Below are 43624 nucleotides of genomic sequence, written 5' to 3'. Positions count from 1 at the left end.
ATTAATTTCGCAACAGCTTCTTAGCGATCCTCAAGATCATTCGAGAACCGGACGGGCTATAATGCGCGCTTTCGGTTTGGTCGTTGCCATGAAGCCGCTGGCCGTTCCCTCTCTCGCGAACATCGCATCGCGTCTTCGCCTCAAGCAGCTGAAGCTGCTGATCGCGCTCGAAAACCACGGCTCGCTGCACAAGGCCGCCGAAGAAATCGCGATCTCGCAACCCGGCGCCACCAAGGTACTGCGCGAGATCGAGGACATCCTCGGCATGCCGCTGTTCGAGCGGCAACCGAAAGGCCTCGTCGCAAACGACCTCGGCCGCTGCGTCACGCGCTACGCGCGCCTCATCTACAGCGACCTCGAACACCTGCACACCGAAGTCCTCGCGCTCACGCAAGGGCATGGCGGCCACCTCGCGGTCGGCGTGATCATGGGCGCGGTGCCGCTGCTCACGCGCGCGCTGACCGACCTGCGCCGCCGCCAGCCGAACCTGTCGGTCGAGATCGTCGAAGGCACCAGCGCGAGCCTGCTCGCGCTGATCGACGACGGCCGCCTCGATCTCGCGATCTGCCGCAACGGCAACAGCCGGCGCCCGGAAGCGTACGACTACGTGCCGCTGAAATCCGAACCGCTCGCGGTCGTGACCGCGCGCACGCATGCGCTGGCCGAGCGCGACGCGCTGACGCTGCCCGATCTCGCCGAGGCCGAATGGGTCGCGTATCCGGTCAACACGCCGATGCGGCTCGCGCTCGAACGCGCGCTCGCCGATGCCGGCATCGAGGTGCCGCGCTATCCGATCGAAACGGCGTCGACGTTCGCAACGCTCACGCTGCTCCAGGCCAACCCCGAACTGGTGGCGGTCATCCCGCATGAAGTCGCCGAATTCGGCGAACGGTTCGGCCTCATCGCGCGCCTGCCGGTCGCGATCCCGGCGCTCGACGAGCCGTACGGCGTCGTCGCGCGCTCCTTCGCGCACCTGTCGCCAGGCGCGCGCCTGCTCGTCGAAACGCTGCAGGATCACCTGCTTACCTGATCGGCGAGAACGCGGCCGAGCGCAGCAGTTTCGATTCCATCTTCTCGAGCATCGGGAACGCCTTCGGCACGAATTTCTCGAGCCAGTCCGGATCTTCGTACAGCGCGGTCCGGCGCTTGATGCGGTCGTCCAGGCTTTCGTATGCCCAGATATGCACGACCTGGTTCAGTTCGCCGATCTCCGTGTACCACCAGCCGACGAGCGTCGCATAGCGGGAGATCACCGGTAGCCCTTCCTTCTCGAAGTGGCGCAGGTATTCGTTCATCTTGCCGATCTGGACCGTGTAGGTCCGCATTTCGTAATACATGACTGCTCCTGGTTGAATCGAATCGGGTAATCGGTATTCGCGGGCGCTCAGTGTTCGTCCGCGTACGCGGCGCGGATGATCGCTTCGACGTCGCGCGCGGTGGTCAGGCGCGGATTGACGAGCACGTTTCCGCTGCGCATCGAGTCGGCCACCATCTGCGGCAGGTGCGCGAGGTCGACGCCGAGCTCGCGGATGTTCGACGGAATCTCGAGCGCGCGATTGAGTTCGACGATCTGCTCGACCAGCCCGCGCGCGGCCGTTTCCGCATCGATACCGGTCACGTCGCCGCCGAGCGCTTCCGCGATGTCGCGGTACAGCGCCGGACACGCCGGGCGGTTGAAGTCGATCACGTACGGCAGCAGCGCCGCGTTCGCGATGCCGTGCGCGATGTTGAACACGCCGCCCATCGTGTGCGAGATCGCGTGCACGTTGCCGAGCTTCGATTGCGAAAACGCGACGCCGGCCAGGAACGAGCCGAGCAGCATGTCCTCGCGCGCCGCGAGATCGGAGCCGACGTAGAACGCGCTGCGCAGGCTGCGCCCGATCAGGCGGACCGCGCCCAGCGCGAGCGACTGGCTCACCGGGTTCGCCTGCTTCGACACGTACGACTCGATCGCATGCGTGAGCGCATCCATGCCGGTGGCGGCCGTGATCGCGGCCGGCAGCTTCAGCGTGAGTTCCGCATCGAGGATCGCGAGCTTCGGGAACAGCTTGTGGCTGACGATCACCGTCTTGAACAGCGTTTCCTTGTTCGTGAACACCGTCGATGCCGTGCATTCGCTGCCGGTGCCCGACGTGGTCGGGATCGCGAAGATCGGCAGCGGTTCGTCCGGAATCCTGTTGTAGCCCTCGTAATCGAGAATCGTGCCGCCGTTGGTGGCCATCGCGGCCACGCCCTTCGCGGTATCGATGCTGCTGCCGCCGCCGACGCCGATCACCGCGGTGCAGCGGTGCTCCTTCAAGAACGTCAGCGCGCTGTCGAGCACGGCCGTGCTCGGGTTCGCCTCGACGCCCGAGAAGATCTCGTACGCGACGTCCGCGTCGCGCAGCGACGTGAAGAATCCTTCGAGCACGCCGCTCTTGATCAGGCCTTCGTCGGTCACGACCAGCAGCTTGCCGCTGAACAGCGGCTTCAGCAGTTCGCCGGCCTGGCGCGCGAGGCCGTTGCCGAATTTCAGCGTGGTGGGAAAGAAGTATTGGAATGGGCTCATGGTGCTTTCTCCGTGTGAAGTCTCCGCACCAGACACTACAAGCGGCCGTTCGCCGCCGGTAATGAAAAAACCGGATCGCCCGATAACGTCCGCTTATTGCCCGCGCGCGCCGTGCCGTTTGGTTATCACGCGATCACGAAGCGTCATTAGGCAAGACGCGGCCGTGCCCCTACAGTCGCTGCACGGGGCGATGCCATCGCCCCCGCAACCATAACGACGGAGACACCCATGCCCCCCTCGACTTCCCCCGCCATCCCGGCATCGCCGGCCTCGCTCGACGCGGCCGCGCGGCCGACCAACGTCCGCTGGCGCATCTTCCTGATCATGCTGCTGCTCGTCGCGATCAACTACATCGACCGCGCGTCGCTGTCGGTCGCGATGCCGCTGATCGCGCCGGAATTCAACCTGTCGCCGGCGCTCGAAGGCCTGATGCTGAGCGCGTTCTTCTGGTCGTACGCGCTGATGCAGATTCCGGTCGGCGTGATGCTCGACCGCTATCACACGCGCGGCATCATCGCGACCGCGACGCTCGCATGGGGCGCGTTCCAGGCGCTCGGCGCGGCATCGCACAGCTGGTTCCTGCTGATGCTGACGCGCATGGGCCTCGGCTTCTCTGAATCGCCGGTGTTCCCGGCCGGCGCGAAGCTGATCGGGTCGTGGCTGACGCCGCATGAACGCGGCCGCGGCGCGGTGCTCGTCGACGGCGGCGCGCCGCTCGGCAGCGCGCTCGGCGCGATCCTGATCTCCGGGCTGATCGCGTGGTTCGGCTCGTGGCGCATCGCGTTCGTGATCGCGGGCGTCGGCACGATGCTGGTGGGCGTGCTCGTGTGGCGCTATATCCGCAACCATCCGTCCGAGCATCCGGGCGTCAATGCGGCCGAACTCGACCACATCACGCGCGAAAACGCGCCGGCAAAGGCCGCGGGCGAACGCGTGCCGCTGCGCGAACTCGTGAAGGACCGCTCGGTGCTGGCGATGTTCGCCGGCTACAGCTGCATCCTCGCGGTGTTCTACGGGCTGCTGACGTGGATGCCGAGCTACCTGCACAAGACCTATGGCTTCAACATCGCGACGACCGGCGGCGCGACCTTCATCATCTTCATGTCCGGTTTCGTCGGCGAACTGATCGGCGGCACCATCGGCGATCACTGGAAGGCGTCGGGCGCGTCGCCGAACCTCGTGATGCGCACGATGTTCAGCGGATCGTCGCTGATCGCGGCCGCATGCATCCTCGCGGCGGCCTATATCGCGAACGCGCATGCGGTCGTGCTACTGCTGAGCGTCGCGATGTTCTTCATCCGCTTCTGCGGGATGTACTGGAGCCTGCCGGCGATCGTCGGCGGCCCCGAGCGCGCCGGCGTGCTCGGCGGCACGATGAACTTCTGCGGCAGCATGGTCGGCGTCGTGGTGCCGATCCTGATCGGCCTGATCGTGCAATGGTCGGGCTCGTACTTCCTCGCGCTGCTGTTCTTCGTCGTGATGGCCGTGCTGATCGCGGTGTTCTCCAGCATGATCGACTACCGGCCGCGCACCCGCGGCTGACCGCCACGCGATCGATCGCCCCTGCACCGGAACCACGAGGCCCACGCGAGCTGGCCTCGTCACGTCGTCGGCGGCTTGGTGCGGCTCAGCGATCGATCGGCAGCGGCGCATCGGCCGCGACGAGCTGCTGCTCGCGCATCTCGCGCCAGAAATCGGCGGGGATATCGAACGTCAGTGCCGCTGAATCTTCCGCGATCCGCTCGGGCCGGCTCGCGCCCGGAATCACCGAGGCCGTCGCCGGATGCGCGAGCACGAACTGCAGCGCGGCCGCCTTGACCGGCACGTCGTAGCGCGCCGCGATCGCGCCGATGCGCTCGACTTTCGCGACGACGTCGGGCGGCGCCTTCCGGTATTCGAAGTGCGTGCCGCCGACGAGCACCCCCGAGCTATACGGGCCGCCGACGACGATCCCGACGTTGCGGGCCGCAGCCGCCGGCATCACGCGCTGCAGCGCGCGTTCGTGATCGAGCAGCGTGTAGCGGCCGGCCAGCAGCATGCCGTCCGGTTGCGGTTCGGCGAGATCCAGCACCAGTTCGATCGGCTCGACGCGGTTCACGCCGAGGCCCCACGCACCGATCACGCCTTCTTCGCGCAGCTTGCCCAGCACGCGGAACGCGCCCTTGCGCGCGGCCTCGAACTGCGCGAGCCATTCGTCGCCATGGATGTCCTGCGCGATGTCGTGCACCCAGACGATGTCGAGGCGGTCGGTGCGCAGGCGCTTCAGGCTGTCCTCGATCGAGCGCAGCGTCGCGTCGGCCGAGTAGTCGCTCACCAGCCGGTTCGCGCGGCCATGCGCGAAGATCCCGCTCTTTTCGCCGTAGTCGCGCGTCTTCGCGTCTTCCATTTCGTCGAGCACGAGGCGGCCGACCTTCGTGCTGATGACGTAGTCGTCACGGCGATGGGCGGCGAGCGCATCGCCGAGGCGCGATTCGGCCAGGCCGGCGCCGTAAGACGGCGCGGTATCGAAGTAGCGGATACCGCGCGCCCACGCGGCTTCGACGGTGGCGATCGCTTCAGCGTCGGGAATGTCGCGGAACATGTTGCCGAGCGGCGCCGCGCCGAAACCGAGCCGGTTGTCGGCCGGCAGCGTGTCTTTGAGACTCATGTGGTGCTCCGGGTCTGACAGGAAAGTGAACCCAGTCTAGGTTGCATGAATAAGTCTGTCCAAGACATAATCCATCAAACTTGAGTCCCAGAAGGTCTTATATGCTCGACATCCGCCAGCTTCAGTATTTCATCGCGGTCGCGGAAGAGGAACACGTCGGCCGCGCGGCCGAACGCTTGCACATCTCGCAATCGCCGCTCAGCCGCCAGATCGCGCAGCTCGAGGAAAAGCTCGGCCTGACGCTGTTCGAACGCAGCCAGCAGCGCATTCGTCTGACGCGTGACGGACGCACGTTCCTCAGCGAAGCGCATGCGTTCCTGCGCCACGCGAACCGGCTCGAATCGCTCGCGCGCCGGCTTGGCCGCGGCGACGAAGGCGGCCTGTGCATCGGCTACCTGGAAACGGCTACGCACTCGGGCGTGCTGCCGCGCGCGCTGAAGACGCTGCGCGCCGATCGTCCGTCGGTACACATCGCGCTGTACAACTATCAATCCGCCGCGCAACTCGAAGGCTTGCGTGAGCGCAGCCTCGACATCGCGCTCGTCACCGAGCCGCCCGCGCCGGACGATCCCGAACTCGATTCGATGATGGTGTTGAACGACCCGATGCTGCTCGCGGTGCCCGACGGGCACCCGCTCGCGAAGAAGAAGACGCTCGTCGCCGACGATCTCGCCTCGCAGGCGTGGATCGGCGTGACGCAGCAGGAAAGCGCGCCGCGTCATGGCGCATTCGTCGCGGCATGTGCAAAGGCCGGCTTTTCGCCGGACATCTCGGTGGAAGCGACCGAGCCGCTCGCGGCGCTCGGGCTCGTCGCCGCCGGGCTCGGCGTGACGATGATCCAGCAGAGCCTGCGGCACCAGGTGCCGGAAGGCGTCGTGCTGCGCGAGCTGCCGTGGTTCAGCTACCGCACGCCGCTGTGGGCCGCGTGGCACAAGGTCAACCTGCGGCCGCTGGTCGGCATCTTCCGCGAGATCCTGACCGGCGAGGAGGTCGTCGCGGCGGTCGGCAAGTAATCCGGGGAAAACGCAGGGCGCCGTCGCCGCATGGCGCCCCGCTTGCTGTCGCTCGCCGCTTACTTCGCGAGCGTGACCTTCCCGTCGAGCAGGCGGTTGAGCGCCCACGGATTGCTCGTGCGCAATGCGTCGGGCAGCAGCGCATCCGGCATGTCCTGATAGCTGACCGGCCGCAGGAAACGACGGATCGCAAGACTGCCGACCGACGTCGAGCGTCCGTCCGCGGTCGACGGATACGGGCCGCCATGCACCATCGCATGCGCAACCTCGACACCCGTGCCGAAACCGTTGACCAGCACACGGCCCGCGCGCCGCTCCAGTGCCGGCAGGAACGTGCGCACGTCCGCGTAATCGGCTTCGTCGATATGGATCGCCGTCGTCAGCTGCCCTTCCAGCGACTCGATCAGCGCGAGCATCGTCTTCAGGTCGGCGCACCGGACAATCAGCGATGCCGCGCCGAAAATCTCCTCGTGCAGCGCCTTGGTTTCACGGAACGCGTCAGCGCTCGTCGAGAACAGCGCACCCTGCCCCTGGTTCGCACCGGTCGGCGCATTCGCGCGTGCGACGGTCTGCACCTGCGGATGCTGTGCAAACGCGGTTACCGCACGCTCGAACGCCTGGTGAATTCCCGGCGTGAGCATCGTCGCGGCCGGCGCCTGCGCAAGCCGCTCCGCCGCCGTCGCGATGAAGCGATCGAGCGCCGGCCCTTCCACCGCGAAGATCAACCCCGGGTTCGTGCAGAACTGGCCGGCGCCGAGCGTCAGCGACTGCACGAACGCATGCGCGATCGCATCGCCGCACTGTTCGAGCGCATGCGGGAACAGCAGCACCGGATTGATGCTGCTCATCTCCGCATAGACGGGGATCGGTTCGGGCCGTGCATTCGCGATCGCGATCAGCTCGGTGCCCGCGTGACGCGAGCCGGTGAAGCCGACCGCCTTGACGCGTCGGTCGCGCACGAGCCCCTGACCGATTTCACGACCGCTGCCGAACAGCAGCGAGAACGTGCCTTCGGGCATCCCGCAGTCCTTCACGGCCTGCTGCACGGCCATCCCGACGAGTTCCGACGTGCCGGGGTGCGCCGAGTGCGCCTTCACGATCACCGGGCAGCCGGCCGCGAGTGCCGATGCCGTATCGCCCCCCGCCACCGAAAACGCGAGCGGGAAATTGCTTGCGCCGAATACCGCGACGGGGCCCAGGCCGATGTGGCGCAGGCGCAAATCGGGACGCGGCGCCGGCTGGCGATCCGGCTGCGCAGGATCGATGCGCACCTCGAGGTAGTCGCCCGCGCGCACGACGCCGGCGAACATGCGCAACTGACCGACCGTGCGGCCGCGCTCGCCTTCGACACGCGCACGCGGCAGGCCCGATTCCGCGACGCAGCGCTCGACGAGCACATCGCCGAGCGCGAGGATGTTGGCTGCGATCGCCCCGAGAAACCGCGCGCGCGCCTCCGGTGACGTCTCGCGATACGCGTCGAAGGCCGCCCAGGCCAGCGCGCACGCTTCATCGAGATCGACGACGCTCGCGCCGCCGAAGGCCGGCTCCATGCGTTCGCCGCTCGCCGCGTCGACCGCGTACGTGACGCCGTGAGTGCCGCGTCGTGCGTGCTGACCGATCAGCAAGTTGCCTGCAATGTTCATTTCCGTTTCCTGTGTGGATCAATCGACTGCGCACGCGATATTCCGTCGTACGTATGAATGCGTCGGCGTCGACACGCATGCGGCGTCGCCTCGAATGACCCCGATGGTTTCAAAACCGCCCCGCGTGCGTCAATAGTTCACGCATGACAGCTTTTTATAACGCTATGAGTTGCTCTCAATACCGGATGCGCGGTGCGATCTTCATACTGATCATGCGTCGCGCCATACCGGGCGCGTCCGTCCGACGTCGAATGCCCGAAGGGAAAACCGCTCCGGGATCACGTCGACCATAACGATGGAGACGATCATGTGTGTGCAGAAACCGGCCGACGGCCCGGACGTCAAGCGCCTACTCGAGGGCCTGCCGACCAACTGGGGCAAGTGGGGGCCTGACGATGAAGTCGGCGCGCTGAACTATCTGCAGGCCGAACAGGTGATGCGCGGCATCGGCGCCGTGCGCCAGGGCCGGACCTTCACGCTGCAGGTGGATATCGGCCACGCGAAGGGCGAGCCGTTGTTTCCGGGGCGGCGCCCGTCGATGCGGATGAACGTGCTCGACAAGGGTCACTTCCTCGCGGGCAAGGCGCACTTCGACGGCAACGTCGAATACGCGGACGACGTGATCTTCATGCACGTGCAGGGCTCGACGCAGTGCGATGCGCTCGGCCACGTGTGGTACGACGATACGCTGTGGAACGGGTATGACGCGCTGAGCACGGTCGGCGGCCTCGATCGCGCGAGCATCCTGCCGATCGCCGAGCGCGGGATCGTCGGCCGCGCGGTGCTGATCGACATCGCGCGCCATCGCAACAAGCGCGTGCTCGACAAGGGCGAGACGTTCGATCACCACGATCTGCTCGAAGCCGCGCGCGCGCAGGGCGTGACGATCGAGCCGCGCGACATCCTGCTGATCCGCACCGGCTGGATCGGATCGTTCTACGAGCGCGACGAGGCCGAGTTCTATCGCGACTACATCGAGCCGGGCCTCACGTTCAGCCGCGAGCTCGTCGAATGGTTCCGTGAGATGGAGATCCCGAACCTCGTCACCGACACGATGGGCAACGAGGTCACCGTCGACCCCGCATCGGGCGTGATGATCCCGCTGCACAACGCGCTGATGCGCAACCTCGGTGTCGTGTTCACCGAGGTCGTGCTGCTCGACGCGCTCGCGCAAGACTGCGCGCGCGACGGACAGTGGCAGTTCCTGTACACGGCCGCGCCGCTGAAGATCGTCGGCGGCACCGGTGCGCCGGTCAATCCGCTCGTGATCAAGTAACGCGGGCGGGACCATGCCCGGGTGCGTCTCGTGACCCGGGCAGGCGGGCGCCGCCGCTCGCGGGATCAGAACGTCCCGGGATACGCGCCGCCGTCCAGCAGCACGTTCTGCCCCGTCAGATAGCCCGCGTGCGCGCTGCACAGAAATGCGCAGACCGCACCGAACTCTTCGGCCGTGCCGAAGCGCCCGCCCGGCACGTTCCGTCGCTTCGCTTCACGCATCGCTTCGTAGTCCGTTCCCTCCGCCTGCGCGGAGGCTTCCGTCGCCTTCTTCAGACGATCGGTGTCGAACAATCCCGGCAACAGGTTGTTGATCGTCACGTTGCGCGCCGCGATGCGCTTCTGCCGCGCGATGCCCGCGACGAATCCGGTCAAGCCGGTGCGCGCGCCGTTCGACAGGCCGAGCACGTCGATCGGCGCTTTCACCGCACTCGACGTGATGTTGACGATGCGCCCGAAGCCGCGTGCGGTCATCCCGTCGACGGTCGCCTTGATCAGTTCGATCGCCGTCAGCATGTTGGCGTCGAGCGCGGCGATCCAGTCGTCGCGCGTCCACTCGCGGAAGTCACCCGGCGGCGGGCCGCCCGCGTTGTTCACGAGAATGTCGATGTGCGGCGCGGCCGCGAGCGCCGCCGCACGGCCCGCGCTCGTCGTGATGTCGCCCGCCACCGCTACCACCGCGACGGCCGGATTGAGTTCACGCAATTCGCGGGCCGTCGCCTCGAGCGCATCGCTGCCGCGCGCGGTGATCACGACGTTCACGCCCTCGGCGACGAGCGCCTGCGCGCAGCCCTTGCCCAGCCCCTTGCTGGCCGCGCAGACCAGCGCCCAGCGGCCTCCAATGTTCAGATCCATTTCTGCTTCGCTCCACGCATCCGGTACGTGCCGTTCCGGGGCTACCGCAATCGACACGACCATAAGTTCAAGTTATAGTGCGTGCGTCCCGCTTAGCCGCACCCTCCCGGCACGTCGGTCGCACATCCGAAGATTCATGCTTAAAACAAGGCTCGACGCGCCAGCATAAAGAGGCACCCCCGTCGCAGCAATTGACAGGATGTGATATCGGTATAACTTTTTGTCACAGCCATGACGCCGCCGCTGCACTCGATCATTTCCCGCCTTCACCTGAAACAGTTGCGCCTGCTGATCGCGCTCGCCGACCAGGGCTCGCTGCTGAAAGCCGCGCAGCAGGTCGCGCTCACGCAGCCGGGCGCGAGCAAGGCGCTGCAGGAGATCGAGACGACCTTCGGCACACCGCTGTTCAATCGCACCAATCGCGGGCTCGAGCCGACCGAGGTCGGCGATTGCGTGATCCGCTATGCGCGGCTGATTCATACCGACCTCGCACACCTGCGCGAGGAAATCGTCGGCATCCTGCGCGGTCACGGCGGGCGCGTGAGCGTCGGCGTGATCATGGGCGCGGTGCCGCGCCTGACCGATGCGATCTCGACGCTCGTCGCACGCCACCCGGAAATGTCCGTCGAGATCGTCGAGGACACCAGCGAAGCGCTGCTGAGCGAAATCGACGCGGGCCGGCTCGACCTCGCGATCTGCCGCACGACGATCAGCCGCACACCGCAGCTCTACGACAGCGTGAAGCTGCAGGACGAGACGCTCGCAGTGGTCGCGAACGTGCGTCATCCGCTGAAGGCCGCAAGGAAGCTCACGCTGCGCGATCTCGCCGAATACCGGTGGGTCGTGTATCGCGCGAACATGCCGATGCGGCTGCTGCTCGAACGCGAATTCCTCGAAGCCGACATCCGCTTTCCGCCGCATCTGCTCGAAACGACGTCGGCGTTCGCAACGCTCGCGCTGCTGCAAGGCAATCCGTCGTTCGTCGCGCTCGTGTCGATCGATGTCGCCGAGTTCTTCACGCGGCACGACATGACGCGCATCCTGCCGCTCAGGATCGGTTCGCGCAGCGAGCCTTACGAGCTCGTCACGCGCAAGGGTGCGCCGATCTCGCCCGGCGCGCGGCTGCTGATCGACGAACTGCATGTCGACGGCGGCGGCGCGCCGGACGCGATGACGACGGCATAGGCCAGGCGAACATGCCAACGCCTTCGGCACGAGCCTGAACCCGCGACGAAGGCGCTGACGAAGCCCGATATCGCCGGGCTCCTGCTCACGCGATGCGATGCGACGCAATGCGTCGAGTTGCGCTGCCGTCAGGCCGCCGCGAACCGCTTCGCCAGTTCCGCGAGGCCGTCTTCGTAGATCCCGCGGAACAGCTTGACGGTGTCGTCGTCGGTCGCGCCGTGCGGCGTGAACGTGCCCGACCACTCGACGGTCGACGCGTTCGGGCCGTTTTCGCGCACGCGCAGCGTGGAGCGATAGTTCACGACCGGGAACGGCGCCTCGAGGATCGCGTAGGTGTAGCTGCGTTGCGCTTCGTCGAACGCGACCAGCCGCTCGACGATCGCCTCGCCGGCCGGGTTCGCGAGACGCCGCACGCGTCCGCCTTCGCGCAACTCGCTATCCGGAATGTACGACAGCCAGTCGGGCAGCGACCCGAAGCCGCCGATCAGTTGCCAGACCGCCCCGGCCGAAGCCGGGAGTTCGATGCTTGCATTGGCCTGTGCCATGTCATCACCTTTCAGAATTGACGTCAGGATCAACGATCGGTCGGCAGCGGCGCGTTCGCCGCAATCAGACCTTGCTCACGCATTTCGCGCCAGAAGTCGGCCGGGATCACCACGTTCAGCGCTGCCTGGTCTTCCGCGATCCGCTCCGGGCGGCTCGCGCCCGGAATCACCGCGACGGTGGCCGGATGCGACATCGAGAACTGCAGCGCCGCGGCCTTGATCGGCACGTCGTAGCGCGTGGCGATCGCCTTGATCCGCTCGACCTTCGCGAGGATTTCCGGCGAAGCCTTCTGGTATTCGAAGTGCGTGCCGCCTGCGAGCACGCCCGAGCTGTACGGGCCGCCGACGACGATCCCGACGTTCTGCGCGGCAGCCGCCGGCATCACGCGTTGCAGCGCACGCTCGTGATCGAGCAGCGTATAGCGGCCGGCCAGCAGCATGCCGTCCGGTTGCGGTTCGGCGAGATCGAGCACCAGTTCGATCGGCTCGACGCGGTTCACGCCGAGGCCCCATGCCTTGATCACGCCTTCTTCGCGCAGCTTGCTCAGCACGCGGAACGCGCCCTTGCGCGCCACTTCGAACTGCGCGAGCCATTCGTCGCCGTAGAAGTCCTGCGCGATGTCGTGCACCCAGACGATGTCGAGGCGGTCGGTGCGCAGGCGCTTCAGGCTGTCCTCGATCGAACGCAGCGTCGCGTCTGCCGTGTAGTCGTTGACGATGCGGTTCGGCCGGCCGTGTTCGAACAGGCCGCCCTTTTCGCCGAGATCGCGCGCCGACACGTCTTCGATTTCGTCGAGGATCACGCGGCCGACCTTGGTGCTCAGGACATATTCGTCGCGCGGGTGGTTCGCCAGCGCATCGCCGAGGCGGATTTCCGCCAGGCCCGCGCCATAGAACGGAGCCGAATCGAAATAACGGATGCCGTGTTGCCATGCCGCTTCGACGGTGGCCGCGGCTTCCGCGTCGGGGATGTTGCGGAACATGTTGCCGAGCGGCGCAGTACCGAAACCAAGGATCTTGTTACCGGGCAGCTTGTCTTTGAGACTCATGATTTTCTCCAGGAAATGAGGGAAAGCAGGTTCAGTCTAGGTACGTCGGTTAAGTCTGTCCAAGACGGAATTCGACACACTTGAGTCCCAGGAGGTCTGAATGGCCGTTTCAAGGCCTGCCTCGATGACCCGCCCCGACACCCCGTTCCGGCAGGACGCCCGACCGGCAAGGGTTTCGACCGAATTCACACCCGATTCGTGATTCCAGATCAAAAATCATTTGGGCCGGCAGCCGTTTTTCCCGGGCGCCGCGATACCTATATTGGCTGCACTCGCAACGACATCGACGTGGTTGCGGTTCACTCGACCTAATAGGTACCCATGATGAAAACGCTGATTTCTTCCACGCTTGCCGCACTGATCCTTTCCGCACCGGCGCTGTCGTTCGCGCAGCAGGCCGACCATCAACTGACCCGCGCCGAAGTGAAGGCCGAAATGGCGCGCCTCGCGGCCGTCGGCTACACCCCGGCGCTGGACCACAACCAGTACCCGGTCGCGATCCTCGCCGCCGAAAAGCGCGTGCGTGAAAACGCCGTCGCACACAATGCGCCGGGCACCGCACCGGCCGCCGCGACGTCCGGTTACGGCAGCGAAGCGCGCACCGCCGGCGAATCCGGCCGCGTGACGACGATCAACGGCCGCGACTCGATCTATCGCGGTCATTGAGCCGCGCCGACGCGCAGGAGCGCCCGCCTCCCGATACGCGCCACCGCTCGTCCCGCCCTTCCGCATGGCCGGCCCGAATCGCCTGAACAGGCATTCGGGCCGCGCGTCGTCGCTTCACTCCTCGCCCTCGCGCTGCCCCGCCAAACCGGCTCGCACGTCGTCACCGCACGCAGCGATTCGTGACTGCGCAGTACAAGTTCTTATGCCGCTTCATCCGTTTATCCGCCGCGCGCCGCGCCGGATACTGCGCACCATCCGGCGCCAGGCGCCCCACTCGATATTTCGCACACGTATGAACCGATATCCAGGATTGAAGCGCATCGCGCGACCGGCCGTGCTGGCCGCCATTCCACTGGCCGCGCTCGTCGCGTTGTCCGGCTGCCGGTCGGACGACAAGGCGCCGGCCGCGACGCCGAGCGTGATCGTCAGCGCGCCCGTCGCGCGCGACGTCAACGACGTCGACGTCTATACGGGCCGCTTCGAAGCGGTCGACACCGTCGACGTGCGCCCGCGCGTGAGCGGTTATCTCGACAAGGTCGCGTTCCAGGACGGCGCGACCGTCCGCAAGGGCGACCTGCTGTTCGTCATCGACCCGCGCCCGTATCAAGCGGCCGTCACGGCCGCGCAAGGCACGCTCGAACGCGCGCAGTCGCAACTGAAGCTGAGCCGGCAGGATTTCGAACGCGCCAGCATCCTGATCAGGACCGACACGATCGCGCAGAGCCTCTACGACCAGCGCAGGCAGGCCGTGCAAAGTGCGCAGGCCGAGGTGACGAGCGCGCAAGGTGCGCTCGAACGCGCGCGGCTCGACCTGTCGTTCACGCGCATCGTCGCGCCGATGTCCGGCCGTATCAGCCGCAAGCGCGTCAGCGAGGGCAACCTCGTGAAAGGCGGTGACAGCGACGCGACCGTGCTGACGACGATCGTGTCGCAGGACCCGATCGACATCTACTTCGATGTCGACGAGGCAAGCTACCTGCGCTATACGCGCGAGGCGCAAAAAAGCGGCGGCAGCGCGTCGTCGCGGCAGGTCGCGATCGCGCTGCCGGGCGATGCGCAGCCGTCGCTGACGGGCACGATGGATTTCGTCGACAACCGCCTCGACGACTCGACCGGCACGCTGCGGCAACGCGCGCGCGTCGCGAATCCGGACCGGCGCCTGAGCCCCGGCCAGTTCGGCCGCGTTTATCTGTCGAGCCGCGTCGCGCACCACGCGCTGCTCGTGCCGGATGCGGCCGTCGCGACCGATGCGACGCGCCGCGTGCTGTATTTCGTCGACGCGAACGGCACCGTCGCGATCCGCCCCGTGACGCCCGGCCGCCTGTACGGCAACCTGCGCGAAATCGACGCGGGGCTGAACGCGGGCGACCGCGTGATCGTCGACGGCTTCCAGCGCGTGCAGGCCGGCGACAAGGTCAAGGCCGTGCCGCGCGCGATCGAAGCCGCCACGTTGGCCCGCGCGGCGAGCGGCACGACCGGGAGCGCGCAATGAACCTCGGCCGCCTGTCCGTCCAGCAACCGGTGCTCGCGATCGTCCTGTCCATCGTGCTGACCATCGCCGGTGCGCTGGCCTATTTCTCGCTCGCGGTGTCCGAGTATCCGGACATCGCGCCGCCGACCGTCGTGATCCAGGCGACCTATCCGGGCGCGTCCGCGGAAACGGTGTCGCAAACGGTGTCGACGCCGATCGAACTCGAAGTGAACGGCGTGGAAGACATGCTGTACATGTACAGCCAGGCGACGTCCGACGGCAGCCTGAACATCACCGTGACGTTCAAGCCCGGCACCGACGTCGACAAGGCACAGGTGCTCGTGCAGAACCGCGTCGCGCTCGCGACGCCGCGCCTGCCGGAGCCCGTGCAGCGCAGCGGCGTGTCGGTGCGCAAGTCGTCGCCGACGCAGCTCGGCACGATCTTCCTGTACTCGCCGGACCAGCGCTACGATCCGCTGTACGTGTCGAACTACGCGATCCGCAACGTCGCGGACGTGCTGAAGCGAATCGAGGGCGTCGGCGACATCAACCCGCTCGGCGCACGCGAATACTCGATGCGCATCTGGCTCGATCCCGAGCGCGTGGCGTCGTTCGGCCTGAGCCCCGGCGACCTGATCGCCGCGGTGCGAGCGCAGAACACGCAGCTCGCGGGCGGCGTGGTCGCGCAGGCGCCGATCACGAACCAGGCGTTCCAGCCGAACCTGATCTTCGAAGGGCGGCTCAAGCGCCCCGAGGATTTCAGCGACATCGTCGTCAAGCAGGGCAAGGACGGGCGGCTCGTGCGGCTGAAGGATGTCGCGCGCGTCGAAGTCGGCGCACTCGCGTATGCGACCGACAGCTACATGCTGCGCCACCCGACGATCGCGTTGCAGGTGCTGCAGCAGCCCGGCGCGAACGCGGTCGCGACGATGGATGCGGTCGAGAAGAAGATGGCCGAACTGGCCAGGGACTTCCCGAAGGGCATCGTCTACAACATCGGCTACAACCCGACCGCCTTCATCGGCGACAGCATCCACGAACTCGTCAAGACCATCTACGAAGCCGTCGTGCTCGTCGTGTTCGTCGTGCTGCTGTTCCTGCAGGGCTGGCGGCCGTCGATCATCCCGATCCTGTCGATTCCGGTGTCGCTCGTCGGCACGTTCGCGGCGATGGCCGCGCTCGGCTACTCGATCAACAACCTGACGCTGTTCGGCCTCGTGCTCGCGGTGGGGATCGTCGTCGACAACGCGATCGTCGTGGTCGAGAACGTCGAGCGGCACCTGTCGGCCGGTGCCGGGCCGCGCGACGCGACGCTGCTGACGATGAAGGAGGTGGGCGGCGCGCTGTTCGCGATCACGCTCGTGCTGTGCGCGGTGTTCGTGCCGACCTCGTTCATTCCGGGCATCTCGGGCCAGTTCTTCCGCCAGTTCGGTGTGACGATCGCCGTGTCGACCGCGATCTCGTTCTTCACGTCGGTGACGCTCGCGCCCGCACTCTCCGCGATGATGCTGAAAGCGCACACCGGCGATCACGATGTACCCGCACCGGCGTCGCGCCGGGCCGCGCCGTTCGCGCCGGCGATGCGCGTCGCGCGGCGCTTCTCGAACGCGTTCAACCGCATGTTCCAGCGCCTGTCCGATGCGTATGGCCGGCTCGTCAGGAAGGTCGTGCGGATCATCCCGGCGATGGGCGTGCTGTACGTGGTGCTGATCGCCGCGACCGGCTACCTGCTCGTGTCGAGCCCGAAGGGCTTCATTCCCGCGCAGGACCGCGGCTACCTCGTCGTGCTCGTGCGGATGCCCGACGGCGCGACGCTCGAACGCACGAGCGCGGTCGCGCGCAAGATCGAGGACATCGCGCTGTCGGTGCCCGGTGTCGCACGCGTGCCGGTGTTCTCCGGCGTGAACGCGGCGACCGGCACGAACTCGGCGAACAGCGCCGGCCTGTTCCCGGTGTTCGAGCCCTGGCCCGAACGCAAGGCGCGCGGCCTGACGATCGACACGATTGCCGCCGAGATGCGCAAGCGGCTCGCGTCCGTCACCGAGGCGTCGATCGTCGTCGCGATGCCGCCGCCGGTGCAGGGCCTCGGCAGCACGGGCGGTTTCGCGATGCGGCTCGAAGACCGCAACGGCCTCGGCACCGCCGCGCTCGCGAAGGCGACGCAGGATCTGGTGGCGGCCGCGAACCGCACGCCCGGCATGGTCGGCGTCTATACGCCCTACTCCGCGACGAGCCCGCAGGTGCATGTCGAACTCGACCGCGAGAAGGCCGAGATGCTCGGCGTGCCGAGCCAGGCCATCAACGACGCGGTCGAGACGTATTTCGGCTCGACCTATATCAACGACTTCAACATCGTCGGGCGCACCTATCGCGTGACCGCGCAGGCCGACCTGCCGTTCCGCGTCGGCGCCTCCGATCTCGCGCGGCTGAAGGTGCGCAACCGCGACGGCGAGATGGTGCCGATCGGCAGCGTCACACGCATCGACGACACGCTCGGCGTCGATCGCGCGCCGCGCTACAACCTGTATCCGGCCACCGAGATCAACGGCGATACGGCACCGGGCCTCGGTTCCGGCTTCGCGATCAAGACGATGGAATCGCTCGCGAAACAGGCGCTGCCGCCCGGTATTTCCTTCGAATGGACCGATCTGTCGTATCAGCAGACCACGGCCGGCAACACGGGGCTGCTCGTGTTCCCGCTGTGCGTGCTGCTCGTCTACCTGGTGCTCGCCGCGCAGTACGGCAGCTGGAGCCTGCCCGTGTCGATCCTGCTGATCGTGCCGATGTGCCTGCTCGCCGCGTCGCTCGGCGTGCGCGCGCTCGGCCAGGACGTGAACATCCTCACGCAGATCGGCTTCATCGTGCTGGTCGGGCTCGCCGCGAAGAACGCGATCCTGATCGTCGAGGTCGCGCGGCAGCTGGAGGCCGACGGCACCGAACTCGTCGAGGCCGTCGTCGAAGCCTGCGTGCAGCGGCTGCGCCCGATCGTGATGACGTCGCTCGCGTTCATCCTCGGCGTGCTGCCGCTCGTGATCTCCGAAGGCGCCGGCGCGGAAATGCGCCAGGCGGTCGGCGCGGCCGTGTTCTTCGGGATGATCGGCGTGACGTTCTTCGGGCTGCTGTTTACGCCCGTGTTCTATGTGATGGTTCGCCGGCTCGCGTTGCGCAAGGCCGCTGTCGCGACCGTCGCGACGGAGGTGGTGCAATGAAGTTCGTTCGACTCGTGGCCGCGCTGTCCGCGGCGGCCGTCCTGACCGCGTGCACGAGCGCGCCGGTCGCCACCGTCACGCCGCCGCCGCTGGCCGCGACCTATGCGAACGCGGATCTCGCGGCCGGCGGCCCGGCCGCCGACACCGGCGCGTGGTGGCACGCTTTCCACGACCCGATCCTCGACCGGCTGGTCGACACGGCGCTCGCGAACAACCTCGACCTGCAGGCTGCGGTCGCACGCATCGACGCGGCGCGCGCGGTGCGGATCGGCGCGGCGGCGCAGTGGTTCCCTTCGGTCGACCTGAACGCGGGCGCCGGCCGCCAGCGGCTCTCCGCCTCGCAGGCATTCCCGACCGATACGCCGACGACCGGCAACGCGTTCGACCTGAATGCGAGCCTCGCGTGGGAAATCGACATCTTCGGGCGCATCCGCCAGGGCGTGTCGGCCGCCGACGCGGACATCGCGTCCGCGCAGAACGATGCGGCGGCCGTGCGGATCGCAACGATCGACGAAACCGTGCGCACCTACGTGACGGTGCGCGGGCTCGAGCAGCGGCTTGCGCTGGTCGAGGCCAACGCGTCGAGCCAGCGCAGCACCGAGGAATCGACGCGGCGCCTGTTCGACGCGGGCGTCGTGCCGATTGCCGACGTGGACCGCGCCGCCGCGCAGACGGAAACGACGCTGGCCGAGCTGCCCGCGCTGCAACTTCAGCGGCAGGCCGCGATCCACCGGCTGTCGATCATCACCGCGTCCACGCCGCAGGCCATCTATGCGCGCGTCGATCCGCCCGCGCCGGAACCGATGTGGACGGCCCTCGCACCGGGCGTCGGCACGCCGGCCGACTTGCTGCGCCGCCGGCCCGACGTGCGCGCGGCCGAGGCGCGCGTCGTCGCCGCCTATGCGCGGATCGGCGTGGCGGAGGCCGACCTGAAGCCGCACCTGCAACTGATCGGCGTGATCGGTGCGGCGATCGACGGCTTCTCGGGCGCGACGCTCGCGCGTTCGCTCGCATGGATGGCGGGCGCCGGCGCGAGCGCGCCGCTGTTCGACGGCGGGCGCCGGCGCAGCGTCGTCGCGTTGCGCCGCGCGCAGGCCGCACAGGCGGTCGCCGCGTATCGCTCGACGGTGCTGACGGCCGTCGGCGACGTCGAAACGTCGATTGCCGCCACCGCCCGCGATCACAGCCGGACCGAGCGCCTCGAACGCGCGGTGTCGAACGCGCGCGGCGCCTATACGCAGATCAACCGCTCGTGGCGCAGCGGCGAATCGGCGTTCATCGATACGCTGGAGGTGCAGCGTTCGCTGCTCGCGGCCGAGGATTCGCTCGCGCAGGCGCGCACCGAGGAAATGCTCGGCCGGGTCAGGCTGATGACTGCGCTGGGGCAGTAGGCGCGCGGTTCAGGTGCGACCGCTGCCGCGCATCGGTCGATACGCAAAGGGCGGCGGGTTCGATGTGTTTCGAACCCGCCGCCCTTTTGCATGTTGCGTGGCCAGCTGCGTACGGCACCGGCTCAGTCGATGTCGCCGCCTTCCTTCAACTGCGCGCTCAAGTAGTCGAGAAAACTGACGATGCGCGACGACAGTGTCGCATTGCGATAGAACACCGCGTGAATCGGCTGGCGGAACTCGACGATATCGTCGACGAGCAGCTCGACGAGGCTGCCGTCTCGACGATGCGTGCCCGTCATGTAGTCGGCCAGGCACACGATGCCGGCGCCACTGAGCGCGAGCGTCAGCAGCGTCTCGCCGCTCGACGCCTGCAGCGCCGGATGAATCCGGTACACGCCGCCGTCGGCGGTCTGCAACGGCCAGTGGTTCAGCGTTTCCGGCTGCACGAAGCCGAGCAGTGCATGGTTCGCGAGATCGGCGACGCTCGTCGGCACGCCGGCATTCTCCAGATAGGCCGGGCTCGCCAGGATGCGCAGCCGGCTGCTGCCGAGCCGGCGCGCATGCAGCGTCGAATCACGCAGCTCGCCGATCCGGATCGCCACATCGGTGCGCTGTTCGAGCAGGTCGATGATCTCGTCGCTCGTATGGAGTTCGGCCGTGATCGCCGGATAGGCTTCGCGGAAGCCGGGCATCATCGGCGCGATCACGTGCTGCATGAACGGCATCGCCGCGTTGATCCGCAAGCGCCCGGACGGCGTCTCGCGCTGGCTGACGATCTGTTCCTCGGCAAATTCGACCGACGCGATGATGTCGCGCGCGTAGTCGAGAAAAAGCTTGCCCTCGTCGGTCAATTCGAGGCGGCGCGTCGTGCGGCGGATCAGCGTCGTGTCGAGCTTCTCCTCGAGGCGCCGCAGGATCCGGCTCATCACCGAGGTCGGCTGATGCAGCTTGTCGGCCGCACCCGTCAGCGAACCGGTATCGGCGATGGTCACGAACGCGAGCATCTCGTCGAGGGTCGTCTTCATGGTCGGCAGCCTTCGGCAGTTTCAGAAACCGCCACGATAGTGCCGCCGCGCCGCTTTGATAAGCCGGCGCGCGCGCGAATCACAGTTGATTTCGGTTCAATGATTCGCGGCGACTATTGTCCGAACAATCCGGCATGAAGCGGGAGGCCGCATACGCAAACGCGCCCGGGCGGGCGCGCTTTTCGTCAGACAAGGCAACGCCGTGTCAGGCCGCGACGGGCATCTCGTCGCGAATCCAGTCGAGCATCGCGCCGTGCGTCGGCGCCCACCCGAGTTCCTGCCGCGCGCGCAACGCCTTCACGCGGCTGTTCGACGCGAGCGAGTAATGCGCGCGCGAATGGCCGAGCGCCCGCGCCGCATCCGCGATGTCCCATTCGACGATGGACGGCAAGCCGAGCCGCTCGCCGAGCGCATGGCCGATTTCCGCGAACGACGCTTCGCCGTTTTCCGCGAAGTAGAACGCACCGGGCGGCGCGGCATCGATCGCGCGCAGATACAGATCGGCGACATCGGCGACGTGCACGTTCGACCAGCGGTTCAGCCCCTTGCCGATCACGCGCACCGCGCCGGCATCGCGCGCGATCGCCGCGAGCAGCGGCAGCTGCGCGCTGTCGCGGCGGATGCCGAGGCCGTCGCCGTAGATCATGCTGTTGCAGATCACGGCCGAACGGATGCCGAGGCTGGCCGACGACATCACGAGCCGGTCGATCGCGCGGCGCTCGGCCTTCGCGGGTTTGACGACGGGCGCCGTTTCGTCGAATACGGCGGCATCGCCATGCGCGCCCTGTGCGTCGTCCGCGATCACGCTGGTGCCGCTCGTATGCACGAACGTCTTGCCCGAGCCGCTCAGCGCGGCGACGATCGCCTCGACGGCCTCGCGGTGATCGCTGCTCGCCGCGTTGACGACGCAGTCCGCGTCGCGCGCGAACGCGTGCAGCAGCGCCGAGTCGTCGAGCGTGCCGACGACCGGCATGATGCCGGCCGCCGCGAGTTTCGCGGCGTTGTCGCCGTCGCGCGTCAGGCCGGTGACGACGTGCCCTGCCGAGACGAGCCGCGCGGCCACCGAGCCGCCGATGTAGCCGCTCGCGCCCGTCACGAATATCCTGATGCCTTTCATCTGCTGCTCCGAGAGCGAGACAGTCGGTACGGCAGACGTCTCGCGAAATATCGTGCGTCGCAGTATCGGCGGCCGGCGTCGCGCGAGGAAGGGCAGCGTCGCGAAAACAGTTTTGAGCGCAACGGGATGATCAGCCGCGTCAGACGAACCCCTCGTCGACCAGCGTGCAACCGTCCGCGGTGATTTCGTGCCGCTGGCCCGACCCGCCGGCCACGCGGCTCCAGCTTTCGGACACGAGCATCGCCGCATCGCCGTCCGTATGCAGCGCATAGCCGAATCCGCCATACATGCCCGGCACGGCGAACCACATGCGTTCGGCCTGCGCGTCGAGTTCGAGTAGCGGCTCGAGTTCGGGCAGGCGCAGCGCGTCGACGCGCAAATGTGCGATGCGGCCGAGCATCATCGCGTGGAAATGGCGCTGGATGGCGAGCAGCGTGGCGCCGGGCACGAAGCGTCGCGGCTGCGGCGCCAGCAGGTCGACCAGATGCCGATGCCCGCGCCGCCCGGCGATATCGACCGGGCGCTCGCCGTGGGCATCGCGCAGCATGCGCCACGCACCGAGCCGCAACAGTTCGGCGACGACCTCTTTCGGTGCGCCGCCGCGGGCAGCCTGATGCAGCGGCGCACGAAGCGACGTGCCGCCGAGCCGGGTCGCGTTGACGAGCGCACGCTCCTTCGCGACGAGCGCGAGCATCGTCGCCCAGTCGCCGTTCCTGGCCGCGTCGGCCAGCGCGTGCCGGGTCGCGACCTGCGCGTCGCCGAGCACGTCGGCGCCCGTGATGCCGTCCCATGTGATGCTCAACCGGATCTCCTCGTGTGTCGCGTTCGCGTGACCGCGTCGATCGCCCATCATAAGCGTTCGTCGCGGCTGCGCGATCGCGCGGCGCTGCTTCGGGTCGGGATTCCCCGGCGCCCGATCGGGCCACTGCCCGCACCGGCCCGTCGATCTGCGATGATGTCGGACGCGAGGCCACGCATCGCGATCGCCTCGCACGGGCGCGCCGCACGCGCACCCGATCCATCCACCCCGACGAAGCATGCCCATCATGATCGACGTTTCCTCCATCACCGACGCGTTCGCCCCGGGCGGCGAGCCCACGCAGTACCGCGTATCGCCCGAGAAACTGATTTCCGGCGATCCGCTGCACACGCTCACACCCGGCTTCGCGAGTCCGTGCGGCCGCTTCTCGACCGGCATCTGGGAAAGCACGCCCGGCTGCTGGCACGTCGCGTACACCGAAGCGGAATACTGCGAGATCCTCGAAGGCACGTCGGTGATCACCGACCTCGAAGGCAACCGGAAGACCCTGCGTGCCGGCCATCGTTTCGTGATTCCGCCGGGTTTTCGCGGCACGTGGGAAGTCGTCGAACGCACGCGGAAGATCTTCGTCGCGTACGACGAGCAGCCGCCCGAATGAGCGGCGAGCGGGCGCGATCGATGCCGCATTGCACGACAGGAGGTCGACGATCCGCCAGCCGCGCTGCATCGCCGCCGTGCGCAATCGTTCGTCCGGATTCGTCGCGACCGCATCGGTCGCCTTCCCGACAGCTCGGCACGCCGGCCGTGCGGCACGACCGGCGTGCCGGCGGAAACGTTACCGCCGGCCGTCGAGCGCCCCGAGAATCCCGTACGCGGCCTTCACGCGGTCTTCGTTCGGAAAGCTGCGGTTCGCGAGCATCACGATCGCGATCCGCTTCGACGGGACGAACGCGACATAGGTGCTGAAGCCGTTGGTCGAGCCCGTCTTGTTGATCCACGTATTCGCACTCGGCGCGAGCGGCGGCTTGATCGCGGAGGCCGGCAACCCGTCGCGCAGCATCTTCATCGAGTTGCCTTCGAGCAGCGTCGGCAGCGCGACCGGATACGGATACTGTTCCCAGATCAGGTCCTGCGTCAGCGGCCCCGCGCGGAAATAGCCGGTGTGGGTGCGTTCGAGCGCGCGCTGCAGGCGCGGCGCGGTTTCGATCAGCCCCATGTTCGCCTGCACGAAGCGCAGCAGGTCGGCCGCCGTGGTCCGCACGCCGTAGGCCGGCTGCCACAGCATGCCGCCCGTCATCCGGATCGGCTTGCCGTCCTGCGTATAACCCTGTGCATAGTCGGCCTGACGTGCTTCCGGCACGTTGATGTACGTGTGCGTCATGCCGAGCGCGGGAAAGAGCCGCTGCTCCATCAGCACCGCGAAATCCTTGTGCATCGCCTTGGCGGTGAGCCACCCGAGCATGCCGACCGACACGTTCGAATACGTCCGGTACGTACCCGGCGCATGCGCGGGCCGCCACGCGTCGAGATAGCGGATCAGCCCCGCGTCGTCGCGGATGCTGTCCGGCACCTGCACCGGCATGCCGCCGGACGTGTGCGTACCGAGATCGAGCAGCGTCACGACACCGAACGGCTTGCCTTGCAGGGCGGGCAGGTACTTGCCGACCGGGTCGGCCAGCGACAGTTCGCCGCCCTCCTGCGCGTCGGCCGCGAGCGTCGCGGTCAGCGTCTTGCTGACCGAGCCGATTTCGAACAGCGTGTCGCCGGTGACGGGCTTGCCGGTTTGCGTCGACATCACGCCGTAGTCGAACACGTAGGGCTTGCCGTCGGCGACGATGCCGACCGCCATGCCGGGAATCGCGTACTGCTTCATCAGCGGCGCGATGTGACGGGTCACGGTGTCGTGGAGGTCGTCCGGGGTGGCGGCGCCCGCGCGGCCGGCCGTGGCGGTGACGCACGCGGCGACGAGCAGGGTCGCGGCGAAGCGTGTCGCGTTGAATCGCATGGTTGCGGTTCCTTCGATTTCTGATGGTTGCGTGGACAACAGATCCGGTCGCGCCGTGCAGACATCGCAGCGGCCGGCCTGCCGAAGCAGGACTATCCGCTGTAAGCCGTCCGTCAACAATCGACGTTATGTTGATCGAGCCTAAAGAAAAACTTATGGGCGTGGCGAAGGAATGGATGACCGCTGCCGCCGGCGCGGCGTGCTCGATGGTTTGCGGGGAACGTCGAACGGCACCGTCGCGTGCACTGCCACGAACGCGACACGTCGATGACGTTGCCGTGCAAACGAGTCACGGCGCCGACAACACGACGGCTCCAGCGCGTTACCCCGGCAACCGGTCCAGAAACGCCAGCATCGCCGCGTTGAACCGCGCGGGCCGCTGCAGCGGCGCGAAATGGCTCACGCCGGGCAGGATCGTCAGCGTCGCGCCCGGGATCGTGCGCGCCAGGTACGCCGCATGCTCGGGCCGGATGAATTCGTCGTGCTCGCCCAGCACGATCGTGACCGGCACGGCGATCGCCGCGAGATCCTCCGCGCTGTAATCCGGTTGCGTGCGCATCATTTCGCTGACGGCCGCGACGAATGCGTCGAACTCGCCCGGTGTCGCGGAAAGCGCCGCATAGTCCTTGCGATGCCGCGCGAAGCAGCGGTCGAGCAGCGGGCCCGGCACGATCTCCTTCGTGCCGCCCGGGTCCATGTTGCATGCGAAGAAGAACACGCCGGCCGCGCGTGCCGGCGCGCGATCGGCCAGCACGAGCGCGATGCACGCGCCGTCGCTCCAGCCGACGAAGCGCGCACGGTCGACGTGCAGCGCATCGAGCACCGCGAGCACGTCCGACGCCATGCGTTCGTAGGAATAGGGTTGGGCGTCGCGCGTGCTGCGGCCGTGGCCGCGGCTGTCGATCACGATCGCGCGGTAGCCGGCCGCGAGCAGCGCCGGCACCTGGTTGCCCCAGTTGCCGCCGTGGCCGAGGCCGCCGTGCAGCAGCACGACCGGCGGGCCATGGCCGAACGACGCGTGCCAGATGCGCGCGCCGTCGTGTTCGAGCCATCCTTGCGCGTCGGCCGCCGGCAGCGGCGTGCCGCCTTGCGCGTCGAAGCGGACGAGGTCGTCGTCGTCGAGTTCCGCATCCATCGTTCTGCCGTCCTGTCGAGGGAGACGTGCTTGCGATTGTAATGCGTGCGGCCGACGCGGCCGCATCCGCTCAGGCCTGCGTCGACACCAGGCCGCCCGCCGACGAGCCGCCCGTCTTCTCGACGGCCGCCGCGAGTTGCGAGATCGCGGTCGCCAGCGCTCCCGCGATCGCACCGGCTTCCGCGCTCAGCGACTGCTGTTCGACCGCCGCGGCCGGGTCGTCCTTCGCGCGCTGCGCCGCGCTCGCCATCTGGCGCTCGATCGTGGCCAGTTGCTTCTGCAACCGGTCGATCAACGCTTTCAGCTGCGCGACCGCCGGGTCGTCGGACGACGCGCCCGATGCGCCGAGCGTTTCGCCGGTGGCACCGGTCGAACCCTGCGCACCGGAAGTGCCTGCCGGACTCGTCGTACCCGTCGCGCCCGCGGCATTCGTCGCGCCATCGGTGGATGACGTCGCGGCGGGCGCGGCCGACGAAGCGTTCGCGCCAGGGCTGGCGTCCGCCAGCGAGGTGCGCGTGGTCGTGGAGAAATCGATCTGCATCGTGTCGGTCCCTGTGTCGGTAAGCGAATCGTGGCTGGGGGCGAAATTACCTTCCAACTGGTTTACGGCATTCGTCACACGAAACTTGAGTAGCGGGGCCCGACAGATTTGGCTGAAGATCGCCGGCTTTGGTCGCGAAAGGGCCAGATTCGCGGCACCGCAGCGCTGATAAAATCGCGGCTTCGCCGGCGGAAGTCGCGCGCCCGTCGCCCCGGCGCACGAGCGCGCAACGCCGCCGGTATCGACTCCCGCCCATCCGGGCGCGGCACGCGACACGTGCCGACGCCGCGGTCGCGGCTGCGCGGGTCGCTTTTTCCGTTCGCCTGCGAGCCCCGCTCGCCGCTTCAAGCGGCGAACGCCGTCCGGCGCGCGCTCACTTCATCGCGCATTCGAGGAACACACGATGGCCCGCATCGGCGCCTTCTGCATCACGACGTGGCTTGCCGCCGCGATTCTCTACTTCGGCCAGCACTCCGTCGCGATGATCGTGTTGAGCGGTGTCGTCGTGTTCGGCGGATTCGACCTGCTGCGTCCGTAAGCGCGCAGGGCCACGCGGCCGCGCCCGGTCGCGACGGCCGGCGCGACTGTGATAGCCTCTCCCGCACCCGCACCGTCTGTCACGCGCACGCCTTGCCGGCAACAGGAGAACGGAATTTGAATCATGGTTCGAACCGCCACCCGGCCGCCCTCGCCTGCAAGGTGTGCTCGGCCCGCGCCCCCATCTGCGGGCTGGTCGATTTCTCGCGCTGCGGCGCCGACTTCATTGCCGGGAAGAAAGTCGACCCGTATGCGGGCGTGCCGGTCTACTACCATGCTTGCGAGCAATGCGGCTTCACGTGGGCGCCCATGTTCGACAGCTGGACCCACGACGATTTCGCGCAGCATGTCTATAACGCCGACTATGCGCGCCACGATCCCGAGTATCTAGAGATCCGTCCGCAGCAGCATGCCGACCTGATCTGCACCAGTTTCGCGGAAATGCGGGAAGGCCGGATTCTCGATTTCGGCTCGGGGCTGGGCTTGCTGGAACGGAAACTGGCGTCGCGCGGCTTCACGGACGTGACGTCGTACGATCCGTTCTCGCACCCGGTTCCGCCCGAAGGCACGTTCGACACGATCCTGTCGTTCGAGGTGTTCGAGCATCATCCGGCGCCGTTCGACCTCTTCGACCAGATCATGCGTTACCGCAAACGCGACGGCGCGCTGCTGTTCCAGACGTCGCTGATCAGCCGGGAGATCATCGAGCGCGGCATCGAGCAGTGGTGGTACTGCGTGCCGCGCAACGGGCACATCTCGTTTCACACGCCGCAGTCCCTGACGCTGCTCGCCCAGCGCCACGGGCTCGAATACGGCGCGTTCAGTCCCGAGCTGCACGTCGTCTTCGATCGCGCGGCGACACCGCGCTGGCTCGACAGGTTTCTCAAGCCGTAACGGCGCGCCGGCGATCGGGCGTACGACGAACGCCGCGTGCCTTCACGCGGCGCTTGAACGGCTCGCTGCCGCTTGCACGGCATCGCGCCCACGCCCACGCCCACGCCCACGCCCACGCCCACGCCCACGCCGCCGTCAGCATGCCCCGAACGTCGGCACCGCCGGATCGACCGCCAGCGCGCGCTCGTTGAACACGACCGGCACGCCGCCGAGCCCGAGCCTGCAGTTCGGGCGGTCGAGCCGCCACCCGTCGACGCGCAGCGCGACGCGCGACACCGGCGCACCGCTCGCATGCGGCAGATCGATCGTGACCTGCCGCTTCGCGCCCGGCATCAGGTTCAGGTAGTTGTCGCTATAGAACGCGGGCAGCACGCGCGCACCGGTCGACGGATCGAATACCTGCAAGTGCGTCATCAACGCGAACGTCGTGCCGATGTTCGCGACGTCGACCGTGATGCGCGTCGTCGTGTCGTCGATCTCGGCCGATGCCGCGCCGATGGCAACCGCCGCGCCCGGCATCGCATCGAGCGACGTGTACGCGGTGTCGCCTCCGTCGCGCTGTCGCCAGTACACGTTCTCCGCGAGCGTATTGCCGCCCGCATCGGTCAGCACGAGCGACACGATGCACACGTCCGACTTCGCGGCGGCCATCGCCGCCTTCAGGTTCGCCACCACGCGATACGATGCCTTCGCGACTCCACCGACATCCGCGACAGTCCGGCTGCTCGACGTGCCGTCGAGGTTGTGCACGCGCATCTCGACGCGGCCGGTGACGGCCGCCGCCGTGTGATTCGCGATCGTCACGTCGGCGGTATTCGCATCGAGGATCGCATTGACGCGACGGCATCCGTGCCGCACCGCGAAGAACGACGCATGCGCGTCGAGGTCGTGGCTGTACATCTGCCATACGAAGCTCGGTTGCGCGGGGTTCGTCATCCACATGATCACGCCGGTGGCCGGCGACGTGATCTTCCCGGCCACCGGGCCGATCATCACGGCCGCGTTCGCCTCGTAGATCGAGCGGATGCATTCGTAGTTCATCATCTGCGCCTTGCGCACGAAGTCCGCGAGATTGCGGATCGCGCCGTAGCGCTGTGCCGTCATCGCGATGTACCCGGCGCCGCCCTGCTTGCCGACCGCAGGGTAATACGCGCCGTTGCCGTTCATGTCGCGGTCGGCCCAGAAGTCGTCCGGGCATTCATACGAGCCGGGCGGCAGCATCGATTCGACGCATTCGAGCGTCGGGATCGAATGCGAGCCGACCTCGTTGTGAAACGCGATCGACGTCGTGCCGTAGCCGCGGCTGAATGCCGCCTGCGGCGAGGCCCAGTTGTACGGGCCGCCCGACGAATAGCCGTTCACCGCGCCGGCGCCCGTGTCGCCGGCCGAACTCGTGAGGCACAGGCGTTGCGGGTCGAGTTCGGCGACGAGCGCGTCGAGCCCCTTGACAAGTGCCGGCGGCGGCGCCCCTTCGTTGCCGCCGCACCAGAGCAGGATCGACGGGCGATGACGGTTGCGCGCGATCACGTCGCGGATGTTGTCGAGATCGCGCGGCACGTTGGCGGGCCCCGACCCGTCGCCTTCGGTCGAGAAGAAGAAGTCCTGCCAGACGAGGATCCCGTAGCGGTCGCATGCATCGAAGAAATCGTCGCTCGTGCTCTGCCCGTTCCAGTTGCGGATCAGGTTGAGGTTCGCGTCGCGATGGAGCCGCACCTGGTTGAACAACCGTTCGCGCGGAATGCGCTTCAGCGCTTCGTCGAGCCCCCAGTTGCCGCCCATCACCAGGATCGGCAGGCCGTTGACCGTAATGCTCAACTGCGGCCCCATGCCGATGTCGCGCACGTATTCGATGCGGCGCAGGCCGATCTTCAGCGTGCGCTCGTCCGAGCGCCTGCGCGCCACCTCGATGCCGACCGTCACCGCGTAGAGGTTCGGTTCGCCGTACCCGTTCGGCCACCACAGGCTCGGTTGCCTGATCGACAGCGCCGCGATATCCGACGACGTGAGCGACACCTTCGTCGTCATACTCGATGCCGGAATCGCGATGTCGTGGCGAAACGGCACGCCGTTGCCGACGGTGCCGACGACGGTCGCGACGAGATCCGCGCCGGAGCCGTTGTCCAGCTCGAGATCGAGCCGCAACTCGGCGCGCGACAGGTCGGTGGACAGCGTGTGCGCGACGTTGATCGCCGCGATCCGCACCGCGCCGGTCGTGAACCATGCCACTGGCTGCCAGATGCCGAGTTCGCGATCGGGGATCGTCGGCAGCCAGTCCCAGCCCGCCGAGCAGAAGAAGGTCGGCCCGTTCTTCAGCGTGACGCCGGTCGGGCCGCCGTTGCGCCCGCCGCGCGTGACGCCGCTCGCGTAGCTCGGCAGCAGCGGCCCTTCCGAGAAATCCGGCTTGACGACGCGCACCGCGAGACCGGCCGCGCCGCCCGCTTGCGGCACCCGCTTCGAGACGTCGAACGCCCCCTGCTTGAACGCACCTTCGAGCCGGCCGACGGGCGCGCCGTTCAACCAGACCTCGGCGCAGTAGTTGACGCCGCCGAAGCGCAGCCACAGCCGCTGCCCCGGCTGCCGTGCGGGCGCCGTGAAGGTCGTCCGGTACCAGTAGTCGGTGTCCTTCAGCGTGTCGGGAATGGTGTCCGTGACGATGCGGCCGTAGAACGGGTCGGGATACTTGCCGTTGACGATCATGCTGTTCAGCACGGTGCCGGGCACCGTCGCCGGCGCCATGCCCGTCACGCCGGCCGCGCCCGACAGTTGCGCGCCGCCGGCGCCCGGCAGGCTGCTCGCCGGGGCGAACGTCCAGTTCTTCGTGAGATCCTGCGCGGCCAGCAGGCTGTGTTCGGGGTCGCCCGGCACGTCCGGCACGCCGGGCGCGACCGTCGCGGGGCCGTCGGTGCCGGGCGTGCCGGACGCGCCGGCGGGCGCATCCATGTCGCCACCGCAGCCGGCGAGCCAGCCCGTGCCGACCAGTGCGGCGCCATACGACAGGAATTTCCGGCGTTCTTTCGACGTCATGTGGTTGTCTCCCGGATGATGCCGCCATCGTCGTGGGCACGCGTGCGGTGCGAGACCATACGCGCGCCGATCACGTTCACTGCGCGCCGGCCCGGTGCATGCGCATCACCGTCGACGGACTGCCGGCCGTCATCTGCGTATAGTCGGCGTTCGGCCCGGACGGCGGCGTCAGGTTGTCGGCGGCTGCCCATTGCGTCGGCGCCGCCGACAGCGTGTAGCTCATCGTGCCGCCATTCGCGATCTTGCCCAGCGGCAGCCATGAGCCCGCGTAGTCCGCGCCGTTCACCTTCAGCGACTGGATATACGCAAACGACGGGTGCCCCGCACCGTCCATCGCCACCTGCTTGTCGCTTTCGAGCCGCAGCGTCTTGCCGTTGCCGAACCAGACGGTGATCCCGCTGAACTGCGGCGTGGACAGCGCGAGCCCCGCTTCCGACGGAATCACCGGGAACATGCCGAGTGCCGCCCACACGTACCAGCTCGACGTCGCCCCCATGTCGTCGTTGCCCGGCAACCCGTCGCGCGCGGTCGTGAACGCCTTCGACATGATGATCGGCAGGATGTACTGCGCACCGCTCGGCTGCCCGGCCCAGTTGTAGCCCCACGGCGACTGGAACGACGGTTCGTTGCCGATGTACAGGCCGGTGGACGATTCGCCGCCGTTCAGGTCGCCGGAGGCCGGCACGGTCGAGAACGGCGTCGTGACCGCAAACAGCGTGTTCAGCCGCGCGACGGCCGCCTGCTTGCCGCCGATCGCGTCGATCAGCGCGCTCCAGTCCTGCGCGAAGGTCCAGAAGTAGTTCGGCTCGGTCGATTCATGGAACGAACCCTGCACGAGCGTCCCCAGCGTGCCCGGCGCCGAGCCGGCCGGCGGCGCATTGCGCGCGGCGATCACCTTGTTCGTGTAGTCGAAGATGTTGCGCCACCACCCGGCCCGCGTGTACAGCGTGCCGATGTTGTCGGGCGTCACGCCGACCGACGGCGCGTTCAGCACGATGGCGGGCAATGCCTGCAGGAACGCGGCCGCGGAACGGTCGCTCAGCACGCGCTCGATGGTGGCCGAGGACGAGTGACCGTCGTCGCCCTGCGACAAGTAGTGGGCCGTCAGGAAGTTGGCGAGCCCCGCGGCGCTCGTGCGGTCGTTGCATGCGCTCGACGGATCGAACACCGACTGCTTCGTCAGCCGCGCGGCCGACACCAGATCGAAATCGGTCGCGCCGAACTTGTACGCGCCGGCGATCACGTTCAGCGCGTTGTCGCCGGCCATCGGCGTCGAATCGTCGCTGCCGTCGACCCAGTGCGGGAACGCGCCGCACTGAAGCCCGTCGACCACGAGCGACTGCATCATGTCGCTCGTTTCCTTTGGCGCGAGCAGCGCCAGCAACTGCGTCTGCGACCGGTACGTATCCCACAGCGAGAAGCCCGTGTAGTGGTTGCCCGCGCCGCCCTGCGATCCGTCCGTGCGCCGGAATGCGTAGTCGCCGACCTTTGCCGTCGCGCGCTGCGGAACGGTGCCGGTCTGGTCGACCGACGCCGGATAGCCGCCGCTCGCGTTCCTCGGCTGGCGCATGCTGCGGAATTCGCCGTTCGTGTCGCTGTAGAGCGTCGGCGTGCCGAACACGCGATAGAGCGCGGTGTAGAACTTCGTCAGGTTCGCCTTCTGCGTCGCGTTCAGCGATGCGGGCGCGGCGGCCTGGTCGATCTGGATCGTGTTGAGCCGGTCGTTCCACAAGCCGGACGCGTTGTTGCGCGCGTCGTCGAACGCGAGCTTTTCGCCTTCGGCTTTCAGGTTGGCCTGCGCATTCTGGATGCTGACGGACGAGACCCCGACCTTCACGGTGACGGTGCGGTCCGCGTCGGTCAGGTCGAATTGCAACGTCGCCGCCCCGTTGTTGACGGTATTCACCGCCGACGTGCCCGCCTGCTTGCGCAGCGGCTTGTCGAAGGTCGCGTAGAAATACACGGGCGCGTTCCACACCGTGCCGTACGGCGTGCAGAACGCCGGCGCGACGGCCTGCCCGCTCATCGACCTGCCGTCGCTCGCGAGCGCCAGCGCGACGTTGCTGGCGGTGACCTTCGTGCTGCCCGAATCGCTGTTGCCGTTCAGCTTCGCGTCGATCGAGAAGAAACCCTTGTCCTTGTCCGTGTACGTGAAGCGCGCGATGCCGGAACGCGCCGTCGCGCTCAGCTCCGTGACGATGCCGTTCGCGAGGCGGACCTTGTAGTACCCGGGTTCGGCCGTTTCATCCGCATAGCTGTACCCGATTCCGGTCGGCCGGCCGCCCGACGCGATCGCCTTCGCCGCATCGGACGGCAGCATCGCGACCGTGCCCTGCCCCGGGCACCCGACACCGCTCAGGTGGGTCACGCTGAAGAAGTCGATCGTGCCGCCCGCCCCGCCCGTCGACAGGTAGCCGCCCGAGCCGTTGAAGTTGTAGCGCGGCGTGTTGGGCCCGAAATTCACCATCCCGAACGGCACCATCGCGCCCGGGCTCACGTTGCCCGCGTAACCCGAGTCCGAGTTGACCTGCGTGCCGATGAGCGGGTTGACGAACCGGGTCAGCTGCATGTTGGTGCGCCTGGGCGGCGCCGGCTGATCGGGCTGCGACGGCCGGGACGGTTCCGGGGACGGCGGCACGGCCGACGGCGTGTCTCCCGCGCCGTTGCTGGCCGTCTGAACGCTGTTCACGTCGTCGCCGCCGCACGCGGCAAGCGCCGCGCAAGTCAGCGCGGCGACGAGCAAGAGTCGTGGATGTCTCATTTTTTCGTTTAGTACCGTTAATCAAAACGATTGTTCCGGCGCCGCGATCATCCGGCACGCCGCGCGGCTTGCGGCCCTGCGCGGCACATCGATGCCGCGCGGCGTGACGCCGACTTGCCTCCAGGCGACGTCACGCCGGCTCGTTACATGCGAATACCCCGCGACGATCGTTGCTGACGCAACCGTTGCCTCACCGCCCTGTTTCCGGGAACGTCACATCCTTCCCAGGGGCTTACAGTGCCGTAACGACTGTTTATTCACCACGAGAATTTTCCCGAATTTTCAGTTTGTTTAACTAAACAAACGGGCGTTAAGCAGATCGGGATACGCATCTCCGCCACTTGTTGCGTTGCAACGGCGGCGCACCGGGAGGTGCATTGACAGGCGCCCGGCGAACCCGGGCGCCGCATGAACGTGAAGAACTGGACGAACGGATGCCGTGCGCGTCAGCGCGGCAACGTCCGCAACGACGACGGCCCGCCCGTCAGCGCGATCCGCTTGCCCGTATCGCGCAGCTTGCCGCCTTCCACCGCATAGAACGCCAGCTGCCGCTCGACGTTGAACTGCACGATCACGTGCCGGCTGTCCGCGGTGAACACGATGCCTTGCGCGGCTTCGCCGCCGGGCACCTCGCTCACCTTCACGGCCTGCCCGTTACGGATTTCGAACAGCAGCACCTTGCCGATCTTGTGGCGGCCCGGATTGTCGGCCGTCAGGTTCGAACCGTCCATCGCCTGCACGGCGATCCACTTCCCGTCCGGCGAAATCGCGACGCCTTCCGGCAGCGACGGCACCGTCAGGTACTGGACCGTGCGGAACGGCACGCGCGACACGTCGATCAGCGCGACCGAATCGGCATCGCCCGCGAGCGTGCCCGTATAACCCGGCAGCCCGGCCAGCCCCACGTTGCTGACGACGGCCCAGCGGTTGTCGCTCGACACGTCGATCGTGTAAGGCGCGACGCCTGTGCTCAGGCGCGACCCGCTGTCGGTCACCTTGCCGTCGTCGACGTTCAGCACCGCGATGCCCTGCTCGTCGCGCAGCGACACGAGCGCATGCTTGCCGTCGTGCGTGAAGCTGATCCCGGCCAGCCGCTTCTTGCCGATCTTCAGGCTGCCGTCGAGCGTCACCTGCGTGCCGTCGATGCGAAGGATCGACACGCTGCCGTCGACGTTCGCGACGAGCGCGAGCTTGCCCGAGCGGTCGATCGCGATCCCCTGCGGATGCGTGCCGAGCTCGATGCGCGTGACCGACGGCGGCGCGGCGTCGAGATTCACGACCTGCAGGAACGTGTCGAACACGAGCTGCTTCGCGGCCGTGTCGTAGCGCGTCGGCGCGCCGACAAGCGCGAGCTTCGCGTCGGGCGTGATCGCGACGGCCTGCGGCGGCCCCTGGATGCCGTTCTCGAGGTCGACCTGCCGCGCGACCTTCGGCGGGAATGTGCTGGCGTCGAGCAGCGTCAGCGTGTCGGCGGGCGGCGACGCGAGATAGGTGTCGCGGCCCTCGACGCGCTGGTACTTGCCGTCGTTGCCGGACACGATCCAGTCGGCGGCGTGCGCGGCAACGGCCGTCGTGGCGAGCGTCAGCGCGGCGAGCAGGCGCGCGCTGCGCGGGCGGAAAGGATTCGAATGCATGGCGGTCGGTTCTCCGGATCGGTTGCGGATGCAATGGTTGGCTCGACCCTGCTGCTCGACGGGTCGAAACCACCGCATGATGCCCGAAAGCCGCCGAATCCGGCGTCCCGCACCCGGTTCGTTTCGGTCAACCCGTCCGTCGCGCGCCGGACGGCCACTCGCCGACGTCGTCGAGCGGATACACCGGCCGCGCCAGCCGCTCGTAGTGAAACAGCCCGTAGTCCGAACCCGTCACGCCGCGGCTGTCGCACTCGACCAGCGCGGCCGCGATCGGCACGAACACCGGCCGGCAATACATCCGCGATTTCAGCAGCAGGAAGCGTGCGCGGCGCGGATCGACGCCGACGCTCTCGAACACGCCGAGGTCCCACGGCTCCTGCGTACGCTCGGTGATGACGAGCGTGGCCGCGCCGATATCGAGCACGGCCGTGCGGCCCATGTACGCGCGCTGGCCCGTGTATGTCGGCCCCGTGATTACGTATTCGCCGTCGGTGAGCGCACGCACGATGCCGGTCGCGCGAAACGGCTCGCGCCGCACGCCGCCGTGCGACGGCAAGCGGTTGCCGACCGGCACCGTCACGGTCGCGCCGACTCCCGCGTCGATCAGCGCCGCGACGGCCTGCGGGTCGCACAGCGGCCCGCTGACGATGCCGTCGAGGCCCTGCGCGAGCGCGGCTTCGAGCAGGTCCATCGTGTCGCACGGGCCGCCCGACATGCAGTTGTCGCCGTGATCGAGCATCAGCACGGGGCGATCCGCGTCACGCGCGAGCGCCGCCGCCTGCGCGACCGATTCGGCGAGCGGCGCGCTGCGATAGACGAATTCGTCGCGCGCGTCCCAGATCTGCCGCGCGATGCGCTCGGCCGCCGCGTCGGCCGCGGCGCGGTCGCCGTCGGCCACCACCACGACGCTGATGCACGGCGCGGGAATGTCCGCGAGCGAGAAACCCGGAAGCACCGATACCGCGAGCATCCCGTCGGCCTCGGCCGCGCGCGCGGCTTCCACCGCGCGCTTCATCGCGCCTTCCGCGCTCGCGCTGCGCAGCGTCGACGTCATCAGCGGCGGCTGCCGCCACGCGAGCACGGGCCGCGCGCGACCGTGAAGCCGGTCGAATAGCAACCGCGCCGCATGCTCGCCCGTCTCGTACATGTCGACGTGCGGATAAGTCTTGAAACTGACGATCACGTCCGCGTGATCGATCATCTTCTGCGTGACGTTCGCGTGCAGGTCGAGCGCGACCGCGATCGGCGCATCGGGCAGCGCCGCGCGCACGCGTTCGAGCAGGTCGCCCTCGCCGTCCGCGCTCTGCTCGGCGACCATCGCGCCGTGCAGGTCGAGCATCACGGCATCGCAACCCGGCGCGGCCGCGACGATCGCATCGCAGATCGCCGCATACGCGTCGGCCGCGACCGGCCCGCTCGGGTTCGCGGCCGCCGATACGGGCGTGACGATCCCGGCGCCTTCACGCTCGGCCGCGTCGAGGAACGCGGCCATCGCGGTGCGCATCCCGCGATTCGCGCGATTCGCATCGTCGCCCCAGTCGGGGCCGTTGCGGCCGAACGCGGCGAGCGGCGTCGGCACCGGCGAGAACGTGTTGGTCTCGTGGTTCATCCGGGCGATCAGGATCTTCATCGTGTACTGCCCTCCACGTTCGCGGCCGTATCGCGTCGGCCCGCTGCCGTCTCCTTCACCCGCATCGTCGAACTCCCCTCAATCGATGAAACGATGAAACGACGCGGCACGCGCAGCGTGCCGTCGCCGGAATCGCGCCGCCGCCCGCCGGCTCGCTCGTCGCTTGTCGTCGCGAACCGGGGCAGGGGCGCGCGTCGCTCAAGCGTACCCCGTCGTGCCCTTCGTCTCCAGATATTCGACGAGGCCGAACTCCGCATACTCGCGTCCGTTGCCCGAACGCTTGTAGCCGCCGAACGGCGCGGCCGGGTTCCACGCCGGATAGTTGATGTGCACGTTGCCGACCCGCAGCCGTGCCGCGACCCGGCGCGCGCGCTCGAGGTCCTTCGTCTGCACGTATGCCGCAAGCCCGTAGACCGAATCGTTCGCGAGCGCGATCGCCTCGTCCTCGGTGCGGTAGGTCAGGATCGACAGCACCGGCCCGAAGATCTCCTCGCGCGCGATCGTCATGCCCGGCGTGACGTTGGAGAACACCGTCGGCTTCACGTAGAAACCGTCGCCGAGCCCGTCGGGCCGACCGGTACCACCGGCGACGAGCGTCGCGCCTTCGTCGATCCCGCACTGGATCAGCTGCTGGATGCGGTCAAACTGCGTGCGACTGACAACCGGCCCGATGCCCGTTTCCGTCGAACGCGGATCGCCGACGACGGTGCGCGCCGCCTCGTTGCGCGCCGCGACCTCGGCTGCGGCAAGGTGGTCGACATGCACGAACATCCGCGTCGGCGCATTGCACGACTGCCCGCTGTTGCTGAAGCAACTGCGCGCACCGCGCGTGACCGCATCCTCGATGTCGGCGTCGGGCAGGATCAGGTTAGGGCTCTTGCTGCCGAGTTCCTGGTGCACGCGCTTCACGGTATCGGCGGCCGCCTTCGCGACCTCGACACCCGCGCGCGTCGAACCGGTGAACGACACCATGTCGACCTCCGGATGCCGCGACAGCGCGTCGCCCACTTCGTGCCCGTAGCCGTGCACGAGGTTGAGCACGCCCGGCGGCACGCCGGCTTCGTGCAGGATCTCCGCGAACAGGATCGCGCTGAACGGCGCGATCTCGCTCGGCTTGAGCACCATCGTGCAGCCGGCGGCGAGCGCCGGCGCGACCTTGCACACGATCTGGTTGATCGGCCAGTTCCATGGTGTGATCAGCGCGCACACGCCGATCGGCTCGTGCGACACCAGCAGCGAATCGGTCTGCGTGCTGAAGCGGAACGACTGCAGCGCGCGAATCGTCTGCTCGAGGTGCGCGGTGCCGACCGCCGCCTGCATCGCACGCGCGAATGCGATCGGTGCGCCCATCTCCTGGCTGATCGTCCGCGCGACCTCCTCGTAGCGGCGCTGGTAGATCTCGAGCACGCGCCGCAGCAGCGCGACGCGCTCGCCCACCGGCCAGCGCGAATACGTGTCGAAGGCCTGCCGGGCCGCACCCACCGCGCGGTCGACGTCGGCCGCGCCGCCGATCCTGAGCTGCGCATACGGCCGCGCCGTGCTCGGGTCGATCACGTCGATCGCCTTCGCATCGGCCGGGTCGAGCCACTGGCCGTCGATATAGGACTGTTGTGACGTTCGCATCGAATGCTCCTGTGGTGACGGATGCCGGTGTCGCGCTCAGCGCGTCGCGCGCGCGAAGGTGTCGACGAGGATGTCGCGGATCTGCGCGACGAACCACACGATTTCGTCGCGCGACATCACGAGCGGCGGCGAGAACTGCACGATCGGCGTGCCTTCGTGGTCGACGCCCGCGCGGCACAGCAGCCCCGCGTCGAAGATCGCGGGCGCGAGCAGCGTCGACACGAACGCCTGCGCGCTGATGCCGGCCGCCCAGCGGCGCGCGGCCTTGTCGGTCACGAGTTCGAGCGAGTAGTGGTAACCGTCGCCGCGCACGTCGCCGACGCACGGCAGTTCGAGCAGGCCGTCGAGGGTCTGGCGGAACACCGCTTCGTTGCGTCGGACGTTCTCGAGCACGCCTTCGCGCTCCATGATCGCGAGGTTCGCGAGCGCGGCCGTGCACGCGACCGGATGGCCGCCGTATGTCGCGCCGTGCAGGAACATCTGCTGCGGGCCGTCGAGGATCGTTTCCACGACCGCGTCGCTCGCGATCACGCCGCCGAGCGGCACGTAACCCGATGCGATGCCTTTCGCGAACGTGATGACGTCCGGCTTCAGCCCGTAGCGCGCGGAGCCGAAATATTCGCCGAGCCGGCCGAACCCGCAGATCACTTCGTCGGCGACGAGCAGCACACCGTGCCGGTCGCAGATGTCGCGCAGCCCGGCCGTGTAGCCGGCCGGCGGCGTCAGGCTGCCGCCCGCGTTCTGCAGCGGCTCGACGACGATCGCGGCGACGGTATCCGGGCCTTCCTGCACGATCAGAGATTCGATCTCGTCGAGCAGATGGCGCGTGAACTCCGCTTCCGTCTCGCCCGCCGGGCGCCCGTAGCGCTTCGTGTTGCCGACATGCCGCACGCCCGACATCAGCGGCTCGAAATGCTTGCGGAAGTTCGTCATCCCGTTCAGCGCGAGCGCGCCGAACGACGTGCCGTGATACGCGACACGCCGCGCGATGAACTTGCGCCGCTGCGGCTCGCCGCGCGACTGGTGATACTGGCGCACCAGCTTGATCGCCGCTTCGTTCGACTCCGAGCCGCTCGACGTGAAGAACACGCGGTTCAGCCCGTCCGGCGCGAGCGTCGCGAGCTTGTGCGCGAGCGTGATCGCCGGCTCGTGGCCGACACCCCAGTTGGTCGCGAACGGCAGCCGCACCATCTGCTCGCGGATCGCGTCGCCGATTTCCGCGCCATGGCTGTAGCCGACCTGCACACAGTACAGCCCGGCCAGCGCATCGAAGTAGCGCTTGCCGTGGCGGTCGACGAGCCAGCAGCCTTCGCCGTGGTCGAACACGGTCAGCGCGTGGTCGCGATACGCATCGGCGTGCGTGAAATGCATCAGCAGGTGGCGCTTGCCGAGCGCCTGCAGGTCCGCATCGAGATTGACGTCAACAGCGTTCATGGTTCACTCCTCCTTCAGGGTTTCAGGTCCGGCGCGGCGCGCCCGATCATTCAGTTCATCGACAGTGTCGGCGCCGGGCGCGTGAAGCCGCGCGTCAGCCATGCGAGCTGGCAGAGCCCGAGCACGAGCCAGCCGATGCCGACGTAGAACGTCTGGCGCGACAGCCCCGACCAGAGCCACACGTTCATCGCGAAGCCGAGCGCCGGCATCACGCCGAACGTGATCCAGCCCGCGAAGCGGCGATGCTCGGCGCGGCACAGATAACTGCGCATCACGCACAGGTTCACGACCGCGAATGCGACGAGCGCGCCGAAGCTGATCATCGTCGACGCGAGATCGAGCGTGACGAACAGCGCGGACAGCGACACGGCGCCGACCGCGAGCGTCGCGCGCACCGGCGTGCGCAGCCGCGCATGCAGGTGGCCGAACACGCGTTCGGGCAGCACCCGGTCGCGGCCCATCGCGAACAGCACGCGCGTCACGCTCGCCTGCCCGGCCATCGCGCTCGCGAAACAGCCGGCCACGTACACGGCGACGAAGAACGCCGACAGCGTGCCGCCGCCGATGCGCCGCATCAGCTCGAGGCTGGCCGAATCGAGATCCTTGAATGCGTGCCAGTCGGGAAACACCACCTGCCCGACATACGCGATCAGCATGAACAGCACGCCGCTCGCCAGCGTGCAGAGCAGGATCGCGCGCGGCACCGTACGCTTCGGCTCGCGCGTTTCCTCCGACAGCGTGGTGACCGCGTCGAAGCCGAGGAAAGACAGGCACAGGATCGCGGACCCGGCGAAGATCGCGCGCGCATCGCCCGACGACGGCAACGCGACGGCCATCGACAGTCCCTCGCCTGCCGCGACCCGCGCCGATGCGATGACGAAGATCGCGATGAACACGAGCTGGCTCGCGATGAGGATCAGGTTCACGCGATTGACGAGCCGGATGCCGACGATGTTCAGCCCCGTGATCAGCGCGATGCTCCCGACGATCCACACGCTGGCCGGCACCATCGGAAAAATCTGCTTCATGTAGATGCCGATCGCGAGGTAGCTGATCATCGGAATGAACAGGTAGTCCATCAGCAGCGCCCAGCCGACCATGAAGCCGGCCGACGTGCCGAAATTGCGGCTCGCGAACGTATAGGCGGAACCGGCGCTCGGCATCAGCCGCGCCATGTGGCCATAACTGCGCGCGGTGAACAGCATCGCGACCAGCGTGACCGCATACGCGGCCGTCAGGTGCCCGTTCGTCTCGCTCGTGACGAGCCCGTAGGTCGTGAACACCGTCATCGGCAGCATGTACGCGAGGCCGAAGATCACCAGCGTCGCGAGGCCGAGCAGGTGCGGCTTGCGGCGTTCGTCCGCGTCGCCGCGAAACGCATGTGCGGCGAAGTCCTGCGTCGCGGCGGCCGATGCGTATCGACCGGGGCTGTCGTTGTCCATGCTGTCCTCACGTAGGTGGCGTTCACGGCTTCAACACTCGTTCGCCCGGCACGGCCGGCGGCGCACGACTGGAAGAAAGTGTGGTGCGCCAAAAATTCCGCCACGAATGAGAAATGCGGACGTAATCGGGGGATATTTCCGGACACCCCGCCGCGTATCGCGCCGGCGCGTCATGCATGGTGCTGTGCCGCACTGGCGTTTTGCGGACATTCCGGCTATGTTCTACGCGACCCAGTCGCCCCGTCAGCACCATGGACACTCGATCTCATCGAAACCAGAGCCGGGCCGAGCGCAGCCTGCGTTCGTCGCTCGGCCTCGCGCGCCCGGCCGGACGCCAGGAGGACATTCCCGCCACCGTCCACGCGATCGCGGTCGCGCTGGACGAGTGCCGCGTGCGGCATATCGACGGTGCCGCGCTGCTCGAAGGCACGGGGCTCGGCGCGGACGAAGTCGCGTCGCCGAACCTGCACGTGAATCGCGGCCAGGAGCAGCGCTGCTTCCACAACCTGCTGCAGCGCAGCGGCGTGCCGTCGATCGGGCTGTCGATCGGCGCGCGGCTGCACGTATCGACACTCGGACTCGCCGGCTACGCGATGCTGATCAGCGGCTCCGTCATGCAGGCATTCCGGTGCATGAGCCAGTTTCCGCTGTTCATGGGCCTGTATTTCGACGTGCGTATCGATGCGCATGCGGACGGCATGAGCGTGACCATCAGCCGCTACAACGGCGAGCCCGATCTCGAGGTGTTCCAGGTCGACATGTGCCTGTCGAGCCTGCGCCTGATCGTGTCCGACCTCGTCGGCAAGCCGGTCTGGCCCGCGCAGGTACAGCTCGCGCGCCGCACGCCACGCAACGCGGCCGACTACACGCGCCACTTCGGCTGCAAGGTCGCGTTCAATGCCGGTGACAACCGGCTCGTGTTCACGTCCGTGAACGGCACCGAGATGCCGCTGCTCGCGAACGAAGTCAGCTTCAATGCGCTGCACGGCCAGTGCGAGGCGCTCGAACGGCAGTGGGCCGCGTCGGTCGGCACGCGTTTCGCCGATCGCGCGAAGGAGCTGATGGCGCGCGACCTCGCGCGTTTCAAGTCGATGACGTCGCTCGCGAACGCGCTGCACCTGACGGAGCGCACGCTGCGCCGTCGGCTCGACAAGGACGGCCTCACGTTCCAGTCGCTGCTCGACGACGTGCGCCGCGACGAGGCGGTGCGGATGCTCGACGATCCGGAGCTGACGGTCGCGGCCATTGCGGAACGTCTCGGCTACAGCGAGCCGCGCAGCTTCCGCCATGCGTATCGACGCTGGACCGGGCACCCGCCGCGCGCCGGCGCCGAGTCGGACACGTAACGCGCCATGGACGCCGGGTTGAAAGGCGCGCAGCACAAGCCTTCGCGCCATCCGGCCACGAGCGGGATTCATTGACGGCATCGGTCATTCCCGCACACGTCATGCATGACCTGCGTCTGCATGGCGTCGCGTTCGAGATGGCGGTTATCGTCCGGGTCGACTCAAGTAGAATGCGCGCAACCATCAAGCCGAGCGGGGCCACGCTTCCATTCCACTCGCACCGGCGCAACGCGAACAAGACGACACGAAACTGCGCAGCGGCATCCGCGGCCGCGCCGCCCCATCCGGGCGCGCGCCACCGCGACGATCGCCCGCCGACGAAGCCTCCATGAGCAAACCGATCCTGTACCTCCTCGCCGGCAACGGCAGCGCGGCCGACTGGTGGGACGACACGCTGCCCCACTTCCGCCATTACCGGCCCGTGCCGCTGGAACTGCCGGGCTTCGGCGACAACCCCGCGCCGCCCTGCGAAGATCTCGCCGCGTATGCGCAAGCGCTGCTGGACGCGACCGAACCGGGCCACGCGATCATGGCGGTCGGCGTGAATGCGCTGCTGGTGCTGCACGCATTGCTACGGCGCCCCGGCCACTTCGGCCGCAGCGTGCTGCTCGCGCCCGTCGGCGCATTTCTGTGGGAACGGCGCCTGCCGAAACTGATGGCGCCGAAACCGCTGCGCAAGACCATTCACTGGCTGCTCGCGCACTACCCGGCGCTGTTCGCCCGCAAGTTCTCGAACCTGACCTGGACACGCACGCAGTACCGCCGCATGGGCGCCGGCTACGCGCGCTGCCGCGCGTTCCTGCCGCACTGGGATCTCGTGCGCGCCGATACCGCGCTGCCGCTGCTCGAGTGGGTCACCGATCGCATCGAACTCGTGTGGGGCGACCAGGACGCCGTGCTCGGCGTGCGCCAGGCCGCCGCATGGTCGGCCATCCTCGCGCGCGCCGAGCTCACCGTCACGCTGCAGGCCGGCTGGGGACACTATCCGTGGATCGACGCACCGGCGGCATTCGCGCAGTGGCTCGAAGCGGGCGACGCCGGCTTCGTCGCGCACACCAAGGGCGGGCGCCTGGCGCTGGCGACGATGGCCGGCCTGCCCGTGCCGCCCGCGCTGTCGCTGACCCGCGCCGACGATCCGCGCCTGCCCGGCTTTCTCGCGAGCCAGCCCGACGCCGAGTGGGCGATCCGCTCGTCGAGCCATGGCGAAGACCAGGCCGAT

At 67.9% G+C, this 43624-nt stretch carries 34 protein-coding genes (1 of these 34 cut by a window edge); 14 read left to right on the top strand and 20 right to left on the bottom strand.

All coding sequences use genetic code 11. The features are described 5' to 3' along the window. Window positions 1-61: 61 nt before the first annotated feature. Window positions 62-1030 (top strand): LysR family transcriptional regulator, encoded by a 969-nt coding sequence (locus VK92_RS02515; protein WP_331457806.1) that lies wholly within the window; start codon window positions 62-64, stop codon window positions 1028-1030. Here VK92_RS02515 and VK92_RS02510 read toward each other — a convergent pair. Together VK92_RS02510 and VK92_RS02505 are read right to left on the bottom strand one after the other, a co-directional pair. Beyond that, window positions 1023-1337, bottom strand: a complete 315-nt coding sequence (locus VK92_RS02510; RefSeq protein ID WP_048029080.1) for an NIPSNAP family protein — start codon at window positions 1335-1337, stop codon at window positions 1023-1025. The genes VK92_RS02515 and VK92_RS02510 overlap by 8 nt on opposite strands. A gap of 47 nt (window positions 1338-1384) precedes the next feature. Continuing rightward, a complete protein-coding gene (locus tag VK92_RS02505; RefSeq protein WP_048029079.1) occupies window positions 1385-2548 on the bottom strand; it encodes an iron-containing alcohol dehydrogenase in 1164 nt (387 codons plus the stop codon). Between the two features lie 228 nt (window positions 2549-2776). Between VK92_RS02505 and VK92_RS02500 the strand changes: the two genes are divergently transcribed. Then, window positions 2777-4090 (top strand): MFS transporter, encoded by a 1314-nt coding sequence (locus VK92_RS02500; protein ID WP_048029077.1) that lies wholly within the window; start codon window positions 2777-2779, stop codon window positions 4088-4090. An 85-nt stretch (window positions 4091-4175) separates the two neighbouring features. On the opposite strand, the gene VK92_RS02495 is transcribed toward VK92_RS02500, so the two are convergent. Continuing rightward, window positions 4176-5195, bottom strand: coding sequence for an aldo/keto reductase (locus VK92_RS02495; protein ID WP_048029076.1), 1020 nt, complete (start codon window positions 5193-5195; stop codon window positions 4176-4178). Window positions 5196-5296: 101 nt separating this feature from the next. Here VK92_RS02495 and VK92_RS02490 point away from each other — a divergent pair, with 101 nt between their 5' ends. Then, window positions 5297-6208 carry a LysR family transcriptional regulator gene (locus VK92_RS02490; RefSeq protein WP_048029074.1) on the top strand — a complete coding sequence of 304 codons (912 nt, stop codon included), beginning with the start codon at window positions 5297-5299 and terminating at the stop codon, window positions 6206-6208. 59 nt (window positions 6209-6267) lie between these two features. Here the strand turns inward: VK92_RS02490 and VK92_RS02485 are convergent, their stop codons facing one another. Then, on the bottom strand, window positions 6268-7851 hold the full coding sequence (locus tag VK92_RS02485) for an aldehyde dehydrogenase (NADP(+)) (RefSeq protein WP_048029073.1): 1584 nt from the start codon (window positions 7849-7851) through the stop codon (window positions 6268-6270). 307 nt (window positions 7852-8158) lie between these two features. Between VK92_RS02485 and VK92_RS02480 the strand changes: the two genes are divergently transcribed. Next, window positions 8159-9127, top strand: a complete 969-nt coding sequence (locus VK92_RS02480; RefSeq protein ID WP_048029086.1) for a cyclase family protein — start codon at window positions 8159-8161, stop codon at window positions 9125-9127. 65 nt (window positions 9128-9192) lie between these two features. Here VK92_RS02480 and VK92_RS02475 read toward each other — a convergent pair whose 3' ends face one another. Then, window positions 9193-9981 (bottom strand): SDR family oxidoreductase, encoded by a 789-nt coding sequence (locus VK92_RS02475; RefSeq protein WP_048029085.1) that lies wholly within the window; start codon window positions 9979-9981, stop codon window positions 9193-9195. Window positions 9982-10212: 231 nt separating this feature from the next. On the opposite strand from VK92_RS02475, the gene VK92_RS02470 reads away from it, so the two are divergent. Further along, window positions 10213-11166, top strand: coding sequence for a LysR family transcriptional regulator (locus VK92_RS02470; protein ID WP_048029071.1), 954 nt, complete (start codon window positions 10213-10215; stop codon window positions 11164-11166). 128 nt (window positions 11167-11294) lie between these two features. Here the strand turns inward: VK92_RS02470 and VK92_RS02465 are convergent, their stop codons facing one another. Together VK92_RS02465 and VK92_RS02460 are read right to left on the bottom strand one after the other, a co-directional pair. Then, the gene (locus VK92_RS02465) at window positions 11295-11711 is read right to left on the bottom strand and encodes an SRPBCC family protein (RefSeq protein ID WP_048029069.1); all 417 of its coding nucleotides are present in this window, start codon (window positions 11709-11711) and stop codon (window positions 11295-11297) included. 29 nt (window positions 11712-11740) lie between these two features. Continuing rightward, window positions 11741-12760 (bottom strand): aldo/keto reductase, encoded by a 1020-nt coding sequence (locus VK92_RS02460; protein WP_048029068.1) that lies wholly within the window; start codon window positions 12758-12760, stop codon window positions 11741-11743. Between the two features lie 321 nt (window positions 12761-13081). Between VK92_RS02460 and VK92_RS02455 the strand changes: the two genes are divergently transcribed. The 4 genes from VK92_RS02455 to VK92_RS02440 all read left to right on the top strand — a co-directional run bounded on the left by VK92_RS02455 (window position 13082) and on the right by VK92_RS02440 (window position 19497). Next, window positions 13082-13426 (top strand): DUF4148 domain-containing protein, encoded by a 345-nt coding sequence (locus VK92_RS02455; protein WP_021160205.1) that lies wholly within the window; start codon window positions 13082-13084, stop codon window positions 13424-13426. 292 nt (window positions 13427-13718) lie between these two features. Then, window positions 13719-14918: an efflux RND transporter periplasmic adaptor subunit gene (locus VK92_RS02450; protein ID WP_048029067.1), complete on the top strand. Its 1200-nt coding sequence runs from the start codon at window positions 13719-13721 to the stop codon at window positions 14916-14918. Continuing rightward, window positions 14915-18106, top strand: a complete 3192-nt coding sequence (locus VK92_RS02445) for an efflux RND transporter permease subunit (RefSeq protein WP_048029065.1) — start codon at window positions 14915-14917, stop codon at window positions 18104-18106. The genes VK92_RS02450 and VK92_RS02445 overlap by 4 nt, the downstream gene beginning before the upstream one ends. Further along, on the top strand, window positions 18103-19497 hold the full coding sequence (locus VK92_RS02440) for an efflux transporter outer membrane subunit (RefSeq protein WP_048029063.1): 1395 nt from the start codon (window positions 18103-18105) through the stop codon (window positions 19495-19497). Before VK92_RS02445 ends, VK92_RS02440 begins: the two co-directional genes overlap by 4 nt. A 122-nt stretch (window positions 19498-19619) precedes the next feature. Here the strand turns inward: VK92_RS02440 and VK92_RS02435 are convergent, their stop codons facing one another. From VK92_RS02435 to VK92_RS02425, 3 genes are all read right to left on the bottom strand, one after another. Next, complete coding sequence (locus VK92_RS02435; RefSeq protein WP_048029062.1) at window positions 19620-20522, bottom strand: LysR substrate-binding domain-containing protein; 903 nt, start codon at window positions 20520-20522, stop codon at window positions 19620-19622. 205 nt (window positions 20523-20727) lie between these two features. Beyond that, on the bottom strand, window positions 20728-21639 hold the full coding sequence (locus VK92_RS02430) for an NAD-dependent epimerase/dehydratase family protein (RefSeq protein WP_082163823.1): 912 nt from the start codon (window positions 21637-21639) through the stop codon (window positions 20728-20730). A gap of 139 nt (window positions 21640-21778) precedes the next feature. Then, window positions 21779-22441 (bottom strand): ankyrin repeat domain-containing protein, encoded by a 663-nt coding sequence (locus VK92_RS02425; protein ID WP_053077913.1) that lies wholly within the window; start codon window positions 22439-22441, stop codon window positions 21779-21781. Window positions 22442-22685: 244 nt separating this feature from the next. Between VK92_RS02425 and VK92_RS02420 the strand changes: the two genes are divergently transcribed. Further along, window positions 22686-23057 carry a cupin domain-containing protein gene (locus tag VK92_RS02420; protein WP_021163834.1) on the top strand — a complete coding sequence of 124 codons (372 nt, stop codon included), beginning with the start codon at window positions 22686-22688 and terminating at the stop codon, window positions 23055-23057. A 177-nt stretch (window positions 23058-23234) separates the two neighbouring features. On the opposite strand, the gene ampC is transcribed toward VK92_RS02420, so the two are convergent. The 3 genes from ampC to VK92_RS02405 all read right to left on the bottom strand — a co-directional run bounded on the left by ampC (window position 23235) and on the right by VK92_RS02405 (window position 26080). Further along, window positions 23235-24404, bottom strand: a complete 1170-nt coding sequence (ampC, locus tag VK92_RS02415) for a class C beta-lactamase (protein WP_042978188.1) — start codon at window positions 24402-24404, stop codon at window positions 23235-23237. Between the two features lie 322 nt (window positions 24405-24726). Continuing rightward, complete coding sequence (locus tag VK92_RS02410; protein ID WP_048029060.1) at window positions 24727-25539, bottom strand: alpha/beta fold hydrolase; 813 nt, start codon at window positions 25537-25539, stop codon at window positions 24727-24729. A 70-nt stretch (window positions 25540-25609) separates the two neighbouring features. Next, window positions 25610-26080, bottom strand: coding sequence for a hypothetical protein (locus VK92_RS02405; RefSeq protein ID WP_048029059.1), 471 nt, complete (start codon window positions 26078-26080; stop codon window positions 25610-25612). A gap of 403 nt (window positions 26081-26483) precedes the next feature. Here VK92_RS02405 and VK92_RS43275 point away from each other — a divergent pair, with 403 nt between their 5' ends. Then, complete coding sequence (locus VK92_RS43275; protein WP_006767081.1) at window positions 26484-26618, top strand: hypothetical protein; 135 nt, start codon at window positions 26484-26486, stop codon at window positions 26616-26618. Between the two features lie 116 nt (window positions 26619-26734). Beyond that, on the top strand, window positions 26735-27511 hold the full coding sequence (locus tag VK92_RS02395) for a class I SAM-dependent methyltransferase (protein ID WP_048029057.1): 777 nt from the start codon (window positions 26735-26737) through the stop codon (window positions 27509-27511). Between the two features lie 135 nt (window positions 27512-27646). On the opposite strand, the gene VK92_RS02390 is transcribed toward VK92_RS02395, so the two are convergent. The 7 genes from VK92_RS02390 to VK92_RS02360 all read right to left on the bottom strand — a co-directional run bounded on the left by VK92_RS02390 (window position 27647) and on the right by VK92_RS02360 (window position 41059). Further along, window positions 27647-30535: a glycoside hydrolase family 2 protein gene (locus VK92_RS02390; RefSeq protein ID WP_048029114.1), complete on the bottom strand. Its 2889-nt coding sequence runs from the start codon at window positions 30533-30535 to the stop codon at window positions 27647-27649. Window positions 30536-30611: 76 nt separating this feature from the next. Next, window positions 30612-33296 (bottom strand): GH92 family glycosyl hydrolase, encoded by a 2685-nt coding sequence (locus VK92_RS02385; protein WP_048029115.1) that lies wholly within the window; start codon window positions 33294-33296, stop codon window positions 30612-30614. Window positions 33297-33742: 446 nt separating this feature from the next. Continuing rightward, window positions 33743-34930 (bottom strand): beta-propeller fold lactonase family protein, encoded by a 1188-nt coding sequence (locus VK92_RS02380; protein WP_048029116.1) that lies wholly within the window; start codon window positions 34928-34930, stop codon window positions 33743-33745. A gap of 127 nt (window positions 34931-35057) precedes the next feature. Next, window positions 35058-36560, bottom strand: coding sequence for a M81 family metallopeptidase (locus tag VK92_RS02375; RefSeq protein WP_048029117.1), 1503 nt, complete (start codon window positions 36558-36560; stop codon window positions 35058-35060). A gap of 198 nt (window positions 36561-36758) precedes the next feature. Beyond that, the gene (locus VK92_RS02370) at window positions 36759-38183 is read right to left on the bottom strand and encodes an aldehyde dehydrogenase family protein (RefSeq protein ID WP_048029119.1); all 1425 of its coding nucleotides are present in this window, start codon (window positions 38181-38183) and stop codon (window positions 36759-36761) included. A gap of 36 nt (window positions 38184-38219) precedes the next feature. Continuing rightward, on the bottom strand, window positions 38220-39617 hold the full coding sequence (locus tag VK92_RS02365) for an aspartate aminotransferase family protein (protein ID WP_048029120.1): 1398 nt from the start codon (window positions 39615-39617) through the stop codon (window positions 38220-38222). A 50-nt stretch (window positions 39618-39667) separates the two neighbouring features. Further along, window positions 39668-41059: an APC family permease gene (locus VK92_RS02360; RefSeq protein WP_048029121.1), complete on the bottom strand. Its 1392-nt coding sequence runs from the start codon at window positions 41057-41059 to the stop codon at window positions 39668-39670. 251 nt (window positions 41060-41310) lie between these two features. Between VK92_RS02360 and VK92_RS02355 the strand changes: the two genes are divergently transcribed. Further along, on the top strand, window positions 41311-42405 hold the full coding sequence (locus VK92_RS02355; RefSeq protein ID WP_021160131.1) for an AraC family transcriptional regulator: 1095 nt from the start codon (window positions 41311-41313) through the stop codon (window positions 42403-42405). A gap of 328 nt (window positions 42406-42733) precedes the next feature. After that, window positions 42734-43624: the start of a PEP-utilizing enzyme gene (locus VK92_RS02350; protein WP_048029123.1), read on the top strand. 1545 nt of this gene lie beyond the right edge of the window; the window shows 891 of its 2436 coding nt (coding positions 1-891); it begins with the start codon at window positions 42734-42736; its stop codon lies off the right edge, out of view.

The organism is Burkholderia sp. LK4 (assembly GCF_001043615.1).
Lineage (GTDB): Bacteria > Pseudomonadota > Gammaproteobacteria > Burkholderiales > Burkholderiaceae > Burkholderia > Burkholderia cepacia.
The sequence above is the reverse complement of the archived record's forward strand: the minus strand, read 5'-3'. Positions and strand labels throughout refer to the sequence as shown.

What these genes read in the sequence shown, in the direction of transcription:
- VK92_RS02515 (WP_331457806.1), top strand. Translation starts at nt 62, where the DNA reads ATGCGCGCTTTCGGTTTGGTCGTTGCCATGAAGCCGCTGGCCGTTCCC.
- VK92_RS02510 (WP_048029080.1), bottom strand. Translation starts at nt 1,337, where the DNA reads ATGTATTACGAAATGCGGACCTACACGGTCCAGATCGGCAAGATGAAC.
- VK92_RS02505 (WP_048029079.1), bottom strand. Translation starts at nt 2,548, where the DNA reads ATGAGCCCATTCCAATACTTCTTTCCCACCACGCTGAAATTCGGCAAC.
- VK92_RS02500 (WP_048029077.1), top strand. Translation starts at nt 2,777, where the DNA reads ATGCCCCCCTCGACTTCCCCCGCCATCCCGGCATCGCCGGCCTCGCTC.
- VK92_RS02495 (WP_048029076.1), bottom strand. Translation starts at nt 5,195, where the DNA reads ATGAGTCTCAAAGACACGCTGCCGGCCGACAACCGGCTCGGTTTCGGC.
- VK92_RS02490 (WP_048029074.1), top strand. Translation starts at nt 5,297, where the DNA reads ATGCTCGACATCCGCCAGCTTCAGTATTTCATCGCGGTCGCGGAAGAG.
- VK92_RS02485 (WP_048029073.1), bottom strand. Translation starts at nt 7,851, where the DNA reads ATGAACATTGCAGGCAACTTGCTGATCGGTCAGCACGCACGACGCGGC.
- VK92_RS02480 (WP_048029086.1), top strand. Translation starts at nt 8,159, where the DNA reads ATGTGTGTGCAGAAACCGGCCGACGGCCCGGACGTCAAGCGCCTACTC.
- VK92_RS02475 (WP_048029085.1), bottom strand. Translation starts at nt 9,981, where the DNA reads ATGGATCTGAACATTGGAGGCCGCTGGGCGCTGGTCTGCGCGGCCAGC.
- VK92_RS02470 (WP_048029071.1), top strand. Translation starts at nt 10,213, where the DNA reads ATGACGCCGCCGCTGCACTCGATCATTTCCCGCCTTCACCTGAAACAG.
- VK92_RS02465 (WP_048029069.1), bottom strand. Translation starts at nt 11,711, where the DNA reads ATGGCACAGGCCAATGCAAGCATCGAACTCCCGGCTTCGGCCGGGGCG.
- VK92_RS02460 (WP_048029068.1), bottom strand. Translation starts at nt 12,760, where the DNA reads ATGAGTCTCAAAGACAAGCTGCCCGGTAACAAGATCCTTGGTTTCGGT.
- VK92_RS02455 (WP_021160205.1), top strand. Translation starts at nt 13,082, where the DNA reads ATGATGAAAACGCTGATTTCTTCCACGCTTGCCGCACTGATCCTTTCC.
- VK92_RS02450 (WP_048029067.1), top strand. Translation starts at nt 13,719, where the DNA reads ATGAACCGATATCCAGGATTGAAGCGCATCGCGCGACCGGCCGTGCTG.
- VK92_RS02445 (WP_048029065.1), top strand. Translation starts at nt 14,915, where the DNA reads ATGAACCTCGGCCGCCTGTCCGTCCAGCAACCGGTGCTCGCGATCGTC.
- VK92_RS02440 (WP_048029063.1), top strand. Translation starts at nt 18,103, where the DNA reads ATGAAGTTCGTTCGACTCGTGGCCGCGCTGTCCGCGGCGGCCGTCCTG.
- VK92_RS02435 (WP_048029062.1), bottom strand. Translation starts at nt 20,522, where the DNA reads ATGAAGACGACCCTCGACGAGATGCTCGCGTTCGTGACCATCGCCGAT.
- VK92_RS02430 (WP_082163823.1), bottom strand. Translation starts at nt 21,639, where the DNA reads ATGAAAGGCATCAGGATATTCGTGACGGGCGCGAGCGGCTACATCGGC.
- VK92_RS02420 (WP_021163834.1), top strand. Translation starts at nt 22,686, where the DNA reads ATGATCGACGTTTCCTCCATCACCGACGCGTTCGCCCCGGGCGGCGAG.
- ampC (WP_042978188.1), bottom strand. Translation starts at nt 24,404, where the DNA reads ATGCGATTCAACGCGACACGCTTCGCCGCGACCCTGCTCGTCGCCGCG.
- VK92_RS02410 (WP_048029060.1), bottom strand. Translation starts at nt 25,539, where the DNA reads ATGGATGCGGAACTCGACGACGACGACCTCGTCCGCTTCGACGCGCAA.
- VK92_RS02405 (WP_048029059.1), bottom strand. Translation starts at nt 26,080, where the DNA reads ATGCAGATCGATTTCTCCACGACCACGCGCACCTCGCTGGCGGACGCC.
- VK92_RS43275 (WP_006767081.1), top strand. Translation starts at nt 26,484, where the DNA reads ATGGCCCGCATCGGCGCCTTCTGCATCACGACGTGGCTTGCCGCCGCG.
- VK92_RS02390 (WP_048029114.1), bottom strand. Translation starts at nt 30,535, where the DNA reads ATGACGTCGAAAGAACGCCGGAAATTCCTGTCGTATGGCGCCGCACTG.
- VK92_RS02385 (WP_048029115.1), bottom strand. Translation starts at nt 33,296, where the DNA reads ATGAGACATCCACGACTCTTGCTCGTCGCCGCGCTGACTTGCGCGGCG.
- VK92_RS02380 (WP_048029116.1), bottom strand. Translation starts at nt 34,930, where the DNA reads ATGCATTCGAATCCTTTCCGCCCGCGCAGCGCGCGCCTGCTCGCCGCG.
- VK92_RS02375 (WP_048029117.1), bottom strand. Translation starts at nt 36,560, where the DNA reads ATGAAGATCCTGATCGCCCGGATGAACCACGAGACCAACACGTTCTCG.
- VK92_RS02370 (WP_048029119.1), bottom strand. Translation starts at nt 38,183, where the DNA reads ATGCGAACGTCACAACAGTCCTATATCGACGGCCAGTGGCTCGACCCG.
- VK92_RS02365 (WP_048029120.1), bottom strand. Translation starts at nt 39,617, where the DNA reads ATGAACGCTGTTGACGTCAATCTCGATGCGGACCTGCAGGCGCTCGGC.
- VK92_RS02360 (WP_048029121.1), bottom strand. Translation starts at nt 41,059, where the DNA reads ATGGACAACGACAGCCCCGGTCGATACGCATCGGCCGCCGCGACGCAG.
- VK92_RS02355 (WP_021160131.1), top strand. Translation starts at nt 41,311, where the DNA reads ATGGACACTCGATCTCATCGAAACCAGAGCCGGGCCGAGCGCAGCCTG.